The sequence below is a fragment of the Paraburkholderia sp. J63 genome (assembly GCF_905220245.1).
Taxonomy (GTDB): domain Bacteria; phylum Pseudomonadota; class Gammaproteobacteria; order Burkholderiales; family Burkholderiaceae; genus Paraburkholderia.
In genome coordinates, this window is the sequence record NZ_CAJMZF010000006.1 from 57,672 (window position 1) to 115,342 (window position 57,671).

General features: G+C 64.5%; 49 protein-coding genes (2 of these 49 cut by a window edge). 35 read left to right on the plus strand and 14 right to left on the minus strand.

Annotated features, from left to right (window positions below; all coding sequences use genetic code 11):
- The 4 genes from U5775_RS08880 to U5775_RS08895 all read left to right on the plus strand — a co-directional run.
- Positions 1-738: the 3' portion of an ABC transporter permease gene (locus U5775_RS08880; protein WP_322057759.1), read on the plus strand. It extends 207 nt beyond the left edge of the window; 738 of the gene's 945 nt are visible here — the last part of the coding sequence; its start codon lies off the left edge, out of view; it ends in the stop codon at positions 736-738.
- Between the two features lie 55 nt (positions 739-793).
- Positions 794-2,542 carry an L-arabinonate dehydratase gene (gene araD, locus U5775_RS08885; RefSeq protein ID WP_322057760.1) on the plus strand — a complete coding sequence of 583 codons (1,749 nt, stop codon included), beginning with the start codon at positions 794-796 and terminating at the stop codon, positions 2,540-2,542.
- 182 nt (positions 2,543-2,724) lie between these two features.
- Entirely contained in the window at positions 2,725-3,924 is a 1,200-nt protein-coding gene (locus U5775_RS08890) for a porin (RefSeq protein ID WP_322057761.1), read from the plus strand.
- A 228-nt stretch (positions 3,925-4,152) separates the two neighbouring features.
- Positions 4,153-4,947: a sulfite exporter TauE/SafE family protein gene (locus tag U5775_RS08895; protein WP_322057762.1), complete on the plus strand. Its 795-nt coding sequence runs from the start codon at positions 4,153-4,155 to the stop codon at positions 4,945-4,947.
- Positions 4,948-5,019: 72 nt separating this feature from the next.
- Here U5775_RS08895 and U5775_RS08900 read toward each other — a convergent pair whose 3' ends face one another.
- The 3 genes from U5775_RS08900 to U5775_RS08910 form a co-directional block, all read right to left on the minus strand.
- Positions 5,020-6,126 (minus strand): hypothetical protein, encoded by a 1,107-nt coding sequence (locus tag U5775_RS08900; RefSeq protein WP_322057763.1) that lies wholly within the window; start codon positions 6,124-6,126, stop codon positions 5,020-5,022.
- A 1,031-nt stretch (positions 6,127-7,157) separates the two neighbouring features.
- Positions 7,158-7,982: an NAD(P)-dependent oxidoreductase gene (locus U5775_RS08905; protein WP_322057764.1), complete on the minus strand. Its 825-nt coding sequence runs from the start codon at positions 7,980-7,982 to the stop codon at positions 7,158-7,160.
- Positions 7,983-8,053: 71 nt separating this feature from the next.
- Entirely contained in the window at positions 8,054-9,373 is a 1,320-nt protein-coding gene (locus tag U5775_RS08910; protein WP_415913542.1) for an MFS transporter, read from the minus strand.
- Positions 9,374-9,865: 492 nt separating this feature from the next.
- Between U5775_RS08910 and U5775_RS08915 the strand changes: the two genes are divergently transcribed.
- The 4 genes from U5775_RS08915 to U5775_RS08930 all read left to right on the plus strand — a co-directional run bounded on the left by U5775_RS08915 (position 9,866) and on the right by U5775_RS08930 (position 13,623).
- Positions 9,866-10,600, plus strand: coding sequence for a ribonuclease activity regulator RraA (locus U5775_RS08915; RefSeq protein ID WP_322057765.1), 735 nt, complete (start codon positions 9,866-9,868; stop codon positions 10,598-10,600).
- A gap of 66 nt (positions 10,601-10,666) precedes the next feature.
- On the plus strand, positions 10,667-11,590 hold the full coding sequence (locus U5775_RS08920; RefSeq protein ID WP_322057766.1) for an aldose epimerase: 924 nt from the start codon (positions 10,667-10,669) through the stop codon (positions 11,588-11,590).
- Between the two features lie 123 nt (positions 11,591-11,713).
- A complete protein-coding gene (locus U5775_RS08925; protein WP_322057767.1) occupies positions 11,714-12,403 on the plus strand; it encodes a FadR/GntR family transcriptional regulator in 690 nt (229 codons plus the stop codon).
- Between the two features lie 110 nt (positions 12,404-12,513).
- Complete coding sequence (locus U5775_RS08930; protein WP_322057768.1) at positions 12,514-13,623, plus strand: alpha/beta hydrolase; 1,110 nt, start codon at positions 12,514-12,516, stop codon at positions 13,621-13,623.
- Positions 13,624-13,737: 114 nt separating this feature from the next.
- On the opposite strand, the gene phaP is transcribed toward U5775_RS08930, so the two are convergent.
- On the minus strand, positions 13,738-14,298 hold the full coding sequence (phaP, locus tag U5775_RS08935; protein ID WP_322057769.1) for a TIGR01841 family phasin: 561 nt from the start codon (positions 14,296-14,298) through the stop codon (positions 13,738-13,740).
- 638 nt (positions 14,299-14,936) lie between these two features.
- On the opposite strand from phaP, the gene U5775_RS08940 reads away from it, so the two are divergent.
- From U5775_RS08940 to U5775_RS08960, 5 genes are all read left to right on the plus strand, one after another.
- A complete protein-coding gene (locus U5775_RS08940; RefSeq protein ID WP_322057770.1) occupies positions 14,937-16,400 on the plus strand; it encodes a catalase in 1,464 nt (487 codons plus the stop codon).
- A gap of 346 nt (positions 16,401-16,746) precedes the next feature.
- Positions 16,747-17,361, plus strand: a complete 615-nt coding sequence (locus tag U5775_RS08945; protein WP_322057771.1) for a cytochrome b — start codon at positions 16,747-16,749, stop codon at positions 17,359-17,361.
- An 18-nt stretch (positions 17,362-17,379) separates the two neighbouring features.
- The gene (locus U5775_RS08950) at positions 17,380-18,864 is read left to right on the plus strand and encodes a glycosyltransferase family 2 protein (RefSeq protein ID WP_322057772.1); all 1,485 of its coding nucleotides are present in this window, start codon (positions 17,380-17,382) and stop codon (positions 18,862-18,864) included.
- 115 nt (positions 18,865-18,979) lie between these two features.
- Positions 18,980-20,683 carry an acid phosphatase gene (locus U5775_RS08955; RefSeq protein WP_322057773.1) on the plus strand — a complete coding sequence of 568 codons (1,704 nt, stop codon included), beginning with the start codon at positions 18,980-18,982 and terminating at the stop codon, positions 20,681-20,683.
- A gap of 592 nt (positions 20,684-21,275) precedes the next feature.
- Positions 21,276-22,682 carry a sugar efflux transporter gene (locus U5775_RS08960; protein WP_322057774.1) on the plus strand — a complete coding sequence of 469 codons (1,407 nt, stop codon included), beginning with the start codon at positions 21,276-21,278 and terminating at the stop codon, positions 22,680-22,682.
- A 62-nt stretch (positions 22,683-22,744) separates the two neighbouring features.
- Here the strand turns inward: U5775_RS08960 and U5775_RS08965 are convergent, their stop codons facing one another.
- Positions 22,745-23,224, minus strand: coding sequence for a hypothetical protein (locus U5775_RS08965; RefSeq protein WP_322057775.1), 480 nt, complete (start codon positions 23,222-23,224; stop codon positions 22,745-22,747).
- A gap of 744 nt (positions 23,225-23,968) precedes the next feature.
- Between U5775_RS08965 and U5775_RS08970 the strand changes: the two genes are divergently transcribed.
- The 5 genes from U5775_RS08970 to cyoD all read left to right on the plus strand — a co-directional run bounded on the left by U5775_RS08970 (position 23,969) and on the right by cyoD (position 29,734).
- Positions 23,969-25,516: an NADH-quinone oxidoreductase subunit M gene (locus U5775_RS08970; protein ID WP_322057776.1), complete on the plus strand. Its 1,548-nt coding sequence runs from the start codon at positions 23,969-23,971 to the stop codon at positions 25,514-25,516.
- Between the two features lie 349 nt (positions 25,517-25,865).
- Positions 25,866-26,753: a ubiquinol oxidase subunit II gene (gene cyoA / locus U5775_RS08975; protein WP_322057777.1), complete on the plus strand. Its 888-nt coding sequence runs from the start codon at positions 25,866-25,868 to the stop codon at positions 26,751-26,753.
- Positions 26,754-26,759: 6 nt separating this feature from the next.
- Positions 26,760-28,793 (plus strand): cytochrome o ubiquinol oxidase subunit I, encoded by a 2,034-nt coding sequence (cyoB, locus tag U5775_RS08980; protein WP_322057778.1) that lies wholly within the window; start codon positions 26,760-26,762, stop codon positions 28,791-28,793.
- On the plus strand, positions 28,793-29,404 hold the full coding sequence (cyoC, locus tag U5775_RS08985) for a cytochrome o ubiquinol oxidase subunit III (RefSeq protein ID WP_028218810.1): 612 nt from the start codon (positions 28,793-28,795) through the stop codon (positions 29,402-29,404). The genes cyoB and cyoC overlap by 1 nt, the downstream gene beginning before the upstream one ends.
- The gene (gene cyoD, locus U5775_RS08990) at positions 29,405-29,734 is read left to right on the plus strand and encodes a cytochrome o ubiquinol oxidase subunit IV (protein WP_322057779.1); all 330 of its coding nucleotides are present in this window, start codon (positions 29,405-29,407) and stop codon (positions 29,732-29,734) included.
- A 124-nt stretch (positions 29,735-29,858) separates the two neighbouring features.
- On the opposite strand, the gene U5775_RS08995 is transcribed toward cyoD, so the two are convergent.
- Positions 29,859-30,509, minus strand: a complete 651-nt coding sequence (locus tag U5775_RS08995; RefSeq protein WP_322057780.1) for an SGNH/GDSL hydrolase family protein — start codon at positions 30,507-30,509, stop codon at positions 29,859-29,861.
- Positions 30,510-30,638: 129 nt separating this feature from the next.
- On the opposite strand from U5775_RS08995, the gene U5775_RS09000 reads away from it, so the two are divergent.
- The 7 genes from U5775_RS09000 (at position 30,639) to U5775_RS09030 (ending at position 43,325) form a co-directional block, all read left to right on the plus strand.
- Positions 30,639-31,241 (plus strand): TetR/AcrR family transcriptional regulator, encoded by a 603-nt coding sequence (locus tag U5775_RS09000; RefSeq protein ID WP_322057781.1) that lies wholly within the window; start codon positions 30,639-30,641, stop codon positions 31,239-31,241.
- A gap of 216 nt (positions 31,242-31,457) precedes the next feature.
- Positions 31,458-32,141, plus strand: a complete 684-nt coding sequence (locus U5775_RS09005; protein WP_322057782.1) for a type 1 glutamine amidotransferase domain-containing protein — start codon at positions 31,458-31,460, stop codon at positions 32,139-32,141.
- Between the two features lie 416 nt (positions 32,142-32,557).
- Positions 32,558-33,655, plus strand: coding sequence for an NADH:flavin oxidoreductase/NADH oxidase (locus U5775_RS09010; protein ID WP_322057783.1), 1,098 nt, complete (start codon positions 32,558-32,560; stop codon positions 33,653-33,655).
- A 57-nt stretch (positions 33,656-33,712) separates the two neighbouring features.
- On the plus strand, positions 33,713-34,012 hold the full coding sequence (locus U5775_RS09015) for a putative quinol monooxygenase (protein ID WP_322057784.1): 300 nt from the start codon (positions 33,713-33,715) through the stop codon (positions 34,010-34,012).
- 236 nt (positions 34,013-34,248) lie between these two features.
- Positions 34,249-36,633, plus strand: coding sequence for a tetratricopeptide repeat protein (locus U5775_RS09020; protein WP_322057785.1), 2,385 nt, complete (start codon positions 34,249-34,251; stop codon positions 36,631-36,633).
- A gap of 185 nt (positions 36,634-36,818) precedes the next feature.
- Positions 36,819-42,785, plus strand: coding sequence for an excinuclease ABC subunit UvrA (gene uvrA / locus U5775_RS09025; RefSeq protein WP_415913543.1), 5,967 nt, complete (start codon positions 36,819-36,821; stop codon positions 42,783-42,785).
- Positions 42,786-43,094: 309 nt separating this feature from the next.
- Positions 43,095-43,325 carry an H-NS family nucleoid-associated regulatory protein gene (locus U5775_RS09030; protein WP_322057787.1) on the plus strand — a complete coding sequence of 77 codons (231 nt, stop codon included), beginning with the start codon at positions 43,095-43,097 and terminating at the stop codon, positions 43,323-43,325.
- Between the two features lie 55 nt (positions 43,326-43,380).
- On the opposite strand, the gene U5775_RS09035 is transcribed toward U5775_RS09030, so the two are convergent.
- Complete coding sequence (locus U5775_RS09035) at positions 43,381-43,671, minus strand: hypothetical protein (protein WP_322057788.1); 291 nt, start codon at positions 43,669-43,671, stop codon at positions 43,381-43,383.
- 29 nt (positions 43,672-43,700) lie between these two features.
- Here U5775_RS09035 and U5775_RS09040 point away from each other — a divergent pair, with 29 nt between their 5' ends.
- Complete coding sequence (locus tag U5775_RS09040; protein ID WP_322057789.1) at positions 43,701-44,279, plus strand: NnrU family protein; 579 nt, start codon at positions 43,701-43,703, stop codon at positions 44,277-44,279.
- 192 nt (positions 44,280-44,471) lie between these two features.
- Here U5775_RS09040 and pcaG read toward each other — a convergent pair whose 3' ends face one another.
- Together pcaG and pcaH are read right to left on the minus strand one after the other, a co-directional pair.
- On the minus strand, positions 44,472-45,062 hold the full coding sequence (gene pcaG / locus U5775_RS09045; RefSeq protein WP_322057941.1) for a protocatechuate 3,4-dioxygenase subunit alpha: 591 nt from the start codon (positions 45,060-45,062) through the stop codon (positions 44,472-44,474).
- The gene (gene pcaH, locus U5775_RS09050) at positions 45,062-45,766 is read right to left on the minus strand and encodes a protocatechuate 3,4-dioxygenase subunit beta (RefSeq protein WP_322057790.1); all 705 of its coding nucleotides are present in this window, start codon (positions 45,764-45,766) and stop codon (positions 45,062-45,064) included. The genes pcaG and pcaH overlap by 1 nt, the downstream gene beginning before the upstream one ends.
- 137 nt (positions 45,767-45,903) lie before the next feature.
- Between pcaH and pcaQ the strand changes: the two genes are divergently transcribed.
- Positions 45,904-46,962 (plus strand): pca operon transcription factor PcaQ, encoded by a 1,059-nt coding sequence (gene pcaQ, locus U5775_RS09055; protein WP_322057791.1) that lies wholly within the window; start codon positions 45,904-45,906, stop codon positions 46,960-46,962.
- Between the two features lie 16 nt (positions 46,963-46,978).
- Here the strand turns inward: pcaQ and U5775_RS09060 are convergent, their stop codons facing one another.
- Positions 46,979-47,653, minus strand: a complete 675-nt coding sequence (locus tag U5775_RS09060) for an XRE family transcriptional regulator (protein WP_322057942.1) — start codon at positions 47,651-47,653, stop codon at positions 46,979-46,981.
- 329 nt (positions 47,654-47,982) lie between these two features.
- Here U5775_RS09060 and U5775_RS09065 point away from each other — a divergent pair, with 329 nt between their 5' ends.
- Positions 47,983-48,186: a DUF6900 domain-containing protein gene (locus tag U5775_RS09065; RefSeq protein WP_322057792.1), complete on the plus strand. Its 204-nt coding sequence runs from the start codon at positions 47,983-47,985 to the stop codon at positions 48,184-48,186.
- A 242-nt stretch (positions 48,187-48,428) separates the two neighbouring features.
- Positions 48,429-49,928, plus strand: coding sequence for an aldehyde dehydrogenase family protein (locus tag U5775_RS09070; RefSeq protein ID WP_322057793.1), 1,500 nt, complete (start codon positions 48,429-48,431; stop codon positions 49,926-49,928).
- Between the two features lie 222 nt (positions 49,929-50,150).
- Here U5775_RS09070 and U5775_RS09075 read toward each other — a convergent pair whose 3' ends face one another.
- Positions 50,151-50,657 (minus strand): metal-dependent hydrolase, encoded by a 507-nt coding sequence (locus tag U5775_RS09075; protein ID WP_322057794.1) that lies wholly within the window; start codon positions 50,655-50,657, stop codon positions 50,151-50,153.
- A 102-nt stretch (positions 50,658-50,759) separates the two neighbouring features.
- A complete protein-coding gene (locus tag U5775_RS09080; RefSeq protein WP_322057795.1) occupies positions 50,760-51,113 on the minus strand; it encodes a sugar ABC transporter ATPase in 354 nt (117 codons plus the stop codon).
- A gap of 65 nt (positions 51,114-51,178) precedes the next feature.
- Between U5775_RS09080 and U5775_RS09085 the strand changes: the two genes are divergently transcribed.
- A complete protein-coding gene (locus tag U5775_RS09085; protein ID WP_322057796.1) occupies positions 51,179-51,439 on the plus strand; it encodes a hypothetical protein in 261 nt (86 codons plus the stop codon).
- Between the two features lie 59 nt (positions 51,440-51,498).
- Here the strand turns inward: U5775_RS09085 and U5775_RS09090 are convergent, their stop codons facing one another.
- Positions 51,499-52,662: a porin gene (locus U5775_RS09090; RefSeq protein ID WP_322057797.1), complete on the minus strand. Its 1,164-nt coding sequence runs from the start codon at positions 52,660-52,662 to the stop codon at positions 51,499-51,501.
- Positions 52,663-53,388: 726 nt separating this feature from the next.
- Between U5775_RS09090 and U5775_RS09095 the strand changes: the two genes are divergently transcribed.
- On the plus strand, positions 53,389-53,925 hold the full coding sequence (locus U5775_RS09095; RefSeq protein WP_322057798.1) for a hypothetical protein: 537 nt from the start codon (positions 53,389-53,391) through the stop codon (positions 53,923-53,925).
- A 79-nt stretch (positions 53,926-54,004) separates the two neighbouring features.
- Here the strand turns inward: U5775_RS09095 and U5775_RS09100 are convergent, their stop codons facing one another.
- Complete coding sequence (locus U5775_RS09100; protein WP_322057799.1) at positions 54,005-54,619, minus strand: hypothetical protein; 615 nt, start codon at positions 54,617-54,619, stop codon at positions 54,005-54,007.
- Positions 54,620-54,690: 71 nt separating this feature from the next.
- Here U5775_RS09100 and U5775_RS09105 point away from each other — a divergent pair, with 71 nt between their 5' ends.
- The 4 genes in view from U5775_RS09105 to U5775_RS09120 are tightly spaced (at most 21 nt apart) and all read left to right on the plus strand, a layout consistent with a single transcriptional unit that may run on beyond the window.
- Positions 54,691-55,401 (plus strand): CDP-alcohol phosphatidyltransferase family protein, encoded by a 711-nt coding sequence (locus tag U5775_RS09105; RefSeq protein ID WP_322057800.1) that lies wholly within the window; start codon positions 54,691-54,693, stop codon positions 55,399-55,401.
- Entirely contained in the window at positions 55,398-56,246 is an 849-nt protein-coding gene (locus U5775_RS09110; protein ID WP_322057801.1) for a 2OG-Fe(II) oxygenase, read from the plus strand. Before U5775_RS09105 ends, U5775_RS09110 begins: the two co-directional genes overlap by 4 nt.
- Positions 56,243-57,253 (plus strand): flippase-like domain-containing protein, encoded by a 1,011-nt coding sequence (locus U5775_RS09115; protein ID WP_322057802.1) that lies wholly within the window; start codon positions 56,243-56,245, stop codon positions 57,251-57,253. The genes U5775_RS09110 and U5775_RS09115 overlap by 4 nt, the downstream gene beginning before the upstream one ends.
- A gap of 21 nt (positions 57,254-57,274) precedes the next feature.
- Positions 57,275-57,671: the 5' portion of a phosphocholine cytidylyltransferase family protein gene (locus U5775_RS09120; RefSeq protein WP_322057803.1), read on the plus strand. Its footprint extends 383 nt past the window's final position; only the first 397 of its 780 coding nucleotides appear in the window; its start codon is at positions 57,275-57,277; the stop codon falls past the right edge of the window.

Consider the following 57,671-nt stretch of genomic DNA (forward strand, 5'->3'; position numbering starts at 1 on the left):
GTGGGCGTGAACTCCATCGCCACGCGCTGGTTCGGCACGCCGCTGCCGCAGGGCTTCACGCTGCACTGGTATGCGCAGGCGTGGCGCGATTTCCAGCTCGGCAGCGTGCTGTGGGTGACGTTCGAAGTGGTGGGCGCGGTCGTGCTGCTGTCCATCGTGCTCGGCGTGCCCGCGGCGTATGCGTTGGCGCGCGCGCAGTTTCCCGGCAAGCGCATCGCCATGCTCGTGTTCCTGCTGCCGCTGATGGTGCCGCCCGTCACCTACGGTATTCCGATGGCGACCGCGATGTACCACTTCGGCCTCGCCGGTACGCTGCCCGGCGTGATATGCGCGAACCTCGTGCCCGCGCTGCCGTTCGTGATTCTCGTGATGACGCCGTTCATCGAGCAGATCGATCCGAACCTGGAGTCGGCGGCGCGCATTTTCGGCGCGAACACGTTTCGCTATTTTCTCTATGTATTGCTGCCGCTCCTCGTGCCCGGGATGCTGGCGGCGGGGCTGCTCGTGCTGGTGCGCACGATCGGCATGTTCGAACTCACTTTCTTTACCGCCGGACCCGATACGCAAACGCTAGTCGTCGCGCTCTACTACGCCGTGTTTTCGACGGGCGTGCGCGCGCCGCAATCCATCGACGCCATGGCGATGATCTACATGGCGATCACGCTCGCATGGGTGCTGGTCGCGCTGCAGTTCGTCAGCCCGACACAGCTCGTGTCGCGCGTGAAGGAATCGCGTTAGCGCGACGCCGGCGGCTTTACTGACACATCCGCGGAAACCCCTGGAGCAACGCAAGATGAGCAACAAGCGAAAGACCCCCGAAGAACTGCGCAGCCACCGCTGGTATGGCGTGAACGACCTGCGTTCGTTCGGCCACCGCTCGCGCACCGCGCAGATGGGCTACAGCCGCGAGGAATATGCAGGCAAACCGGTGATCGCGATCCTCAACACGTGGAGCGAGATCAACCCTTGCCATACGCATTTCAAGCAGCGTGTGGAGGAGGTCAAGCGCGGCATCTGGCAGGCGGGCGGCTTTCCCATCGAGTTGCCGGTGCAGACGCTCTCCGAGCCGTTCCAGAAGCCCACCACGATGCTCTACCGCAACTTCCTCGCGATGGAAGCCGAGGAGACGCTGCGATCGTATCCGGCCGATGGCGTCGTGCTGATGGGCGGCTGCGACAAGACCACGCCCGCCTTGCTGATGGGCGCGATCTCAATGGATCTGCCGACGATCTTCCTGCCCGCGGGCCCCATGCTCAACGGCAACTGGAACGGCGTGACGCTCGGCTCGGGCTCGGACACCTGGAAATACTGGGCCGACCTGCGCGCGGGCAAGATCACCGAGGACGACTGGAAGGGCGTGGAAGGCGGCATCGCGCGCTCGCCGGGCCACTGCATGACGATGGGCACGGCCTCCACGATGACGAGCGCCGCCGAAGCACTGGGCTTCACGCTGCCGGGCTTCGCCTCGATTCCCGCGCCCGATTCGCGCCACGCGCAGATGTCGGCGAAAACGGGCATGCGTATCGTGGAGATGGTGTGGGAAGACCTCAAGCCTTCGGACATCATCACGCGCCAGTCGGTCGATAACGCCGTCACGACCTGTCTCGCGCTCTCGGGATCGACGAACGCCATCGTTCATATGATCGCGCTCGCGCGCCGCGCCGGTGTCGATCTCACACTTGCTCAGTACGACGAAATTGCGCGCCGCACGCCGGTGCTTGCGAACGTCCGCCCGACCGGCAAGTACCTCATGGAGGACTTCTACTACGCGGGCGGGCTGCGCGCGATGCTCAAGGAACTTGGCGACCTGATCGACGGCTCGCAGATGACCGTGAACGGCAAGACGCTCGGCGAGAACATCGCCGATGCGCAAATCTACAGCGAAGAGGTGATCTACCGGCGCGCGACGCCGCTGATGCCGGACACGGGCCTGGCCGTGCTGCGTGGCAATCTCGCACCCGATGGCGCCGTCATCAAGCCCGGTGCCGCGGAGAAGCGCCTGCACGTGCATACGGGCAAGGCCGTCGTGTTCAAGGACTATAACGACATGGCCGCGCGTATCGACAGCGAAGAACTCGACTGCGACGAGAACAGCGTGATCGTGCTGCAACACGCGGGCCCGATTGGCGCGCCTGGCATGCCCGAGTGGGGCCAGTTGCCGATTCCGCAAAAGATCCTCAAGAAGGGCGTACGCGACATGCTGCGCATTTCGGACGCGCGCATGAGCGGCACGAGCTACGGCGCGTGCGTGCTGCACGTGGCGCCCGAGTCGTTCATCGGCGGACCGCTCGCCCTCGTGCAGGACGGCGACCTGATCGAACTGAACGTGCCGGAGCGCCGCCTGAACCTGCTGATCTCCGACGAAGAGATGGCGCGCCGCAAGGCCGCATGGGTGACGCCCGAGCCGCGTTTTACGCGCGGCTACGGCGCGATGTATCAGATGCACGTGATGCAGGCCGACAAGGGCTGCGAGTTCGATTTCCTGCAGCGTGACGGCGTTGCCGGCTCGTGCGGCAGCGGCGGCGAGCCCGAGATTCATTAAAGAGTTCAGTACGGATCCACCGCGCAACGCGGGGGAGACAGGATCCGGCATCGAAGGCGGGGCGCCTCGCGGTTCGTGACCGCGGCTCGCCCCATGCGGCTCGACAGGGGCATATCCGTATCCGGCGTCAAGAGCAGCAGAAAACAAGCAATACATCACAACGACTATATGCAGGAGTACAGATGAAGAAGACCATTCTCGCTTCCACGCTTGGACTCGCCGCACTGGGTGCGCACGCTCAGAGCAGCGTTACGCTGTATGGCATCGTCGATACGGGCATCGGCTATCAAAGCAGCTCGGCCGCGCTCGGCAGCAACTCGGGCGGCCATGCGGTCGTCAAAATGGTTCAGGGCGTCTGGGCCGGTTCGCGCTTCGGCCTGAAGGGCGCCGAAGACCTGGGCGGCGGCACGCGCGCGATCTTCCAGCTCGAAGAAGGGTTCAACTCGGCCAATGGCGCGCAATCGACCACCAACCTGATGTTCAGCCGCGCGGCCTATGTCGGCCTCGCGAACCAGCAATACGGCACGCTCACGATGGGCCGCCAGTATGCGCCGTACTATTCGCTGCTCGCGCCGTACAGCCCGACCAACTGGCTCACGGGTGCCTATGGCGCGCACCCGGGCGATCTCGACTCGCTGGACACGATCTACCGTATCAACAACGCAGTGGTCTATACCTCGCCGAATATCTCGGGCTTTACCGTGAGCGGCATGTACGCGTTGGGCGGCGTGGCGGGCAGCACCAACGCTGGGTCTTCGTGGAGCGTCGCCGCGAACTACATTCGCGGTCCGGTCGGCCTCGCCGTGGGCTTCGAGCGTCTGAACAACTCGACGAGCGGCGGCGGTGCGTGGGGGGCGAATTCCACGGCGAACAGCAATGGCGAGCCCGGCGTTTCGGGCATCACCAACGGCTTCCAGACCGCGCAGGCGCAACAGCGTTTTGCCGTGACGGGCGGCTATGCCTTTAATTCTCAGTGGGATATTTCGGCATCCTGGTCGAATGTTCAGTACGTGGCCGGCGCGGGATCGAAGTTCTTCGATACGCAGATCTGGAACACCGGCGGCGTTGTCCTGCACTACAAGCCGCTTACCGCGCTCGATCTTGCCGCCGGCTACAGCTATACGCGCGCGACCCGGGCAAACGGCATCACGAGCGCGGCTTCGTATCGGCAGTTCAACCTCTCGCAGTACTACACGCTCTCGAAGCGCACGGGACTGTACTTCGTCGAGGCGTATCAGCGCGCGGGCGGGCAGACGCTGGGCACCAACGGCGCGGGCAACATCATCGACGCAACCGCCGATATCGGCGATGGTCAGAACAGCGCGCCGTCCTCGTCGCGCAGTCAGGTCGCGGGCGCGATCGGCATCATCCACCGCTTCTGATTTTCACGCTTTCATCCTCCGACGCAGTCTTCGCGGCGGCGCCATTGCGGCGCCGCCGTTTTTTGTGCATATGCACGGCTGGATGCCGGGACGGGCTGCCGGAAGCGGCGCCAGGTGCGCTTCGCGAGGCTGCGCTATCATGCACTCCGATTTCAAGATAAAACCGGCCGACCGCGTGTGGACGTATCGCATGGGGATCGCCGCCCATCCACGCACCCGATTTCCTCGATGTTCGACTTCCATCTCTCCGGGGGCGTCCTGCTCCCGCACATGCAGGCGCTCGACGTGCTCCAGCTCTGCGGCATCGCCATTGCGCTCGTGCTCGGCGGCATGGTGAAGGGGGTAACCGGCATCGGCGTGCCGCTCGTCGCCATGCCGATCCTCACGCAGTTCCTGCCTGTGAAGCAGGCCGTCCTGCTGCTTTCGATGCCGATCATCCTCGGCAATATTCCGCAGGCGCTCGAAGGCGGCGAGCTGTGGAAGACGGTCAAGCACATTGCCGCGCCGCTGATCGGCACCGTCATCGGCAATATCGTGGGCGTGGCCGTGCTGATCCGGCTCGAGCCGCATCACGCGCTGGCGGCTTCGGGCGTCACGCTGATCGTGGCCGCCGCGCTGATGCTCGCCTCGCCGCGGCTCACGCTCGCACCTGCGCTCGTCAGGCCGGTGGGTTTCGCGCTCGGTTTCGGCGCGGCCCTCATGGAGAGCATCGCGTCGGTGCCCGGACCGCTGCTCGCGATGTATCTGATCGCCTCGGGCGCGACGGGCCGGGCGTTCACCAAGCAGATCGCGATCATTCTCGTGGTGTCGGTGCTCACGCTGGTCACTACGTTCAGCGGTGGCGCGCACGCGAGCGGCGCCGACCTCGCGATTTCCGCTGCGGCGAGCCTGCCGTCCATCGCGGGCATGTTCCTCATCCGGCCGTTGCGCGACAAACTGCATCCGCTGGCGTTCCGCATCATCGTGCTGGTGTGCGTGCTGGCGGCGGCGTTGCAGATGATCATCAAAGCGGGCGTGCTGTGACGCTCGATGAACATCGAGCGTTGCAAGCGGCTTGCCGCACGGCGTGCAGCAAGCCTTGCATTGGCGGCGGATTTAGCTGCCTGCAGTGGTCAAGGATGGCGGGCCTGCGTCGGCTGGCGAGGCACCCGGTTGTGCCGGGGGATTCGGCATGGCTGACGAGAACAGTTGCTCGATCAAATTCTTGAGCTCACTGGCGATTTTGGGCAGGAGTTCGTTCGCAAGACCCGGTGCCATGTTCGAGAGCTGCGAGGCGAGACGCTGCAGGCCGTCGGGGCCGGCCATGTCGCTCCCGCTGGTGCCGTTGTCCATGGTGGGTGGTGCGGCGGGCCCCGGCGGCTGAGCGGGCTGCTGCTGAGTTCCGATGCCGGCCATGTCGCCGCCACCCGTGTCGTTGGCAGGGGCGGGCTGTGCGGCGGGTGCGAGTGACTGGGCGGGCTGCTGCTGGGTTCCGATGCCGGCCATGTCGCCGCCACCCATGTCGCCGGCAGAAGCGGGCTGTGCGGCGAGTCCAGGGCCGGCCGTATCTCCTCCGCCAGGGGCATTCCCCGCGGGCATCGACGCGTCGGGGGGGAGATTCGAGGCGACAGCCTGCAATTGCCCCGAGGAGGCTTTCCACTGCTCGAGTTTTTGCAAATCGGCAGGGCTCAGTGGCTCTTGACGCAAGTTTTGCATCTGCCCATCGCTGCCGGCGATATAGCTGGTGTGCAGCCCACCTCCGGCCTTGTCTACCTGCGCGCTGCCATCCGGGCTGAACCTGGTGGATGTGAGCGTGCCACCGCGTTCGTTGGGGTCGTAGGCAAACGACGACGCAAGATTGCCGTTCGCATCGTAGTTTTGCCCGGCCCGGAGATTGCCCGTCGCGTCGAATGAATAGACGTCGTGGCTGCCATCCGGATTGGCAGTGACCCGATTCGTCAACGGGCCGTTTTGCGGGTCGCCGGTGCCCGGCTGCATTCCGTCCGGGGGCATCATTCCTGGCATTGCTAACGGATTCGGCGGGTTGGGGTACAGGCCTGGTGGCATGCCGGCGCTGGCATTGGGCCCGGCGATTGCGCCGGCGAGGCCGATGTTCGGGGCCGATGCAGCGCCACCAGCGTTCAAGGCGGCTGCGGCGCCCGCAGACGCACCGACGCCGTAGTATGCATCGTTAGCGATGCCGGGTTGCAGTTTCACGCGCATGATTTCATCCCTTTCAGTGAATCGGATGGACGTGCCACCGGAGTCGGGCGCAGAAAGGAAGCATCGATCCGGCGACACGGCCGCGCAATGCACGGCATCTTTAGTGTGCTGGCGCGTGGATTCGGCGAGTGTTATCGGGTCATTGTTTTGCTTGGTGAGGATGCGTTTGCGGTAAGAGAAAAGTGCCGGTCGGACGCTTTGAGTCCCTTAAAGACGGTGGGACGGTACGTGCTGCATTGACTGGCGTCTTCGTATGCGTGCTGGCGGCGGCCCGGTCGTTTATCAACTCGGGCGTGCCGTGAGGTTGGATGAATGGCAATGCGCTTGCCGCGCCGGGCGCGGCAAGCGTGTTGTTGCGTACAGGATGATTAGCTGCTTTCAGTGCCTGACACCTGGTTTGTATTGTCCGTTGTGGCGGAGGCGTTGGATGTGGAGGTGTCACCGCTAGAGGCAGGGTTTTGGGAAGAATTGTTGTTGGCTGCCGAATCGGGTTGCTGCACCGAAGTGTCGTCTGCTGCCGACGTGTTTGATACACCAGACATGTCCTGCGTTGTCGTGACGTCCGCTGTGCGGGTCTGCCCGGTTTGCTGGTCATCGGCGGCTTGAGCCACGGCTGTGGTGTCACCACCCCTGGTGTCGACAGCGGAGCCCGCCACGTGTGCGGGTTCACACGCATGATTTCATCCTTTCGTTGAATTGGATGGGCATGTCACTGGACTCAGGTCGTCGATGCAGAACATCGATTCGGCGGCATGACCGAGCAAAGCCCGGTATCTCCAGTGTCTGAGCACGCAAATTTCGCAGGTGGTACCGGATCACTGACTCGCAACGTGGATGTGCGAGAGATCAGGCCCAGTGATTCGCCGCATAGGGAGAAGCAAGGCAGGTGTCCAGAACTGTTGGCCCGCGAGGGCGATGGGCGATTCAGTTACTAAGGATAACCATATAAATGAAAACATGCCGTTCAGCGCATGTCTGAACGGCATCGGTCTGCAAGGTGTATTTCGTATGCGAATACCAGGCAGGGTGTCTCAAGTGCGCTTGCCGCGCTGTTCCACCGGCGTGAAATCGAAGCTCGCGAAACTACCGCCCTGATAGCGCTGCGCGACGGCGTCGAGCGGATTCACTTTGGCGAGAATCTCGGCCGCATGGTCTTCGGCGTTCTGCTGCGGCCTGAAGCCCAGCCGTGCGGCGTCGTCATTCGCACCGCTTTGCACCCAATAGCTGCGCGTATTGTTCGATACGCCCCAGACGACCGCGAAGCCGATCGATTCCACGTTGATCACGCGATCGACGAGATGGAACAGGTCTTCGTGACCGAACCACGTGCTCAGATGGCGAAATTCCGTGGGCTTCGGCAGGCAACTGCCGATGCGCACGTTCACGGTCTCGACGCCGTGCTTGTCCCAGTAGAGCCGCGCGAGCGATTCGCCCCACGCCTTGCTGAGCCCATAGAAACCGTCGGGACGAAATGCGCAATCGAGCGTGAGCCGGTCTTCCACCGGATACATGCCGATCGCGTGATTCGAGCTCGCGAACAGGATGCGCTTCGTGCCGTGGCGGCGTGCGCCTTCGTAGATTTCGACGAGCCCGCGCAGGTTGTTCTCGATGATCTCGGGCAGCGGGCGCTCGACGCTCGTGCCGGCCATGTGGATCAGCACATCGACGCCTTCGAGCAGGCGGTCGACCACGGCGGGATCGCGCAGATCGCCGTGCATGACGTCTTCGCCGGCAACGAGCGGTTCTAGCGGCTTGGAGCCGGCCGCCGAACGCAGGTTGACGCCGCGTTCGAGCAGGCCCTTGCGCAAGACGGCGCCGAGCTGGCCGGCTGCGCCGGACAATGCAACTTTCTTCACGGTGGGGTTACCTCACATAAAAACGCCGAAAGCCGGCGCCCGGATTTTTCGGGCGCCGGCTGATGAGCCGGTCAGGCTTTCACTTTTTGCGCCGGCTGGAGCACGGCGCCAACCGCGTTATATTGTTCGTTATCCTTATGTTGATTCGAGATCATCCGCCAGGCGACGATCGCGCCGATCAAATCGAACAGCATGAGGCACACGAACAAGGGGTTATAGCCGATCGTGCTCGCGAGCGCCCCGACGATGAGCGAGAACACCGTCGCGCCGAGGTAGCCGAACATGCCCGAGAGGCCCGTGGCCGTGGCGACTTCGTGCTGGCCGAAGACGTCGGAGGCCAGCGTGAACAGGGCGCCCGAGATGGTCTGGTGCGCGAAGGTGCCCACGCAGAAGAGTGCGATGGCGGCATACGGGCTCGCGACGAGGCCCACGCAGGCCGGTCCGACCATCAACAACGCGCCGGTCGTGATGACGAGCTTGCGCGAGGTGATGAGCGAGCAGCCGAACCAGCGTATGAAGAGCGGGGCGAGATAGCCGCCAACGAGGCAGCCGAGGTCGGCGGCGAGGAACGGCATCCACGCGAACAGCGCGATCTCCTTGAGGTTCATGTGGCGCACGGTGACCATGTAGAGCGGAATCCACGCGCCGAAGGTCTGCCATGCCGGCTCCGCGAGCATGCGCGGAATGCCGATGCCCCAGAAGCGGCGCTGCTTGAGCACTTCCTTCCACGACGGACGCTTGCCCGCGGTGCTCTGTTGCGTCGCGTCCTGACCCGAGCGGATGTACTCGGCTTCTTCCTTCGAGAGCATCGAGTGCTCGGCCGGCGTGCGGAAAAACACGAGCCACAGGGCCACCCAGATCAACGCGACGCCACCGGTCAGCACGAACGCAAATTGCCAGTTGTATTTAAGAATGCACCAGACCACGAGCGGCGGGGCGATCATCGCGCCGATCGACGTGCCGGTGTTCAGCCAGCCGGTGGCGACCGAGCGCTCTTTGGCCGGAAACCACTGGCTGATGGCCTTCATGCCGGCCGGGAAGATCGCGGCTTCGCTCATGCCGAGCAGGCCGCGGAAGAACGCGAGCGCGGGCCAGCTGGAGGCGAGGCCATGCAGCATGTTGGCGATGGCCCAGCCGAACGCGAAGATGGCGAAGCCGATCTTCACGCCCACGGAGTCGAGCACGAAGCCGGCGATCGGCTGCGCGAGTGCGTAGCAGGCCTGGAACGCGGTGACCACGTACGAGTACTGCTGCGTGGACATGTGGAGCGTTTCGGTGAGCGTGGGCGCCGCCACGGAAAGCGAGCTGCGCGCGAGATAGTTGAAAATCGTGCCGATCATGATGAGGCCGATGATCCACCACCGAAGCCCCTTGATAGTCTTGCGTTGCACTGCTCGTCTCCTGTTGTTCCGGAATGGGCGCCAAGCCCGGGCTCCGGTCCCATGCAAGCGGTTGCTGCTGGAAGTTGTCTGCGTGTGCTCGCCGGCAGTGCGCTGGCCGCGTTGTCATGCGGCTGGGCACGGGTGCTGCCGCTTTAATACCGGGTGTGCCTGTTTTCCGTTCCTCGGCATGTAAGACATCATTCTATTTGCGCTAAAGTTGTAAAGCAAATATTGTGTCGATGGGGATTTCCCTGGGCGTGCACGCGAGTTGTCCCAGGCGTCTGCTTCTTGAACCATAACGGGCGGGGGCACGCACGAGCATTCACGTCTATGTCTTTTGGGCAGGGTAGCTTGCTGGATGACAGTTCCGCAGCGGAAGAATAGCGGGCTGGTTGACAATCCTCTTGTTGTATTACAACAATGCTGACGTTGCGCTCGACAAGTGATCGAGCGGCCTGCCCGCGTGATCCCCGCGCACCCCGAAAAAACGGACGAGACACGATGAACTCCCCCGCCATTGCCGTAAGCGTTCAAGCGCTCGAACAACTGAGCCATGTTTCCACCGCGACGCTGACCACCCAGCTCTTCAAGCACGGGCTGCGTAACGTCTTCATGCAAGGCGTGAAGCCGCTCGCCGCGCCGGCACCCGGCGCGCCCAATCTCGTTGGCCCGGCCTTTACGATGCGCAACATCCCGGCGCGCGAGGACCTCGATCAGCTGAGCGCGTTCCAGAACCCCGAGCATCCGCAGCGCAAGGGCGTCGAGACCGTGCCGGCCGGCGCCGTCCTCGTGCAGGATTGCCGTGGCGTGACCGACGCCGCGTCGATGGGATCGATCCTCGCCACGCGCATGCGGGTGCGCGGCGTGGCCGGCATGGTGTCGGACGGCCCCGTGCGCGACAGCGCGACCATTGCCACCCGCGGTCTGCCGGTCTTCTGCGCGGGCGCTTCGGCGCCGCTCAATTTGTGCCGGCATCACACGGTCGATCTGAACGTGCCCATCGGCTGCGGCGGCGTGGCCGTGTATCCAGGTGACATCATCGTCGGCGACGCCGACGGCGTGGTCGTGATCCCGCTTCATCTGGTCGAATCGGTGGCGCAGGCGGCTTCGGAACAGGAGGAACTCGAGCGCTTCATCACCGAGCGCATCGAGGCGGGCGCGGCGCTCCCCGGCACCTATCCGCCGAACGAGGCGACGCTGGCCGCTTACGCCGAATGGAAGAAAGCGCGTAGCTGAACACAGGGTCGCGCGCACGGTGACGCATCAGGCCGTGTCGAATTTTTTCTCTTTTTCCGATACGAAATGACGAAGTTTCAGGGGCAGGACGTCATCGAAATCGTGCGCGGCGGCTCGCGCCTGCTGGTGGCGCCGCAAGCGGGCGGACGGCTGCTCTCGTGGCATTTGCACGGCGCGCCGATCATCCACTGGCCCGATGCGGCCGACTGGTGCCAGCCCGCGCTGGTGCGTGGCGGCAACCCGCTGCTGTTTCCTTTCATCGCACGTCATCGTGTGGATGGGCGCATCGGCTTCTGGCGCGACGCGCAGCGCGTAGTGCGCGAAGTGCCCATGCACGGTTTCGCGCGCGACCTTCCATTTGACGCGCAGGTCGATCGGCACGGCGACGGCGTGCGCATGACGTTGACCGATAACGAGGCGACACGCGCGGGCTACCCATTCCGCTTTCGCTTCGAAGCCGTTTATCGACTCGTGGACGAAGCGACGCTAGATGTCGAACTGATCACGACGAATACGGCAGCAGCCGATGCGCGCGACGCCTGTATGCCGTACTACGCGGGCCATCATTTCTATTTCGCGTTGCCGTATACGCAGCGCGGCGAGGCGACGCTCGCACTGCCGCGCAACGTGTACCGGCATCAGTTGACGGACGGCACGACGACTGCGCCCGAGGCCGGTGCCGCGCGCTACACGTTCGGCGATCCGCAAATCGTCGACCGGTTTCACTGCCTCGAAGGCGAGCCGGCGGGTCCGGTGCGCATCGAGATGCCTACGCTGCGGCGCGCCGTCGAAATCGATCTGCGCCGCCCCGGCTCGGTACCCTGGTACGCCGTGACGTCGTGGACGCTCGCGCCCGATTCGGACTTCTATTGCGTCGAGCCATGGCTCGGCTTGCCCGACGCGATTCACAACGGCCTCGGCCTGCGCTGGCTGGAACCGGGGCAGACAGAGACGGCTTCGTTGCGCATCGGCGTGAGCGTGCTCGACTGAGGGGCGATGCAGGTGCGTTCTGGCTCACGGGAGGCCGCGCGGCCGGGCCAATGCGCTCAATGCTTGCGCCGTATGACTTACAATCCAGGACATACCTGACAACCCACCGCGTAGCACCTCACCATGTCTGAGCAAAAAGCGCCGAATATGCCGGCGCGGATTTACAGCGACATCCTGAACCGCATCATCGAAGGCGAATACAAGGAAGGGGAGCGGCTGCCGACCGAGCACATGCTCGCGGAGCGCTTCGCGACCTCGCGTCCCACCGTGCGCGAAGCGCTCGCGCAATTGCGTGCGGATGGCATCATCGCCACGCGCCACGGCTCGGGAACGACGGTCATGCGCCGGCCCGACCCGGACGTGCGCCGTTTCGCGCCGCTTGAAACGTTGTCGGACATCCGGCGTTGCTATGAGTATCGCGTGGTGGTCGAATCGGGCGCGGCGGCGCTCGCGGCGCAGAAGGCCGATGACGACGACATCGCCGTGATCCGCCGCGAATGGGATAACCTCCAGACCATCGTCGAAACGTCGGGCATTGGCGCGAAGGACGACTTCGCCTTTCATATGGCCGTCGCCCGCGCTTCGAAGAACCAGTTCTTCATCACCGCGCTCTCGGGCATCCAGGAGCAGATGGTGTTCAGCATGAACCTCTCGCGCAATCTCTCGCTCGTGAAATCCATCGAGCGGCAGCGCATCGTGCAGCAGGAGCACCTCGAAGTGCTGGAAGCGATTCAGGCGCGCGACGTACAGCGCGCGTCGCAGGCCATGCGCGACCATCTCGAACGTGCGGTCAGCCGCATGTTCGGCTCCTGATGGATTGAAGCCGGGCCGAACGGCGGGCGGCCAGGTTCGCGCAGTAACGCGCCTTTCGCGAAGTTTCCGCTTCGAACGATTTTTGCGTCGTATTTCCGAAGGGAAACATCATGGGTCCGATTCGGCCGCGCGGCCTCGCGCATGGGGATTCGCTCAGGACCAGACTGCTCGCCACGCTGACCGGGGCGCTGGCCGCCGCGCTGTTCGCCGCCCCGGCCTCGGCACGTCATGTTCCTGCGGCTCGTGCGCGCGCCGTCGCGATCATCGCCGATGCGCGCATGCCGATCGACACGCCTCAGGGGCACGGCGAGTTCGCGCTGGACATCAGCGCCGACTGGAGCACGCCGCAGCCGGACATCGTGCGCGCGGTGATCGTGCTGCACGGCCGCTTGCGCAACGCCGACGACTACTACCGCACGGCGCAGCGCGCCCGCACCGAGGCCGAAGCGGCGGGCCTGGATCCGGCCGGTACCTTGCTGATTGCCCCGCAATTTCTCTCGACCGTCGATACGCGAGCCCACGACGCGCCGCCCGACCTGCTGAGCTGGAATGACAACGCGTGGATGGGCGGGGCCGATGCCGTGACGGGCGCGCCAGTGAGCGCCTATGCGGTGCTCGACGTGATCGCACGCCGCCTCGCGGACAAACAGCGCTTTCCCAACCTGAAGACGATCGTGTTTGCGGGCCACTCGGGCGGCGCGCAGGTGCTGCAACGCTATGCGATCGCATCGGAAACGCCTGAGTCGCTTGAGAAACAGGGCATCGCCGTGCGTTTCGTGGTGGCGAGCCCATCGTCGTATGCGTACTTCGACGCGCTGCGGCCCGGCGCGGACCGCGCGCCTGCTACCTTCGACGCGGCGCGCTGCCCCGGCTTCGATACCTGGAAATACGGCATGGAGGCGCGGCCCGACTTCATGCTCGGGCGCACGCCCGCGCAGCTCGAAGCGCGGTACGCGCAGCGGCGCATCGTCTATCTCGTGGGCGGCGCGGACGACAATCCCGCCTCGGCCTCGCTCGACAAGACTTGCGCGGCGCAGGCGCAAGGGCCGCAGCGCCTCGCGCGGGCCCAGGGATTCTTCCGTTACATGCAAACGCGTCATCCGGCCGGGTTGAATCAGGAGTTTCATATCGTGCCAGGCGTGGGTCACGACGGCACGCGCATGCTCACTTCGCCCTGCGCGCTCAAGACGATGTTCGATATCGGAAACTGCGGTGGTTGAACACGGTGGCCAAAATGAAAAAGCGGGCTCCGCTCGCACGGATCCCGCTTTTTCAAAGACCGCGACGCCCTTCAGGGCGCCCGGTCGACAACGCCGTAGCGTTGCTCTGGCTCGTTACGCCGGCTGCTTGGCAGCGCGCGTGGCTTGAGCGGCAGCCTTCGACGCAGCCTTGGTGACCGCTTCGAAGTTGCTTTCGGCCATTTCGGCGGCTTGCTTGGCGGCCTTGTTCACCGATTCGTAGGCGCCTTGGGCAGCCGTGATCGCCGACTTGAATGCCGCGACGGCGCTTTCCGAGCCGGCGGGCGCGTTCTTCGCTGCGCTGTCGATGAGCGACTGCACGGCGTGCTGCTGCTGTTCGAACTGGCTTTGTGCGGCTTGCGCGAATTCCGTGTGCGCGGCCGAGACGATCGCGTAGACGGTGCGGCCATAGGCCAGCGCCTTGTCGGCGGCCGGCTGGGCGAAGCCTGCCTGCAGGGCGAAGAAGCCTTGCGGATCCTTGGCCGACAGCGTGCGCTGGGCATGTTCCTGGCCTTCGGCGATAGCGGCGCGGGCCGTTTCGATGTTCAGCTCGGCGAGCTTGACTGCGCCTTCGAACGCCTTGTTCGTAAGGCCGAAGAGCGCTTCGAGACCGGCTTTCTGGGTGGCGGCGAATTGTTCGGGGGTAGGCAGAGTCATGTCGTCGTTCCTGAGGGTGGACCGCTACGCGTCGGTTCCGTTACGAAAAAAGGAAAACTTTCTATCGATCACCGGTTCGCGTATTGGTGCGATGCAGCAATCGAGTTCATGATATCTCAAAACAAAGCTGTGTCAATAACTTTTTTGTGCGTCGCAACATTTCAGTAAACGCTTGATTCGCATTGGGAAATCAAGCCGGGGCAAGAGTGCAGTGAAAGCGCCTTGCGGCGCAAGGAATTTCCTATGCGAAACGCATGGACCAGGAGCTCGTTTCCGGATTTTCCTTAACGAAACTCATCGGCTAAACCCGGCGCGACTCATCGGTTCAGGCGCCGCGTACCCGCATGTTCCATCCGCTCCGGCCGCTCGCGCGCGCCCATTGCGCTAGGCTGAACCGCTCAAGCGCAGCCTGTTGCGGCTGAGTGCACAATGGGCGCTCCCCGGCGCGGCGGGCAGCGCGCCGGGGCGTCCCCCCATCGAGCCGCGACGCCAGCAACGGCGCGCGCCGGATCTGGCGAGCGCGGCTTTACATCGGACCGGAATCATCGTTGCGGGACCAGAGCAGGGGCCCGGCATGGGCCGGAGCCAAAGCTCGCTCTGGTCGACGCGCTAATTCCGGTCGACACAGGAGATGTGAAATGGCTGATTCCAGCGGGAAGTCTCTCGGCAAATCCACGACGAGCACCGGTGCGCCGGCCGTCAGCGACCGCAACTCTCTGACGATCGGTCCGGATGGCCCGGTCCTGTTGCACGACGTGCATTTTCTCGAGCAGATGGCGCACTTCAACCGCGAGAAAGTGCCGGAGCGGCAGCCGCATGCGAAGGGCGCGGGCGCCTTCGGCGAGCTCAAGGTCACGGAGGACGTCTCGAAGTACACGAAAGCGGCTTTGTTCCAGAAGGGGGCGAGCACCGAAGTGCTGGCCCGTTTCTCGACGGTCGCGGGCGAGATGGGCAGCCCGGACACGTGGCGCGACGTGCGCGGATTTTCGCTGAAGTTCTATACGACCGAAGGCAATTACGATCTGGTCGGCAACAATACGCCGGTGTTCTTCGTGCGCGATCCGATGAAGTTCCCGCACTTCATCCGCAGCCAGAAACGTCTGCCCGATTCGGGCCTGCGCGACAGCCACATGCAATGGGACTTCTGGACCAACAATCCGGAATCGGCGCACCAGGTGACCTATCTGATGGGCGAGCGCGGGCTGCCGAAAACATGGCGCCATATGAACGGATATGGTTCGCATACCTACATGTGGGTCAACGCCCAAGGCGAGAAGTTCTGGGTCAAGTACCACTTCCATACGCAACAGGGCATGCAGTTCTTCACCAACGCCGAAGCAGAGGCCATGGCGGGCCGCGACGCCGATTTCCACCGCCGCGATCTCTTCGAGGCGATCCAGCGCGGCGAACATCCGTCGTGGACGGTTTCCGTGCAGGTCATGCCCTATGCCGACGCCAGGACTTATCGCTTCAATCCGTTCGATCTCACCAAGACCTGGTCGCACAAGGACTATCCGCTCATCAAGGTCGGCACGATGACGCTCAATCGCAACCCGGAGAACTTCTTCGCGCAGATCGAGCAGGCGGCGTTCTCGCCGGGCAACACGGTGCCGGGCATCGGCCTGTCGCCGGACAAGATGCTGCTGGGCCGCGCGTTCGCCTATAACGATGCGCAGCGCGCGCGCATCGGCACGAACTTCCATCAGTTGCCGGTGAATCGTCCCAAAGTGCCCGTGCAGACCTATATGTTCGACGGCAATATGGCGTACGAGCATAGCGGCAGCGCGCCGACCTACGTGCCCAACAGCGGCGGGCGTCCGTGGGCCGACCAGACTGGTGCTGCCGAAGACGGCTGGGAATCCGATGGCGAAATGGTGCGCAGTGCCTATACGCTGCATGCCGAAGACGACGATTTCGGCCAGCCGGGCGATCTCGTGCGCAGCGTTTTCAACGACAAGCAGCGCGCGCTGCTTGTCGAGCAGGTAGTGGCGAGCCTGAACGGCGTGCGCAGCCCGGTGCGCGAGCGCGTATTCGAATACTGGAAGAATATCGACGCCAACGTCGGAAGCCAGATCGAGGAAATTGCCGGCAGCAGTAAGTAAATATCGTATTTGCCGCGTCGTTATTGCGCGGATCGCATTAATGCGCCGATCGCGCCGGGCGGCGCGCGCATGGAGTGGGAGAGCCGGAGCGATGCCTGTGTATCGCTCCGGTTTTTTATTGGCGCCCTGCGCAGCGCGCTTCTGCATGGCACAAGGGGAGGGCGCATAATGCGCGGATCGCCCTGCGGGCAGCGCCCGGACGCCATGCCCGTGCCCGCAGGTTCCGCACTGGCGCCCTACCGGCGCAACGCCGCTTCAGGCGATCTGTGCAGTCCGCATTGCGCGCGAGGGAATAAATCGGTCGCGCGATGCGTTATTCCAAACTGAAACGTTACGGCACGCTCACGTGAAAACGCCCCTTTCCGCTGAACCCGGTTTCGAGACCCTGGCTCCCGCGCAGAAATACACGCGCGTCGCTGTGCTATTGCACTGGTCGATCGCCTTGCTGATCCTCGCCAACGTCGCGCTCGGCCTCACTGCCGCGCTGTTGCCTGACGGTACGCTTTCGGACGAGTCGATCCGCTTCGTCATCGACACGCACAAATCCATCGGCATTACCGTGCTCGGTCTCGCGATCCTGCGCGTGTTGTGGCGCCTCACGCACCAGCCGCCGCCGCTGCCCGCCGAGTTCCCTTCATGGGAGCGCACGGCGGCGCACGCCGCGCATATCGCGCTGTACGTGCTCATCTTCGCGATGCCGCTCTCGGGCTGGCTGCACGACTCCGCGTGGGTGGCCGCCGCTTCGCATCCGATGTATCTGTTCGGCCTCTTTCAGTGGCCGCGCATCGGCTTCATCATGAATCTCGATCCCGCGACCAAGAACCAGTTGCACGATCAGTTCGGCGCGCTGCATACGGCGTGCAGCTACGCGCTTTACGGCGTGCTCGCGCTGCACGTTGCGGGCGCGCTCAAGCATCAATGGATCGATCGTCATTCGGTGCTGCGCCGGATGATGCCGTAACCCCCCAAAAGGACTGTCTTGAACGATTCGCTCGACCAGGTGCTCGCCCGCACGTCGCCACGCCTCTCGCCGGTGCGCACGCCCATTGCCAGCATCGCGATTCATCTCAGTGTGATGGTGCTCTGGTGCGTGCTGTTTGCGCGCGCATTCTTTCTGCAAGGCGTGCTCGCGTGGTCGACCGGTATTGCCTATGTGATCTACGACACGCTGCTGCTCGTGTTCGTGGCGTGGCAGGCGCGCGTGCTGCTGCGTCCCGCCGGCGCGGGAACTCTTCCGGATGCTTCGGCTTTGCCGGGTTCAACGCCGATTTCACAGCCAAGCCTCGGCGTGATCGTCGCCGCGCATAACGAGGCGGCTGTGCTGCCGATCACGCTCGACGCGCTGTTCGCGCAGACACGCGCCCCGCAGCAGATCGTGATTGCCGACGACGGTTCGAGCGACGGCACCGCGGCGCTGCTTGCGCAGCGTTACGGCCTGGTCGATCCCGGCGAAGGGTGCCTGAGCCTGCCTTCGCCTGGGTATCCTGATCTGCGCTGGCTGAAGCTGCCGCACGGCGGCAAGGCGCGCGCGCTCAATGCGGCGCTCGGCGCGATCCGGACCGATGCGGTGATGACCGTCGATGCCGACACCTTGCTCGAACCCGACGCCTGCGCCGCGATGGCCGACGCGTTTGGCCGCGAGCCCGCGCTCGTGGCGGCGGCGGGGCTGCTCACGCCGGTCTGCGGCACCTCGCCGAGCGGGCGCTTTTTTCAGTGGTTCCAGACCTACGAGTACATTCGCAATTTCATCTCGCGCTTCGCCTGGATGCGCGCGGACAGCTTGCTGCTCGTCTCCGGCGCATTCGCCGCGTTTCGGCGCGATGCGGTGATGGCCGTGGGCGGTTTCGATCCCCATTGCCTTGTAGAGGATTACGAACTGATTCACCGGCTGCGGCGCCACTCGGCCTGCGAAGGGCTCGGCTGGGACGTGCGCGTGATCGGCGCCGCCCGCGCCCGCACCGACGCGCCCGGCACGCTCGCGAGCTTCCTGCGGCAGCGCCGCCGCTGGTTCGCGGGCTTTTTGCAGACCCAGTACTGGTATCGCGACATGACCGGCAATCGCCGCTACGGCAAGCTCGGGCTCATGATGCTGCCGGTGAAGGCGTTCGACACCGTGCAGCCCATCTACGGCCTCACGGCGTTCGCGCTGCTGCTAGGCTTCCTCTTCGACGGACGCTTCACGATCGTGCTGCCGGTGCTCGCGGTGATCGTCGGGAAGATCGTGATCGACCTCGCGTTCCATTTGTTTTCCGTGCATCTGTACCGGCGCTGGAGCGGGGATCGCGCGAGCTCCAGCTTTGGCATGGCGCTGCTGGCGGCAATCTTCGAACCGTTTTCGTTCCAGCTGATGCGTCACGCCGGCGCCGCGCTCGGCTGGCTTCATTTTCTGCTCGGGCGTCGCAAGTGGGGCGTGCAGCAGCGCACCGGCCTCGGCACCACTCAGGGGAGCGGGACGGCGGTGTAGCCGCGCTCCGGCGCGCAGCGGCGCTCGCAGCGCGGCCCGCGCAAGGTATCCTCCTTCCGTGACAAGCAAAGCGCGAGCATTCGCGCGTTCTTCGACCGGACCAAGGAGCAAGCCGATGGAGCAAGACGACTCGAACGTACCGGACCCGCAAGGCAAAGACGAAACGCCCGAGCGCCGCGGCCCCGACGACCCCGGCCGCCGGCGCGTGCTAGGCGGGATCGCCGCGGTTGGCGTGGGACTCGCGCTCGGCGGCTGCCAGTCGCCCGAGCAGGCAGCGGGCGCGGCGCCACGCAGCGCCGGCGACACGCGCCTTGACGCGGCGCTGCGCGACCAGGTGCGCCACATCGTCGTGATCTACGCGGAGAACCGCAGCTTCGTCAATCTCTACGGCAATTTCCCGGGCGTGCAGACGCCGCTTTCCGGCGTGCCCGCAGAGCGCTACACGCAACGCGATCGCGACGGCGAGACGCCGCTCGCGCAGTTGCCGAAGATTTGGGGCGGCCTGGTTCCGCAGGCACAGGAGCTCGACGGCCAACGCTACATGATCGGCGAGCAGGCCATTACCGGCCTCGCGAACCGGCCGTTTCGCATCGTAGACGCGCAGGGCCATCCGTTGCCGAACGGAATCATTACGCGCGATCTCATCCATCGCTTCTACCAGAACCAGATGCAGATCAACGCGGGCCGCAACGACCAGTTCGCCGCGTGGGGCGATTCGGGCGGCCTCGTGATGGGCTATTACGAAAATTCCGCCGAGACGCTGCGGCTCTGGAAACTCGCGCAGCAATACACGCTTTGCGACAATTTCTTCATGGCGGCGTTCGGCGGCTCCTGGCTCAACCACATCTATCTGATTTCCGCGCAGGCGCCGTACTATCCCGACATTCAGTCGAGCCCGGCGAAGCATCTGGTCTCCGTGCTCGAAGGCGACGATCCGCTCGGCACGCGCCTGAAGCTCGCGCCCAATTGTCCGCCCTCGGCGCTAGGTGGCCCGCCGAAATTCGTAAACGACGGCCTCTTCACGCCCGACGGCTACGCGGTCAACACGATGGCGCCGCCGTATCAGCCGAGCAACGTGCGGGCCGCCGAGGACGGCAATCCCGCGTGGGCCGATCCCGCCAATCCGCGCGTGATGCCGCCGCAAACCTATGCGACGATCGGCGACCGGCTCTCGGCGAGGGGCGTCGACTGGGCCTGGTACAGCGGCGCCTGGCAGTACGCGCTCGACCATCGCGATACCGGCGCCGTGCCCGACTTCCAGTATCACCATCAGCCGTTCAACTACTTCGCCAACTACGCGCCGGGCACGGCGGCGCGCGCACGGCATTTGCGCGACGCGGGCCTCGGCGACGATCCGGCCACGAACCGCCTGCTCGCCGACATCGACGCGCAACGGCTGCCCGCCGTCACCTTCTACAAGCCGCAGGGCAACCTGAACATGCACGCGGGCTACGCCGACGTGGCGTCGGGCGACCGTCACATCGCCGCCGTGATCGAGCATCTGCAGCGCAGCCCGCAGTGGGCGAACACGGTGATCGTGATGACGCACGACGAGAACGGCGGCTGGTGGGATCCGGTCGCACCGCCGCAGGGCGACCGCTGGGGGCCGGGCTCGCGCATCCCGGCGCTCGTGATCGCGCCGTTCGCGAAGAAGGGCTACGTGGACCACACGTTCTACGACACCAACTCGATCCTGCGCTTCATCAGCCGCGTGCACGGACTCGCGCCGCTCGACGGCGTGGCGTCGCGCGACCGCGCCTTCGCCACGCGGGGGCAGACGCCGCCCGGTGATCTCACGGGTGCGCTCAATCTGGCGTGAGGTCGTGTCGATGGCGGGGCGGGCGCGTGGGCAGCAGCCACGAAACGCGCTCGCCCCTTCGCATCTCCCGACGTCGGCGCGCGGGTTGCTTATTGGAAACGCAGTTGCCGCTTCCGTGACTGAATCGATGAACTATCCGTCCGATCAATGAGTTGGCGCGATCCCCAGGCGGTTATCAACAGAGTTGTCCAATAAAACTGTGGACAACTTTTTTGCGCAAAATTTGTGCACCCGCCGTGACTTCCGTGAACTTGCTGTTTCCGATCAGGGACTTGGCGTGGATGTCCCAAGGTTGCCCACAAGGCTATCAACGAAATCTGTGGACAAGCCCGGCGCCGCGTTTCGTATCCGCGGCAAATCTGCTGCATTCGGAAACGGCGTGGACAATCCGATACGTATCAGATACTTGCCGCAGTCGTCCCAAGGTTACGCACAGGCCTCTCAACAAAATCTGTGGATAGCGCATCCAGATGCTGACACGCCCGCCAACCGCCTTGCGCGACGCTCGGCTTCCGCCCGATAATCGCCTTCGATACGCCTGACTCGCGACGCCTCATGCGTTGCGGCTTCTCCTTCCCCTCTGCGTCGCGCCGTGCTCAAGAACTCGCGCTTTGTCGGTCTTCTGCGTATTCCCGGTTTTTTGCCGCTTGCCGGCGCCACCCTGATGCTGGGCGTGGCGATGTCGTTCACCGCACCCTATCTGTCCTTGTTCGGCGTCGAACGTGCCGGCATGACGCCGTTCCGGCTCGGTGTGTTCATGACCGCGATCGCGGCGAGCGGCGTGATCGCGAGCACGGCGGCCGGGCGCTGGAGCGACGCCACCGGCAAGCATCGGCCGCTGCTGCTCGCCTCGCTTTGCGCGGCCACGCTCGGCTATCTGTGCTTGTGCGTCGTGCGCGACTACCGCTTGCTGCTCGCAGTGGGCATCGCGTTCATCGGCGCGGGCGGCTGCGCGCTCTCGCTCGTGTTCTCGTTCAGCCGCGCGGCATTGCCGGCCGCCGACGACGCCGAGCGCACCTTCGCGAGCGCCACGCTGCGCACGATATTATCGGCGGCCTGGGTGTTCGGGCCCGCGGTCGGCGCGCTGGTGCTCGCGGCGACCAGCTTCTACGGGCTCTTCCTGTTCGCCGCGGCGAGCTTTGCCGCATGCGGCACGATCGTCTGGCGCATGCGCGAGCCGCGCCAGGACGAACACGCCACGCAGCATCTGATGACGCGCCCCACGGCAGGGGAGGCCGTACAGGATGCCGAAGCGGCCGTGACGCACTACGAAGGGCAACCGCTCACCCAGGCCGAAGTGCTGCCCGCCGTGAAGCAGCGCGTGCACGTGAGCGCGCCCGACGTCTCTCAGGCCGACATCATGCGCGCGGTGGTTGCGCTCACACTGATCGGCCTGGCCGCCAACGCGACGATGATCGTGCTGCCGCTCTATATCGTGCACGGTCTTCAGGGCACGCGCATCGACGTCTCGATCATGCTCGGGCTGGGCGCGCTCATGGAAATTCCGATGATGCTCGCGCTCGGCGCGAAGGCGTCGCGCCTGCACAAGTTGAACTGGCTCGCCGCCTGCGCGGTCGTGCACGCGGTGTATTTCGTGTCGATGTCGGCGGCGCCCGGCGTGCACGCGCTCATTCCCATGCAGATCCTCAACGCCTTCGTGGTGGCCGTCACGTCGTGTCTCGGCATGACCTATGTGCAGGATCTGATGCCCGAATCGCCGGGACGCGCCACGGCGCTGTTCTTCAACGCCTCGCGGCTGGGCTCGATTCTTTCGGGCGTGCTTTCGGGCCTGCTCGTGCAGGCGTTCGGGTATCGCGGCACGTTCCTGTTCTGTGCCGTGCTCGCGCTCTGCGCGCTCGTATTGTTCGCGGTGCCGGGCGAGCTCTATCCGAAGATGGCGAGCGCCGTGCGGCGCTACGTGAGGGCGCGTCTCGAAGCGCGCCCGGGACGCGCGCGGAGCACGAAGGAGCGCGCCGATATGCCTGGCGATCCTGATTAATTGCCCGGGAACGAAAAACCGCACAATGGCTGCGCGGCCTCGAAGCATTCAGGGCATGGACTTCAGTGCATGTACGTGACGCGGCGCGTGCGATAGCTGAGCCGCAGGCCCGCGTCGAGCAGCGCGATGGCGAACCAGCGCGCCGTCTTGAGCATGCCGCTCACGCTGGGCATGGGCAGCCAGTCGTTGAGCAGTTGCACGGCGGCCTCGCTGCGCGTCGATTGCAGCAGGGCGATCACCTGCAGCAGCGAGCCCTCGTCCTTCGCCAGTTCCGACGCGCAGCGGCAGCGCGTATCGAGCGGGCGGCACGAGGCGCGGCAGAGGTTGGCCATCAGCAGGTCGAAGTAGCCAATGCCGTCCACGGCGAGCCCGGCCTCGGCGAGCACGCCGCGCCAGTTCTCGGCCTTGCCGTAGGCGTCGCAGTGCGGACGCAGCCAGGTGCGCACCGCGCGCAGCACAGTTTGCTCGGCGCTGTCCGGGTGCTGGACGAAGGTTTCGTCTATCAGCGTGTCGTTTCTCGCGAATGGGGTGGTCGGGTTCATGGAGCCTCCTTCGGGCGGAGTGGCTTCATAGTGCAACAAATCATCAGTAAATGCAAATGATTCTCATTTGCTAATTGAGTCGAGCCAGGACTGGGGTCGCATCGTGAACCGATTACTGCCGCCCCGACCGCGCTGATCCCGTCTCGCGCCAGAAAGGACTCTTCCAGGCGGCCCGCTTAATTCGGGGGCCGGAAGGGGCTAAAGTGGCGCCATGCGTGTACCAGCGCCGCTGGCGCACCGTGAGAGTTGGCCCCGACCCCTGACCGGTCGGGGCTTTTTTTTGCACCGCGCAAACGGGCGCAGGGCGGGGCTGGCACGGTTCCTGGGGCCATGACGCGATGCATAAGTCATTGAAACGAAAGAAACAGGTAAGGTATTATTCGGGCCGCGCGGCGCGACTCCATGTCGCTCCTGGGGCCGCCCTGGACGTCTCAAGAGGCACTTTCGTGATCAAAAAAGATGTCCAGGGAGCAATTTGTTGTATTTCGACTTAGTACAGTTCTGAATAAAAACAATGACTTGCATCAATTTTTGATTCGACCCGTGTTGTTGCGCTGCAAAACTTTCGTATTCCGTTTACCCTCGTTAACCCTTGAACGTGTGTTGCATTTCGCCTCGTAGCTGACGAATACATTACAGCCTGTCTGGTCCGATTTTCACCCCACGTCAATCTTTCAAGTTGCTTGCGCATAAGTCCGTGCGCTGACGAAGCTATTCGCTCCGCATTTTTAAGGTCCCGTTGAAATGCAATCCGTTCCATTCCTGAGTCTGTCGATCTGGATTCCCATCCTGTTCGGCGTGGCAGTGCTGCGCGTCGGGTCGGATCGTCATCCGCAGCGTGCGCGCTGGCTCTCGCTGATCGGCTCCGTCGTCGGCCTGCTGGTGACGCTGCCGCTGGTCACAGGTTTCGACAACCATGCCGCCGGCATGCAGTTCGTCGAATTCCGCAACTGGCTGCCCGACTTCGGCGTGGCCTGGCGTCTCGGGATCGATGGCATTTCGATGTGGCTCGTCGTGCTCACCGCGTTCACCACGCTCGTGATCGTGATCGCCTCGTGGGCGTCGATCACGGTGCGCGTCGCCCAGTACTTCGGCGCGTTCCTGATCCTCTCGGGCCTGATGGTCGGCACCTTCGCGGCCACCGACGGCATGCTCTTCTTCGTGTTCTTCGAAGCGACGCTGATCCCGCTGTACCTGCTGATCGGCACGTGGGGCCACGCGCGCCGCAGCTACGCCGCCGTGAAGTTCTTCTTCTTCTCGCTGGCCGGCTCGCTGCTGATGCTGCTGTCGATGCTGTATCTCTACAGCCAGTCGCACACCTTCGACATGTCGGCGTGGCATAACCTCACGCTCGGCTTCGTTCCGCAGATCCTCGTCTTCATCGGCTTCTTCGCGGCCTTCGCGGTCAAGGTGCCGATGTGGCCGTTCCACACCTGGCTGCCCGACGTCCACCTCGAAGCGCCCACCGGCGCGACCGTGCTGATGGCGATGCTCAAGCTCGGCGGCTACGGCTTTCTGCGTTTCACGCTGCCGATCACGCCCGACGCCGCGCACTTCTTCGCGCCCGTGATCATCACGCTCTCGCTCGTGGCCGTGGTGTACTCGAGCCTGCTCGCGCTCGCGCAGACCGACATGACCAAGATGCTCGCGTACTCGACGGTTGCCCACATGGGCCTCGTGACGCTGGGCCTGTTCCTCTTCAACCAGATCGGCACCGAAGGCGCGATCGTGCAGATGATCTCGTACGGTTTCGTCTCCGGCGCGCTGCTGCTCTCCGTGGGCGTGCTGTTCGACCGTACGCACACGCGCACCATCTCGGCCTATGGCGGCGTCGCCAACGTGATGCCGCGCTACGCGACTTTCATGATGCTGTTCTGCATGGCCAACGTGGGCCTGCCGGGCACCTCGGGCTTCGTGGGCGAGTTCATGGTCATCATGGGCGCCGTTCGCGTGAACTTCTGGGTCGGCGCAATTGCCGCGACGACCGTCATTCTGAGCGCTGCGTACACCCTGTGGATGTACAAGCGCGTGATCTTTGGCGCTGTGGCGAACAAGAGCGTGGCAAAGCTGGCCGATCTCGGCCGCCGCGAAACGCTGATCTTCGCTTCGCTCGCAGCGCTGGTGCTGGCCGTGGGCCTCTATCCGAAGCCCATGACCGACGCGATCGAGCTCTCGGCGGCGAACCTCGTCACCCAGGCCGGTCGCACCAGGCAACCCGTCGAGGATGCCGCGCAAACGGAATCCGTGCGCACGGGCGCGGACGCTCGCGCCCCGCAGCATTCGCCGACGTAAGCAAGCAAGTGATCAGTAAGGAATGACGGCGCACCTGCGCGCCGCCCCGCCGTGAGGCGGCGCGGCGCGCGAGTGCGTCCAGAAGTTTTCGAATTTTGAGATTCGGAAAAAGCCGCTGCGGATCGATGTCAAGTGAGAAGCAGGGCACGACGTGCGTGTGTTCCCGAGGCGCGACAAACCTCGCGAACACATGCGACATAGTGTCTCAATTCTGTTTTGACAAAGATCATTTTCTGCGTTCATTGATTGTCTTCGATCAAAGCGGCTGTATGATTCGGGCGCGCTTCCTTTGTCAGTTGTCAGGGGATGTGTCCGGAACTATTCAATGAATGAATTTCAGGCAAACGTGATGAAAAGAACGACCTTGCAAAGGTTACTGCTTCCCGTCAGTGCCGGATTGGCCATGTGTCTTTCCGGATGCAAGATGGAGCTCCTTGATCCCAAAGGCAGCGTGGGCATGGCGGAAAAGTCGCTGATCGCGACCTCCACCTGGGCCATGCTGATCGTGGTGATCCCCGTGATCATCCTGACGCTGTGGTTCGCGTACCGCTACCGCGCAACGAACCGCAACGCCACCTACGCGCCGAAATGGTCGCACTCGACGGCCATCGAAGTCGTCGTCTGGACCGTCCCGACGCTGATCATTCTGTTCCTCGCCGTGCTCACGTGGAAAACCACGCACGAGCTCGACCCCTACAAGCCGCTTGAATCGAACGTCAAGCCGATCAACGTCGAAGTGGTCGCGCTGGACTGGAAGTGGCTCTTCATCTATCCGGACCTCGGTATCGCGACGGTGAACCAGCTGGCGGTGCCGGTCGGTACGCCCGTGAACTTCAGCATCACGTCCGACTCGGTGATGAACTCGTTCTTCATCCCGCAACTGGGCACCCAGGTCTACGCGATGGCGGGCATGCAGACGCGCCTGCACCTGATCGCAGACGAAGCCGGCGACTACGCGGGCCTCTCGGCGAACTTCAGCGGCAAGGGCTTCTCGGACATGAAGTTCCGCACGATCGCAACGAACCAGCAAGACTTCGACGCATGGGTCCAGAAGGTCAAGGCGTCCTCGACGTCGCTCTCGATGGACCAGTACGCGACGGTCGCGAAGCCGAGCGAGAAGGCTCCTGTTGAGTACTTCTCGACGGTCGACCCGAAGCTCTTCAACAACATCATTGCGAAGTACAACAACGGCCACGTCACGAATTTCAGTGACCCGTCGTGCGTGACCAAGGGGTAAGCGGGCATGTTCGGAAAACTCACACTGGATGCCATTCCGTATCACGAGCCGATTATTGTCGGCACGATGATCGGCATGGCGCTGATCGGCGCCTTCGTGCTTGGGGGCGTCACTTACCTCGGTAAGTGGAAATATCTGTGGACCGAGTGGCTGACGAGCGTCGACCACAAGCGTCTGGGCGTGATGTACATCGTGCTCGCCCTCATCATGCTCGTGCGCGGCTTTGCCGACGCCATCATGATGCGCACCCAGCTCGCGCTCGCGTACAACGCGCCGGGCTATCTGCCGCCGCACCACTACGACCAGATCTTCACGGCGCACGGCGTGATCATGATCTTCTTCATGGCCATGGCCTTCATGGTCGGCCTGATGAACATCGTGGTGCCGCTGCAGATCGGCGCGCGCGACGTGGCGTTCCCGTTCCTGAACTCGCTGTCGTTCTGGATGACCGCGGTCGGCGCCATCCTGCTCATGATCTCGCTCGTCGTGGGTGAGTTCGCGATGACGGGCTGGCTCGCGTATCCGCCGCTTTCGGAGCTTGCATACAGTCCAGGGGTAGGCGTCGATTACTACCTGTGGGCGCTGCAGATCTCCGGTGTCGGCACGCTGCTGACCGGCGTGAACTTCTTCGTCACCATCATCAAGATGCGTGCCCCCGGCATGACGATGATGAAGCTGCCGGTGTTCACGTGGACGGCGCTGTGCACGAACGTGCTGATCATGGCCGCGTTCCCGGTCCTGACCGTCACGCTCGCGCTGCTCGGCCTCGACCGCTACCTCGGCATGCACTTCTTCACGAACGATGGCGGCGGTAACGCCATGCTGTACCTGAACCTGATCTGGGCCTGGGGTCACCCCGAGGTGTACATCCTGATCCTGCCGGCGTTCGGTATCTTCTCGGAAGTCGTTGCGACGTACGCGAAGAAGCCGCTGTTCGGCTACAAGGCGATGGTCTACGCGACCTGCGCGATCATGGTGCTGGCGTTCCTCGTGTGGCTGCACCACTTCTTCACGATGGGTTCGGGCGCCGACGTGAACGCGTTCTTCGGCATCGCCACGATGGTGATCTCGATCCCGACGGGCGTGAAGATCTTCAACTGGCTGTTCACGATCTACCGCGGCCGCCTCGAGTTCAACTCGTCGGTGCTGTGGACGCTCGGCTTCATGGTCACCTTCACCATCGGCGGCATGACCGGCGTAATGATGGCGATCCCGGGCGCGGACTTCGTGCTCCACAACTCGCTGTTCCTGATCGCTCACTTCCACAACGTGATCATCGGCGGCGTGCTGTTCGGCTATCTCGCCGGCATGAACTACTGGTTCCCGAAGGCGTTCGGCTTCAAGCTCAACGAGAAGCTCGGCAAGCGTGCATTCTGGTTCTGGCTCACGGGCTTCTATGTCGCGTTCACGCCGCTGTACGTGCTCGGCTTCATGGGCGCCACGCGTCGTCTGAACCACTACGACAATCCGGCATGGCATCCGTGGATGATCGTCGCCTGGTTTGGCGCCGTGCTCGTGCTGATCGGCATCGTGCACCAGTTCGCGCAGCTCTATGTGTCGATCCGCGACCGCAACCTGCCGGAAAACCGCGACCTGACGGGCGATCCGTGGGGTGGCCGTACGCTGGAGTGGGCGATCTCGTCGCCGCCGCCGTCGTATAACTTCGCAGTCATCCCGCACGTGAGCGAGCTCGACGAATTCGCGCACATGAAGGAAATGGGCCGCGAAACGCCGGACGTCGCGAACACGACGTACACCGACATCCACATGCCCTCGAACACGAGCGCTGGTTTGTTCATCGGCATGTTCAGCCTCGTGCTGGGCTTCGCAGGCATCTGGCACATCTGGTGGCTTGCCATCGCGGGCTTCGTCGGCATTCTCGCGACGGCCATCGGCTACAGCTTCCAGAAGAACGAAGGCTATTACATCCCGGCCGCCAAGGTCCGGGCCGACGAAGAAGCGCGCAACCGCGCACTGGTCAAGGCGTTCGCCGACAAGCAGCGCCGTGGCAAGGTTGAAGAAGCACTGGAGGCCAACTGATGTTGACGAATACAAGTGCGGCCGCACTCGCGGAGCACGATCACCACGATCACCCGCCGTCACACTCGGTGTTCGGCTTCTGGCTGTACCTGATGACGGACTGCATTCTGTTCGGCTCGCTGTTCGCAGTGTTCGCCGTGATGCAGAACCAGTTCGCGGGCGGCCCGACGGGCAAGGACCTGTTCGACATTCCGGGCGTCGCGATGGAAACGGCAGTGCTGCTGCTGTCGTCCATCACGTACGGCTTCGCGATGATCGGCGCGTACAAGAAGCGCACCGGCCAGGTGCTGTTCTGGCTGGCCGTCACGTTCCTGCTGGGCGCGACCTTCCTGTATTTCGAACTGCATGAATTCGCGCACCTGATCGAAGAAGGCGCGGGCCCGCAGCGCAGCGCGTTCCTCTCGTCGTTCTTCACGCTGGTGGCCACCCACGGTCTGCACGTGACGATGGGCATGATCTGGATGATCGTGCTGATGGTGCAGACCCTGAAGGCGCCGGAAATCGGCGAGCGCGAAATCCGCCGTCTGTCGTGCCTGAGCCTTTTCTGGCACTTTCTGGACATCGTCTGGATCTGCGTGTTCTCCTTTGTCTATCTTGCGAGCGTGATCTAAATGAGTGCTCATTCCATCCACGAAGAAGAAAGCCACGGCAGCCTCGGCGGCTATCTGGCAGGTTTCGTCCTGGCGGTGGTGCTCACGGCCGCTTCGTTCTGGCTCGTGCTGCATGGCGGCTTCTCGCGCGAAACCGCGCTGATCGGCCTCGCCGTGCTGGCAGTCGTGCAGATCCTCGTGCACCTCGTGTTCTTCCTGCACATGAACACGTCGTCGAGCCAGCGCTGGAACGTGACCGCGTTCACCTATACCGTGCTGACGGTGTTCATCATCGTCGGCGGTACGCTGTGGGTCATGCACAACGTCGGCATGAACATGATGTCGCGTTGATTTCCTGGCTGGCTGGATCCGGTGCCTGGCGCCGGACCCGGCAGTGAGGCAAACGCCGCCTGGGCTTCGGCCCGGCGGCGTTTTTCATTTGAGCGCGCGATTTCGCTTCGGAAACGGTTCGCCTCTAATCGCTGAAGCGCTGCCGCACGACTTCCGCGACCGCCTTGCCGAGCTTGTGGTGCTGATCGGCCTCGTAGTGCACGCCGTCGGTGGGGCTCACTTTGACGATTTCGCCGGCGTCGAGAAACGCCGAGCCGTGCTTCACGGCCACGCGCTCATAAAGCGGCGCGAGCAGGCGCGACCTGGCTGCGCCGCCCGTGAAAATTTCGCCGAGAAAACCCACCTCGTCGATCGGCGCTGGCGCCATCAGCAGGACGTGCGGTGTCGAGCCGCCGGGACCCGCGCGACAGGCCACGAGCGTTTCGAGCAGCACGTCGACCGAATGAGCGATATCGGCGGGCGTGACGGAAAAGCGTGCCTTGAGGTCGTTGGTGCCGAGCATGAGCACGACGATGTCGACAGGCAACTGACTCTCGAGGCACGGGCGCAGATACGCGTGACCATTCTTGTGACGGCCCTCGATCGGATCGTCGTGAACCGTGGTGCGCGCGGGCAGACCTTCCTCGATCACCTGCCATCCGTTGCCGAGCGCCGCGGCCAGCACGCCGGGCCAGCGGTCGGCGGGGTCGAAGCGCTCGAGCACGCCGGGCAGGTTGAGCGGCTTCGTGCCGTGGGTATTGGAATCGCCGTAACAGAGCAGGGTGCGTGACGACATGAGGGTCCCTCCAGATGGTGAGTTTCCGATGTGAAACGGCCGGGCGCGGCACAGGGCCCGCGCAAAGGCACTACGCTGAATGTGAGATTACTAGACGACTGGTCTATTCGGTCTGTAACATGGCAGCCCATGAACGCAGCGCCAGCCGTCGAAGTGCGGCAACACATCCTCGATACCGCCATGCCCATCTTGCTGGGCAAGGGCTTTTCGGCCGTGGGTCTCAATGAGATTCTCGCGGCCGCGGGCGTCCCCAAGGGGTCGTTCTATCATTATTTCGGCTCGAAAGAGGCGTTTGGCGAAGCGTTGCTGACCTCGTATTTCACCGAGTACGTGGAGCGCCTCGACGCGCAGCTCGCGAACGAGGCGGATACGCCGGCGATGCGGCTGATCGGTTATTTCGAGGCGTGGCGCACGATGCAATGCGCGGACGGTCCCGACGGCAAGTGTCTCGCGGTGAAGCTGGGCGCGGAGGTGAGCGACCTCTCGGAGTCGATGCGCGCGGTCCTGCGCCGCGGCACGGACGAGATCGTCGGGCGCATCGCCGCGTGCATCGAGGCGGGCCGGGCAGACGGTTCGCTTGCGGGGGGGAGCGATGCCGCCGTGACGGCGGCGACGCTCTACGAACTGTGGCTGGGCGCGACGCTGATGGAGAAGATCCGCCGCGACCGCAGCCCGCTCGACGCGGCCATGGCGGTGACGCGGCAGTTGTTGAACCTGCCGCCTGGCGATTGATCGAACGCCAATCGACGCAACGTAGCAGCGGGATGGCAGTGGAGTTCGTAGTGAAGCGGCGCCCTTGAACGGGCGCCATGCTTGAGGGCCGCGATGCGCGGCCAGTGACTAGACGACCGGTCTAATATCACGTGTGCGAGCGCGTGTGCGGCACGTCGTGCCGACTGGTTCAGCGGGCGTGCGAGCGCCCGGACATCACCGAAAAGAGGAACGCCGATGAAGGTATTGATCGTTTTGACTTCGCACGAAGACCTCGGCAACACGGGCAAGAAAACCGGTTTCTGGCTCGAGGAATTCGCGGCGCCCTACTACGCGCTGCGCGATGCGGGTGCGCAGATCACGCTGGCGTCGCCGAAGGGCGGCCAGCCGCCGCTCGACCCGAAGAGCAGCGACCCTTCGGCCCAGACCGATGCGACGCGCCGCTTCGACGCTGATCCCGCGGCGCGCGCCGAGCTTTCCCATACGAAACGTCTCGCCAACGTCGATGCAAATGAGTTCGACGCCGTGTTCTACCCAGGCGGCCACGGCCCGCTCTGGGACCTCGCCGAAGATCCGGTCTCGATCGCCTTGATCGAGAAGACGATCGCGGCGGGCAAGCCGGTCGCGACCGTGTGCCACGCGCCGGGCGTGCTGCGTCACGTGAAGGGCGCGGACGGTCAACCGCTGGTGGCGGGCAAGGCTGTCACCGGCTTTTCGAATAGCGAAGAAGCCGCTGTGCAGTTGACCGACGTGGTGCCGTTCCTCGTCGAGGACATGCTCAAGGAAAGCGGCGGCAAGTACACGAAGGGCGCCGATTGGGCGCCGCACGTCGTGACCGATGGGCTTCTCATCACGGGACAGAATCCGGCTTCGTCGGAGCCTGTAGCGGAGGCGTTGCTCGCGGCGCTGCGCGGCAAGTGAGCACGACTGGCCGCCGTCGCCTGCAATCGATGGCTGGTGGCGGCTAGTTCGGTCTCGAATCTTTCGGCCGGGCGCTCGGCGCATGCGTCGCGTCCGGTTGCTTCGCCGGTCTGCCAGTCGTGGGCCGGTGTTCACAGGGTGAAGGCGGCGGCAATCGCTGCCTTCGCTCCCGTCTAATCTCCATTTCCTTTCGGCAACGCCAGGCGCATGGCGCCTGGCGGTGGTTCGGCTGCGGTTTTGCGGCGGATTGGCGTAATGGCCGTCAGCCGCGAAGCAAAGTGCCGATACGAAATCCCGATTTCTTTAACCGACGCAGGCGCCGCGCGCGTTGCAGCTTGCGTCCACCGTAACCCTCACTCGCGAGACCGGAGTCAGCCGCTCGAGCGGCCACGCTGGTCGACACAGGAGAGCAGTAGATGTCTGCATTGTTCGAACCGTTCAAGCTCAAGGGCGTGTCCCTGCGCAACCGCATCGCCGTTCCGCCGATGTGCCAGTACATGGCCGTCGACGGCATGATCAACGACTGGCATCACGTCCACTATGCGCAAATCGCGCGTGGCGGCGCGGGTCTCGTGATCGTCGAAGCCACGGCGGTTTCGCCGGAAGGCCGCATCACGCCGGGCTGCACGGGCCTCTGGAACGACGAGCAGGCCCAGGCCCTGGCGCCGACGGTTGCGGCGATCAAGGCGGCCGGCGCCGTGCCGGGCATCCAGATCGCGCACGCGGGCCGCAAGGCGAGCGCGAATCGTCCGTGGGAAGGCGACGACCATATTGCCGAAGGCGATGCGCGCGGCTGGCAGACGATCGCGCCGTCGGCGATCGAGTTCGGCGCGCATCTGCCCAAGGTCCCGCGCGCAATGACCCTCGACGACATCGCCCGCGTGCGCGAGGACTTCGTCGCGGCGGCGAAACGTGCGCTCGACGCCGGTTTCGAATGGCTCGAACTGCACTTCGCGCACGGCTATCTCGGCCAGAGTTTCTTTTCGGAGCATTCGAACCAGCGCGACGACGCCTATGGCGGCAGCCTCGAAAATCGCAGCCGTTTCCTTCTGGAAACGCTGGCTGCGGTGCGCAAGGTCTGGCCGGAGCATTTGCCGCTGACCGCGCGCTTCGGCGTAATCGAATACGATGGCCGCGACGAACAAACGCTTGCCGAGTCGATCGAACTGGCCAAGGGCTTCAAGCGCGAAGGGCTCGACATGCTGAGCGTGAGCGTGGGTTTCTCCACGCCGGCCGCGCGGATTCCCTGGGCGCCGGCGTTTCTCGCGCCGATCGCGCAGAAGGTGCGCCGCGCCGCGGGTCTGCCGGTATCGTCGGCTTGGGGTATCGGCACGCCGGAGCTGGCCGAGCGTAGCGTCGCTTCGGAGCAACTGGATCTGGTGATGGTGGGCCGCGCGCATCTTGCGAATCCGCATTGGCCGTACTTCGCCGCACAGGAGTTGAAGGTCGAGCGCGCCGCGTGGACGCTCCCCGCACCCTACGCGCATTGGCTCGAACGCTACAAGGTTGGCTAAGCAGGGCGATGGGTAATATTGCCCATCGGCAATTTCGTTGACGATAAGGAAATATCGATGAGCATCTATCTCTTTGCGAGCCTCACGCCGAAGCCAGAACACGTTGCCGATGTCGAAGCGGAACTGCGCCATATGGTGGCGCAGACGCGCAAGGAAGCGGGCAATCGCCGCTACGACTTGCTGCGTCGCGCGGACGGCGCGCCGGGCTTTTATATCTACGAAACTTACGTGGACGAAGCGGCCGTGCAGGCGCATCGCGAGAGCGCGCATTACGTGGCGTTCCGCGGCAAGATTGGCGGCTGGCTGGCCGAACCGGTCGACGTGAAGGTCCTGACGGGCGTGGATATCGCGGGATAAAGCAACATATCTGGCCAGATGCGTCGGCCAGATATGTTGCTGGGCGCCGGGCGTTGCGATGCCCGGCGCATGATTTTCCTCATGCCGATACGTGCGTCGCTCGAAGATATTTAATCGGAGTCCATAGTAAATTTCGGCATCCGGTGATGAGCGCATGAATATTTCCGCGATTCATTTTTGCGCCCGAGGTGCGCCCGATTAAAATCGGCTTGTTTCCCATGGCCAGACTCATCCGAATGCAGACCCAGCAACTCTTTCAGTACGCTCACGAACGGCATATCGAGGGCGACCTTGCGTCTGCACGCGCAACTTACAGTCGCGTTGTCGAACTCGATCCCACGCACAGCGACGCGATATTCCGGCTCGGTGTGATCGACATTCAGGAAGGCCGCTATCAGGAAGCTATCGGGTGGCTTACGCGCGCTTTCGATCTAAAACCCGTCGATCGACGCTATCGCGAGGCATTGGGCCAAGCCTACGCGCTTGCACTACGTTACGTGGAAGCCACGTCGATCTATCGCGGCCTGCTCGATGAGGATGACGCCGATCCCGATCTATGGTTCGGCCTAGGCAACGCGCTGCAGGCGCAGGGCGAATTACACGATGCGGCGGCGGCATGGGAAGCCGTTGCGCAACGCGACCCGCATCGGGCCGATGCGCTCAACAATCTCGGCAACTGCTACCGTTTGCTCGACGAGTCGGCTCTGGCGCAGTCCGCTTACGAACGCGCGCTGGCGGCGCAACCGGGCAATGCGGACGCGCTCACGAACCTCGGCACGCTGCTGCGCGCGCGAGGCAGCCTCGGCGAGGCGCAGGTATTGTTGCGCGAGGCGGTGGCAGCAGCGCCTGCGTCGCCTGCCGCGCTCGTGAATCTAGGCGCGGTGCTGATCGATTGCGAGAATCCGCAGGAAGCCGCGCAAGTGCTCGCGCGGGCGGTCGCCATCGCACCCGACTTCGCGCCGGCGGCCTTCAACTACGGCAACGCGCTCCATGCGCTGGGACAGCGCCGCGAAGCGCAGGAGCAGTATCGGAGAGCCCTCGCGATCGAGCCCGGTCACGCTGAAGCGGCGAACAATCTCGGCAACCTATGCCGCGAACTCGGCGAGCACAAGGCCGCGATGGACGCGTTCGAAACGGCCATGCGGGCGCGGCCCGATTTCGTCGACGCCTATAACAATGCGGCCAATCTGCTGCGCGCACTGGGCCACAAGGATGCCGCGTGCGTTTTGCTGCGCAAGGCGCAGGCGCTCGCGCCCACGCATTCGGCCACGCTCAACAATCTCGGCAACGTGCTCAAGGACTGCGGCGAACTGGAGGAGGGCATCGCATGCCTGCGTCAGGCGCTGGCGAGCGACCCTGTCAACCTGACCGCGCACAGCAATCTGCTCTATGCGCTTTCGTTCCAGTCGTCCGATGCCGCGGAGATCCTGGCTGAAGCACGGCGCTGGGCCGCGCAGCATGAGGTGCCGCTGCGCGCGTCCCGCATCGCGCATGCACCGGTGCGCGCTGAAGCACGGCGTTTGAGGATCGGCTATGTATCGGCGGATTTTCGTGAGCATTGCCAGGCACTTTTCATGATGCCGTTGCTGTCGAATCACGACAGGACGCGCTTCGAGATCCACGCCTATTCGAGCGTCGTGCGCCCCGATGCGATTACGGCGCGCCTCGCGTCGCACGTGGACGCCTGGCACGACGTGCAGCCGCTCAGCGATGCGGCGCTTGCTGCCAGGATCCACGCGGACGGCATCGACATTCTCGTCGACCTGGCGATGCACATGGCCGACGGTCGTCCTTTGCTGTTCGCGCGTCAGGCCGCGCCGGTCCAGGTCGCGTGGCTCGCGTATCCAGGCACGACCGGCATCGACGCCATGGGCTACCGCTTGACCGATCCGCATCTCGATCCGTCCTCGCACGACAGTCAGTACAGCGAACGTTCGATTCGCTTGCCGGACACGTTCTGGTGCTACGACCCGCTCGCGGTGGAGCCGGCGGTCAATGCGCTCCCGGCCGCGAGCAGCGGGCAGGTGACGCTCGGCAGCCTGAACAATCCCTGCAAGCTGACCGATGCAACGCTCGATCTTTGGGCCGCGGTCTTTGCGGCGCTGCCCGAAGCCCGGCTGGTGCTCATGGCGGCAGAGGGCGAGGCGCGCGAACGTCTCGCGACGCGCCTCGCGCGCCACGGCATCGATCGTGCGCGCGTACGCTTCGTCGCGTTCCAGCCGCGCGATGCGTATTTGCGCACGTATCACGAGATCGATCTCGCGCTCGATACGCTGCCGTACAACGGCCACACCACGAGCCTCGACGCGATGTGGATGGGCGTGCCCGTGGTCACGCGCGTGGGCGCGACGTGCGCGGGGCGGGCGGGGCTCTCTCAACTGGCGAATCTAGGGCTTGACGACCTCGCGGCGTTTTCCGACGACGCGTTCGTGCGCACCGTGGTCGACCTTTCGAACGACTTGCCGCGACTCGCCGGTTTGCGCGCAACCTTGCGCGCTCGCATGGAGGCGTCGCCGCTCATGGATGGTGCGCGTTTCGCGAGGGGCATGGAGGCCGCTTACGCCACGATGTGGCGCGAGCAGACGGGAGCGGAGATCGACGCGCCAGAACGCGCGGGGTGACGGCCTGGCAGGGCGGACCCACCCCGTTCGGCAGTCTTGCAAACTTGCGCGACGGCATGGGCGGGCCGCGAGCGCGCCAGCGGCCTGTATAAATATACAGTAGAATCTCCATTCAGACGGCCCCTCCACCGGGCCGCGAGCTGCCGGGCAGCGCCCGCCCGGCCCCCGCGTTTCATCCAGCCGGAATGCCAGCGCAAGTGAGCGATAACCGATCTATCAGAATCCGCGGTGCCCGCCAGCACAACCTCAAGAATCTCGACCTCGATCTGCATACGGGCCAAATGACGGTCGTGACCGGGCCGTCAGGCTCGGGCAAATCCAGTCTCGTGTTCGATACCCTTTACGCGGAAGGGCAGCGCCGTTACGTCGAAACCTTCAGTGCCTATGCGCGTCAGTTTCTCGACCGCATGGACCGGCCGCAGGTCGATCGCGTCGACGGCGTGCCGCCCGCGATCGCCATCGACCAGACCAACCCCGTGCGCAGTTCGCGCTCGACGGTCGGCACGATGACGGAGCTCAACGATCACCTGAAGCTGCTCTACGCGCGCGCCGCGAATCTCTTCGACCGTGTGACCGCGCAGCCGGTGCGCCACGATACGCCCGAGACGATCTACGCGGAATTGCGCGCGCGCACGGCGGCGGGCGATCCGCGCCTCGTCGTGACGTTCCCGGTCGAATTGCCCGACACGACCACCGAAGAGGAAGTCGCGCAGTGGCTTTCCGCCAGCGGCTATACGCGCGTGCAGGCGCAGCGCGAAGTGAAGACCGCCGACGGCACGCGCAAGGTGCTCGACGTGGTGGCCGACCGCTTCCGTCTGCAGAACGCCGAAAAAAGCCGCGTGATCGAGGCGATCGAGGCGTCGCTCAGGCGCGGCGCCGGACGCGTGAACATTTATGTCGTATCGGAAACCGACGGCGCCGCCGACGTTTCCGATGCGAAACCCCAGCCGCAGATCTGGCGCTTTTCCACCGGCCTCCATTGCCCGGACAGCGATCTGCGCTATGCAGACCCGCAGCCGGCACTGTTTTCGTTCAACTCGGCCTACGGTGCATGCGAGGTGTGCCGCGGCTTCGGCCGCGTGATCGGTGTCGACTGGGGGCTCGTGATTCCCGCCGCGCGCAAGACGCTGCGCGGCGGCGCAATCAAGCCGCTGCAAACGCCCGCGTGGAAGGAGTGCCAGGACGACCTGATGCGCTACGCCGCCAAGGCCGGCATTCCGCGCGACACCGCGTGGTCGGAGCTGACGCAGGCGCAGCGCGACTGGGTGCTCAACGGCACCCCGGACTGGAAGGGAAGCTGGCAAACGCAGTGGTACGGCGTCAAGCGCTTCTTCCAGTATCTGGAGTCGAAGGCGTACAAGATGCACATTCGGGTGCTGCTTTCGAAGTACCGCAGCTATACGCCGTGCGAAACGTGCGGCGGCGCGCGCCTGAAAACCGAGGCGCTGATCTGGCGTCTCGGCACCAGGGAAAACGCCGACGACGTGCTGGCACCCGAGGCGCGCTTCATGCCCCACGGCGTGGAATGGTCGCGCGCGCAGCTCGAAGCGCTGCCCGGCCTCACGCTGCACGACGTCATGCTGTTGCCGATCGAGCGCATCCGCCGCTTCTTCGACAGTCTTTCGCTATCCTCAGCATTGCTCGACGACGCACTCAAGCTGCTGCTCGCCGAAGTACGCACGCGCCTGAAGTATCTCTGCGACGTCGGGCTCGGCTATCTCACGCTCGACCGCCAGAGCCGCACGCTCTCGGGCGGCGAGGTGCAGCGCATCAACCTGACCACGGCGCTCGGCACCTCGCTCACGAAGACGCTGTTCGTCCTCGACGAGCCGAGCATCGGCCTGCATCCGCGCGATCTGAACCGCATCGTCGAAGCGATGCAGCGCCTGCGCGACGCGGGCAATACGCTTGTGGTGGTCGAGCACGATCCCTCGGTGATGCTGGCCGCGGACCGCCTGATCGACATGGGGCCGGGACCTGGCGAGCGCGGCGGCACGATCGTCTACGACGGCACGCCCGACGACATTCGCTCGTCCGGCACCTTGACGGGCGAGTACCTGGGCGGCCACCGGGCCGTCGCCGACGCTTCGCACTGGGAACGCCGTGCCGTCGATGCGAGCACACCGCGCCTCGTGCTCGAAGGCGCGAGCGAGCACAATCTGCGCGACGTGACCGTGGAAATTCCGCTGCAGCGGCTCGTCTGCGTGACGGGCGTGTCGGGCTCGGGCAAATCGACGCTCGTGCAGGACGTGCTGTATCCGGCGCTCGCACGCCACCTCGGCAAGGCCACTGAAGCGCCGGGCATCTATCGCAATCTGGTCGGCGCGGAGCAAATCAGCGACGCCGTGTTCGTCGACCAGTCGCCGATCGGCAAGACCGCGCGCTCGAATCCGGCCAGCTACGTGGGTGCGTTCGACGAGATCCGCAAGCTGTTCGCCAAGGCGCCGCTCGCGAAGCAGCGCGGCTATTCGGCGGGCATGTTCAGCTTCAACTCGGGCGAGGGGCGTTGCCCGACCTGCGGCGGCTCGGGCTTCGAGCACATCGAAATGCAGTTCCTGAGCGACGTCTATCTGCGTTGCCCCGACTGCGACGGCAGCCGCTATCGCCCGGAAGTGCTCGAAGTGAAGATCGAGCGCGGCGGCCGCACGCTTTCGGTGGCGGACGTGCTCGATCTCACCGTCAGCGAGGCGGCGCAGTGCTTCCGTGAGGATGCCGAAGTATTGCGCGTGATCCAGCCGATCGTCGACGTGGGTCTCGAATACGTTAAGCTCGGGCAGCCCGTGCCGACATTGTCGGGCGGCGAGGCCCAGCGCCTGAAGCTCGCGGGCTATCTCGCGGAAACGGCGCAGGCAAAAGGCAAGGAGGCCGCAGCGGGCGGGCGCCTTTTCATGTTCGACGAGCCCACCACAGGGCTGCATTTCGACGACATCGCCAAGCTGATGCGAGCGTTCGGCAAGCTGCTCGCGGGCGGCCATTCGCTGCTCGTGATCGAGCATAATCTCGACGTGATCCGCGCCGCGGACTGGCTGATCGACCTCGGCCCCGAAGGCGGCGACGCGGGCGGCGAGGTGGTCTGCGTGGGCACGCCGGGCGACGTGATCGCTTGTCCGCGCTCGCATACGGGCGCAGCGCTCGAACGTTATGAAGTTTCGCTCGGCAACGGCGTTGGCACGCTCGTGGCCGAGGAAGAGGGCGTGGCGCTGCAGACGGCGCTGCGCGCGGCGCGGGCGCGCCGCGAGATTCAGGGCGAGGACGTGGTGCGCATCGTGAATGCGCGCGAGCACAACCTCAAGGCGCTCGACGTCGACATTCCGCATGGCCGGTTCAACGTCATCACCGGCGTGTCGGGCTCGGGCAAGTCCACGCTCGCGTTCGACATTCTGTTCCATGAAGGCCAGCGTCGTTATCTGGAGTCGCTCAATGCGTACGCGCGCTCCATCGTGCAGCCCGCGGGACGGCCGGAAGTCGATGCCGTCTACGGCATTCCGCCCACGGTCGCCATCGAGCAGCGTCTTTCGCGCGGCGGCCGCAAGAGTACCGTGGCGACCACGTCCGAGGTCTGGCACTTCCTGCGTCTGCTCTATGTGAAGCTCGGCGTGCAGCATTGCGTGCATGACGGCACGCCGGTGACCTCGCAGAGCGTCGACGCCATCGTCGCGCAACTGCTGCGCGAGCACCGCGGCCAGCACGTGGGGCTGCTCGCGCCGCTCGTCGTGAATCGCAAGGGCGTGTACACCGATCTCGCGAAATGGGCGAAGGCGCGCGGCAATACGCATCTGCGCGTGGACGGCGAATTCGTGCCGGTCGCGCCCTGGCCGAAGCTCGACCGTTTCCGCGAGCACACGATCGAATTGCCGGTCGGCGACCTCGTGATCGAGCCGGAAAACGAGGCGCAATTGCGTCAGATGCTCGACGCGACGCTCGAAGCCGGCAAGGGCGTCGTGCACTTGCTGGCGCCGCTCGACGGGCTCGATCATGCGCTCGGCAACGGCAATTCCACGGCGCGCATCGGCGCGGTGAAGGTGCTTTCGACGCGGCGCGCCTGCCCCGTGTGCGGCACGAGCTATCCCGAACTCGATCCGCGCATGTTCTCGTACAACAGCAAGCACGGCTGGTGCACGACTTGCGTGGGCACCGGTCTCGCGCTCACGCGCGAGCAGCGCGCGGCTTATGACGACACCGTCGTGGCCGCCGACGATCGCGGCCGCGAGCAGACCTTGCCGTCCGAGGAGCAGGAGCCGGACGGCATGATCGACGAGCCGTGCCCGGATTGTCATGGCACGCGCCTGAATCCGGTGGCGCGCGCGGTGACCTTCGACGAGCATCCGATCGTCGACGTCGCGCAGTGGACCGTGGCCGAAACGCGCCAATGGATCGAATCGCTCGAACTGAACGGACGCGATGCGCAGATCGCGCGCGACGTCGTGAGCGAAATTCGCAGCCGTCTGCAATTTCTCGAAGAAGTCGGGCTCGGCTATCTGAGCCTCGACCGCGCCGCGCCGAGTCTCTCGGGCGGCGAGGCGCAGCGTATTCGTCTCGCGGCGCAGCTCGGCAGCAATCTGCAGGGCGTCTGCTACGTGCTCGACGAACCGACGATCGGCCTGCATCCGCGCGACAACCAGATCCTGCTCGACGCGCTGCGCAGTCTCGGCGAGAAGGGCAATACGCTCGTCGTCGTCGAGCACGACGAAGACACGATCCGACGCGCGGACCACATCATCGACATCGGGCCGAGCGCGGGCAAGCGCGGCGGGCGCGTGGTCGCGCAGGGCAAGGTCGCCGATCTCGCGGCGCAGGCCGACTCCGTCACGGGCCGCTATCTCGCGCATCCGATCGTGCATCCGCTGCAGCCGCGCCGCGAAGTGAAACCCGCGCGCGCGGGCCGCGAGGCCGTGCCCGCGCAGTGGCTCACCGTGCACGGCGGCAAGCTGCACAACCTGCGCGACGTGACGGCGCAGATTCCGCTCGGCCGCCTCGTGGCGATCACGGGCGTGAGCGGCTCGGGCAAGTCGACACTCGCACGCGACGTGCTGCTCTCGAATCTGCTCGACGCGGTGGGGCGTTCGGTGCTCTCGTCGCCGGCGGAGCGCCGCGCGCGCAAGGCGGCGAAGGACAGCGCGCCGAGCGCGGCCGCGCGCCGCTCGAGCGTGCTCGCGCGCACGAGCGCGAAGCCGAAGCTCGAGGTTTCGCATACGTGGCAGGGCTGCGACTCGATTAGCGGATGGGAAACCATCGACCGCGTGCTCGAAGTCGACCAGACGCCGATCGGAAAAACGCCGCGCTCGTGTCCCGCGACCTATATCGGCGTGTGGGACGCGATTCGCCGCCTGTTTGCCGATACGCTCGAGGCCCGCGCGCGTGGCTATAGCGCGTCGCGTTTCTCGTTCAATACCGGCGATGGCCGCTGCCCGGCCTGCGAAGGCCAGGGCGTGCGCACGATCGGCATGAGCTTCCTTCCCGATGTGAAAGTGCCGTGCGATGTCTGCCACGGTCAGCGTTTCAATCCGGAAACTTTGGCCGTGACGTGGCGCGGCCGGAACATCGGCGAAGTGCTCACGATGGAGATCGACGAGGCCGTGGAATTCTTCGGCCCGATCACGAGCATTGCGCATCCGTTGCAGCTCATGAAGGACGTCGGGCTCGGCTACCTCACGCTGGGGCAGCCGTCGCCCACGCTCTCGGGCGGCGAGGCGCAGCGCATCAAGCTCGTCACGGAGCTCTCCAAGGTGCGCGACGACATCACGCGGCGCGGCCAGAAGGCGCCGCATACGCTCTACGTTCTCGACGAGCCTACCGTGGGCCTGCATATGGCGGACGTGGCGCGCCTCATTCGCGTGCTGCATCGTCTCGCCGATGCGGGGCACAGCGTGATCGTGATCGAGCACGACCTCGACGTGATTGCGGAAGCCGACTGGATCATCGATCTGGGTCCCGAGGGCGGCGTGGGGGGCGGCACGATCGTCGGCGCGGCGAATCCGGAAGGGCTTGTGAAGGTGGCGGCGAGCCATACGGGCGTGGCGCTCAAGCCGGTGCTCGCGCGTACGGCGAACGAGGCGCCGCCATTGGCGCCCGATGTGGCTCAAGAGGGGGCAACCGACGAGCTCGCCGCGGACGGCGCGCGTGACGCGAAGCGTCGAGCGACAGCCTCATAAGCCGATCCAGCCGGATGCCTGCGAGCGCTTCGCGCGGGCCTCGCAGGCGTCAAACCGCTTGATCTGGGCGGCTGGCGCAAGGTATGATGGGTTCCGCTTGCAGCAAGTCGCCGCGCACCTTTAGCGGCCATTCTGGCGAGCGGAGCAGCGGACCTCAGATCCCCTCCGAACCGGCCGCGGGTTCCATACCCGGGCCACCTCATCAGTGCAGCAGGGCTTCGCGGCATTTGGCGAAGCCTTTGTCTTTTCAGGGCAGACGAATCGATATCGATCAACGCCTTGTCTTTGCGATGCGAGAGGAATTAACCGATGTTCGACCTCGACGGTGAGGCGCGCGAACGGCTCATCATGTGGATTAAGCGCCGCATGGAAGAGTACGGCATTACGCTCGAAGATCTTGAATTATCCATTGCCGAAAGCGAACGGCAGCCGATGTACCGCGATGCATATGGCAATACCTGGAATGGGGAAGGCGATATGCCATCCTGGTTGTTGCGCTACAAGCATGCGGGGCAGGACATAGAGCATTTCCGCTGCTAGTGGGCGAGGCATTGCGCGGCACGCGGCTGCCGTGTGAGAAGCCATGCGTGGTGCACTAGTTTCTTCCTGGCTGGCGCTGGATTGTGTCGATGGTCTCTATTGTCTGTGTGGCCGCTTTAGTCATTCGGCAATATTTTTTCAGTGTCGTTTTAAAAATACCTTTCGGCGGATATTGCCCATTTAATGAATGGCGCTTCGCATCTGCCTGTTCGATTTGCAACGTCGGTTTGTAACGTTGGTTGACCATAAGCGCCGGTTCGGCCATAAGCGGTTTAAGCGCATATTCGTCGGAAGATCGTTGATCTCGCCGCTTGGCGCCTCGTGGTTGCGCGACAATACCGGCCATTGCGCTTATGCGGCGTCCAGGGGGCGAATATGGCGTTACTGGTAGTGGGTCTCGCAATCTTCATTGCCATTCATTCGGTTCGCGTCGTCGCCGCGCCCTGGCGCGAAGCGCAGATCGAGCGCTTCGGCATGCCGGCATGGCGCGGCTTCTTCGCGCTGTTCTCGATTCTCGGCATCGTGCTCATCGTTTGGGGCTACGGGCTCGCGCGACGCTATCCTGTGCCCATCTGGCTGCCGCCGTTCGGCATGGCGCACGTCACCGCACTCCTGACCGCGATCGCCTTCGTGATGATCGCGGCCGCCTGCGTGCCGGGCAATCACATCAAGCGCGCGCTGGGCCAGCCGTTCATGAGCGGCGTGGCGCTCTGGGCGTTCGCGCATCTGCTCGCCAACGGCACGCTGCACGCCATCGTGCTGTTCGCTGCGTTGCTGGTCTGGGCGCTCGTCAAATTGCGCGCGGACCGTCGGCGCGATCGCGAGGCCGGCGTCGTCTATGCACCGGGTACGCCCGCGCGCGATGCGCTGGTCGTCGTGATCGGGCTCGTGGCGTGGGCCGTGTTCGCGTTCTGGCTGCACGGCGTGCTGATCGGCGTGCGCCCGCTCGGCTGACCGTTTGAAGCCAAAAAAGAAGCCTGCTCGAGGCAGGCTTCGTCAAGGTACAACTCGGAGTTCCGCGATCGGATCGCGTCGTTGCGATCTTAGGGTCCGTTCATGAAAGCCGCGTGAAAGTCGGCGCAGGACGGATCGGCCATCGGGGCGGCAACCGGCTGCGCCGCGCCGCTGCGCATCACATCCCTCACATCACAGATCGAAGAACACCGTTTCGCGTTCGCCCTGCATGCAGATGTCGAAGTGATAGACGATGCTGCCGGCCTGCTCGCTGCGACGCGCGATCAGCGTGTTGCGACGCGCTTCGGGCACCGAGCCGAGCACGGGATCGGCGGCATTCGCGGCCGCTTCATCGTCGAAATAGAGGCGCGTGAACGTATGTGTGAGCATGCCGCGCATCATGACGATCACGTTGATGTGCGGTGCTTCGTTCTCCTGCTCGCGGCCCGGCTTCACCGTGCGCACGATGAAGCGCTGCTCCGGATCCGTGCCGGTGCCCACGCGCGCGAAACCACGAAAGCCCGTTTCGGCCACTTGCGCGCGCGACGCCGGATATTGGCCGTTCGCGTCGACCTGCGAGAACTCCAGCATGGCGTCGAAGACCGGCTTGCCGTCACCGTCGATCACGCGCCCCATTAGCGTGATGTGCTCGCCCGGCGTTTGCGGACCGGCGATCTCGGGCGTGAAGAGGCTCTTGAAATCGAAGTCGTATTGCTGCGGGCAGAGACCATAGGCGAAGTACGGGCCGACGGTTTGCGAAGGCGTTTCTTTGAGTGCCATGATCAACGCTCCATGGGAGTCTGGTTCGGGCCGCGCAGCACGATGTCGAATTCGTAGCCGAGCGCATAGCCTTCTTCGGTGGTGTCGAGCGTGAAGCGCGAGATCATGCGATCGCGCGCCTGCTCGGGCGTGCCCTGGAAGATCGGGTCGTACGCGAGCAGCGGGTCGCCGGGGAAATACATCTGCGTGACGAGGCGCGAGCCGAAGTAATCGCCGAACAGCGAGAAGTGGATGTGATTTGGCCGCCACGCGTTGGGGTGATTGCCCCACGGATACGCGCCCGGCTTGATCGTGAGGAAGCGGTAGCGACCTTCGTTGTCGGTCAGGCAGCGCCCCGCACCCAGAAAGTTCGGATCGAGCGGCGCATCGTGCTGGTCCTGCTTGTGAACGTAGCGTCCCGCTGCGTTGGCCTGCCAGATTTCGACGAGCGTGTTGCGCACCGGCTTGCCGCCGTCGTCGAGCACGCGTCCCGTGACGATGATGCGCTCGCCGAGCGGCTCGCCGTTACGCGCCGCGTTGCGCGTGAGATCGTGGTCGAGCGCGCCGAGATCTTCCGCGCCGTACACGGGTACGTGCAGATTGCGCAATTTTTCCTTTAGTGGAATCAGCGGCAGCGTCGGACCGCGTTTGACCGATGAGCGATACGGCGGATAGACATACGCCGGATGCGAGTCGAAATCGCGCGGCGACAGGCTGGACTCGTCCATGGGGTGTCTCCTGGCAGGATGATGGGAAGAAGGTGCGTTGCGCGGCGGACGGTCGCAGCGCACGCATGCCGCCACTTTATCCAAGGCGAAAAGTTATGCAAAATGACGTTTTCTCGCGTCTCGTATAACCAATCGTTATGCAAAACCGGCTTGCGGACTCACGCGTCAAATTTCGGCATCTCCAGTGCTTTCTCGCCGTTGCGCAGTTCGGCAGCGTGCAGCAGGCCGCCGAGAGCCTTTCGATTACGCAGCCTGCGGTTTCAAAGACGATTGCCGAGCTGGAATCGGCGCTCGGCGTGAAGCTGTTCGAGCGCGGGCGGCATGGGGCGGTGCCCACGCGCGAGGGGCAGCTTTTCATGCCCCACGCGAGCGCGTGCGTGAGTGCGCTGCGCCAGGGCGTTGCGCTGCTGGCGCGCGAAGAAGGGGCGGTGGCGGCAACGCTCGACATCGGGGTGTTGCCGACGGTGGCCACCGCGCTCGTGCCCGCTGCATTGCGGCGCTTTGCCGGCGAGTGGCCGCGCGTGAGCGTGCGTCTCATGACGGCGGCCAATGCGGAATTGCTCGAGCGCCTGAAAGCGGGCGCGATCAGTTTCGCGCTCGGGCGTCTTGCGGATCCGGAACGGATGGTGGGCCTGAGTTTCGAGCAGCTCTACAACGAACCGCTGGCGGTGGTCGTGCGCTCGGGGCATCCGCTCGTGCAGGAGGCGGGACCGGCGTTGCCGCTGGCCCAGGTTCCCACGCAGTTTCCGCTGGTGCTGCCGCCGTTCGGGACGCTGATCCGGCAGGCCGCGGACAGTCTGCTGGCGGCGTGGGGCGCGCCGCCGCTCACGTCGTTCGTCGAATTGCTCTCGGTTTCGGTGGGGCGGGCCCTTGCGCTAGAAAACGACGCGGTCTGGTTCGTGCCGTCGGGGGCGGTCGAATACGATCTGCGCGCGGGGACGCTGGTGCGCCTGCCGCTGCCGAGCGCGGGCGGCGAGGAGCCCGTCGGCCTGATCCAGCGGACTGACACGCAACCGACGGCTGCGGGGCGCGCACTGATCGACGCGGTGAGGCAGGCCGCGCGCGAGCGCGACGCGGTTGCGCATACGAAACCGGCGGCACGGCGCGGCGCACGCCGTCGTTCGGGCGCGGCGGACGTTACGGCGAGCAAGGAAACCAGGGGGCGCAAAGGGCGCCCGGACGACGCCGAAGGCTGATGCTGCGACCCGCGTCTCAGGCCGCCGGAAGTTTCTTTTTGGAACGGGACGGCTTGCTGGGAGCCGGCGCCGGTTCGGCGGCTTCGAATGCGCCCGGCGCGGCGTCGCCGGTCGACATCCAGAGCACCACCGCGTCTTCCTTGCTCGTGGAAACGGCGAAATGGCCGGTGCGGCTGTCGAAGTAGAGGCTGTCACCGGCTTCGAGATACGTGGGCGTATAGAGCTCGGTATGCAGACACATGCTGCCGCTGATCACATAGATGAATTCCTCGCCCTCGTGGCGCCCCCAGTCGTCGAACGCGTCCACCGAATGGGCCGTGATGCGCACGAGAAACGGCAGCATGGCCTTGTGCGCGAGCTCGGTGGCGAGCAGCTCCATCTCGTAGCCGCGATACGCGTGCGGCTTGCCCGCGCCGCGGCGCGTGAGCGCGCGGCGGCCACCGAAGTCGAGCTTCGGCGTCGAGCCGAACAGTTCGCCCAGATCGATCTTCAGCCCCGCAACGATCTTCTGCAGGACGTCGAACGTGGGCGACATCAGCCCGTTTTCGATTTTGGAAAGCGTGGAGCGCGACACGCCGCAGACGTGGCTGGCGTGCTCGAGCGTCAGGTCGAGGGCAAGGCGGGCGGCGCGGACGCGGCGGCCGAGGTCTGCGGTCGACGAGGCCGCCGATTGCGTGAGCGTGGTGTCCATGAGCGGTGAGGGGCGGAGCAAGTGTTCTGGCACGTTTCCGATCATAGCAAACCGTCGCTTTTAGGAAACATCGGCCGAATGGCTAACGTTCGCGGTCGGGATATCGACGCTGCGAAAACGCGCCCACTCGAATTTCTTCGATTCAAACCATTCAGGGAACCGAATTAACCATCTTTGACGGTTGCGATGGATCTTGTCGTCGTAGAAAGGGTCTTTCAATACAGTAAGAATTTGAATAGAGCCTCGATCTGCGTCGCGCGGTCACGTGACGAACCGCATGGCGATTCTTACTATTGATTTGATGACATAAATCAAGCCTGGAGAAGGAAATGCGCGACGAACGTCTTGAATTATTGTTGGCCATATCGCGAGGAACGCTCGGTATCGAGCGCTTCGAGTTGACGGGCAAGCACACCGCGGACTGCCACCTGGTGAGTGTGGAAGACGTTGGCCGTGCGCTTGAATCCGCCTATGATGCGGGGCTGATCGTCGGTCGCCGCATCGGCCGGGCCGAATGCATCGAAGAGTCCTGAGCGCGGCGCACCGGCGCGAACGGCGCCGGCACGCGCGGTCTTTCGCTTCTTCACTCGACGGCACGGCCGTCCCGAATCTCACACCCGCCAGATCGCTTCCGTTTCCCCGGAGTTTCCGATAGGAAATTCTGACCCTCGCGTTTCTCCATGACGCCCAACGAAGCGAAATTGCGGGGCGGCGCTTCCCCCGTGTATAGTCAGTCCACCACAGTTTGTTTCTTATCGGAAATAAAGGAGCGGTCATGGACGCTGCACGCATTCTTGCCGACCTCGGCATTTCAGAAGAAGCCAGGTCGGGTGACATCGAGGTGAGATCGCCGATATCCGGCGAGGTGATCGGGCGGGTGGCCAGCCAGTCGGCCACGGACGTCGACGCCGCGCTGGCCCGCGCGCAGGCGGCGTTTCTGCAATGGCGCAACGTGCCGGCGCCGCGCCGCGGCGAACTGGTGCGCCTGCTGGGGGAGCGTCTGCGTGCGGGCAAAGAGGCGCTCGGCAACCTGGTATCGCTGGAGGCCGGAAAGATTCTTCAGGAAGGGCTGGGCGAAGTCCAGGAGATGATCGACATCTGCGACTTCGCGGTCGGTTTGTCGCGGCAGCTTTATGGTCTGACCATTGCGTCGGAGCGCCCGGGGCATCGCATGGCTGAGAGCTGGCATCCGATGGGCGTGTGCGCCGTCATCTCCGCTTTCAACTTTCCCGTCGCGGTCTGGTCCTGGAACGCGGCGCTCGCGCTGGTCTGCGGCAACCCCGTGATCTGGAAGCCCTCGGAAAAAACCCCGCTCACGGCGCTTGCCGTGCAGAAGATCATGGACGATGCCTTGCGTGCGTTCGGCGACGCGCCGCAGGGGCTGGTTTCGCTCGTGATCGGCGGACGCGACGTCGGCGCGAAACTCGTGGCCGATCCGCGAGCCGCCATCGTCAGCGCCACGGGCAGCACGGAAATGGGTCGCGCAGTCGGCGTGGCGGTCGCGCAGCGCTTCGGCCGCCCGATCCTCGAACTCGGCGGCAACAACGCAGGTATCGTGACGCCCAGCGCCGACCGCGAACTGGCCCTGCGCGCGATCCTGTTCTCCGCAGTCGGCACGGCCGGGCAGCGCTGTACGTCGCTGCGGCGCTTGTTCGCGCACGAGAGCATTTATGACGCAACCGTCGAGCGGCTCAAGCAACTTTACGCGAAGGTTCCGATCGGAAATCCGCTTACGGCGGGCACGCTGATGGGGCCGCTCATCGACGCGCAAGCGTTCGAGCGCATGCAGGCGGCCCTGGAGCGCGCGAGGGCCGAAGGCGGGGTGGTGACGGGCGGCGAGCGCGTTGCCGTCGACGGCTTGCCGAACGGCTATTACGTGCGGCCCGCACTGGCGCAGATGCCCGCGCAAAGCGCGATTGTCCTAAAGGAAACATTCGCGCCGATTCTCTACGTCATGAAATATCGCGACTTCGACGAAGCCGTCGCAGCGAACAACGCCGCGGCGCACGGCTTGTCCTCGTGCGTATTCACGACGGATTTGCGCGAGGCCGAGCGTTTCCTTTCGGCATCGGGCAGCGATTGCGGCATCGCGAACGTCAACATCGGGCCGAGCGGAGCGGAAATCGGCGGCGCATTCGGCGGCGAAAAGGAAACGGGCGGCGGCCGCGAATCGGGCTCGGACGCCTGGAAGGGCTATATGCGGCGCGCGACGAATACCGTCAACTATTCGTCGGCGCTGCCGCTGGCGCAGGGCATCGATTTTTCAATCGATTGATCGCCGCGGATCGGGTGGCGGCATAGTGCATGCACCGCCGCCCGATTCGAAGTCTCGGAGGAGCACGGCTCAGGCAATCAGGCAACGCAACGACAAAGCAAAGCGCTGCGCCATTTCATTTGCTTTGGATTGCGAATCAAATGAAATGGTGCAGCGCAATACGCGTTGTCTAACGGGTTCCGCTGCGCAACCCCACGCAGCAGAACCCGTCCGTTGCGACCTTCAGGCGAGCCGGCGCAGCGGTTCGAGCGACCAGCTATGCGGCACGCCATGCACGGCGAAGAACCACGCGGCAATCCACGAAGCCGCCACGACGATCAGATCGCATCGGCCGCTGCGCCACAGGTTCAACGAATGGCGCCGCATGATCCACGGCACGCCGAGCGGATTCGGCCAGTCCGCCAACAAATGGATCAGGCCGCCGCACGCGAAGCCGAATGCCGGCGCGGCAACCGGCAGATGCCCCAGCCCGCGATACGACCACAGCAGCAAGGCAATCCAGCCGACGCCCCAATGCGTGAAGGTCCGATGAGTGATCCAGAGCCGGCGCTTCTTGCTCCACCACGCGACTTCGAGCCAGTCGGGCGCGGTCCCGCCGGCCACACCCGCGACGAACGCGAGCGCCGCATAGAGATGCAAGGGACTGTCCGTCCCGGTGTGCGTGACGATTGCGGCGGCGATGACGCCGGCGGCCCAGCCGGTGGCGTGATGTGCGGTCCCTGATGCCATGAAGCGGTGTAGTGCAAAGTCGAAAGAGGGCGCAATCTTCGCAGATGCGGCGGCTTCGTGACAGGGGTGACGCGCGGAATCTATCGCGCGTCGTTCGAGAGATCAGGTCGTGCAGCGCGCCACGTCGAAACGCAGCTCTTCCTCGGGCGGATCGTTCGAGCTGGACGCGCCGTGCGTCACGCGAATCACCGATCCACGACCGTTCGGCGTGAGCGTGACGAAATACGATGCGTCCGAACGCGAGCCAATCGCGAGTTCGGTGGCATTGCCGGAATGCGATTCGTACGCGCTCGACAGATGGCTTCTCAGGCAGTTCGCGATCGACGAAGGGGAGCGTGCCGAGGACGCGTAGACCATCGCGTCGCTATTGGAAGCCGAGCTGGGTGGCGACGATCCGCAGGCGGCGACGAGTGCGAGCGGCAGGGCGGCGAGAAGGCGTTGCGTGAGGGTATTCATGACATGAGCGTCGTAGCGGATGCCTGGCGAAAAGCAACGCGAGATGCGCTGCGGCGAACGTGTTCATGAGTATACGCACGGGTCTGACAGGACAGGTTCACGCAGAAGTAAAAAGATGCAACAGCGAAGACGCCCTGCGCGTCGGCGTGCGGATCGAGGCGATGGCCGCCACGAAAGTTGACGATGCGAAATCGAGAAAAATCGGCGCGAGATCCGGAGATGAGGTCTGGAAGAGCGCGCAGGGGAAAAACCGCGCGAAAGCGGAAAAGAAAAGAAAAACGCACATGCGGTTGTGCAGCATGTGCGTTGGGACTGCAAACGAGTGAAGCGACGGATCGCGCCGCCCGCTCGTGGGCTTGCGCCGCGAGGCGCAAGCCGATGCGCTTTAGAAGCGGTGACGCAGACCGATCGTCGCGGCGATCTGGTTGTTCGTCGTCGAGGGCGACAGCGTGTTGATCGCCGCGACGTTGGCGACAGCCGCGCCGTTCTGTACGCCGAGCGAACCCGAAGCGTGCTGGTACACGCCGGCGAGATAGACGTCGGTGCGCTTGCTGAGCGAGTAGTCGGTGCCGAGCACGACGGTGTGCCACTTCGGGCTTTGGTCGCCAGCGCCGGTGCCGGTCGCGGTGCCGTCGGTGAACGTGTACGAGCCCACGAACGCGAGCGCCGGGGTCAGGTGATAGGCGCCGTTGATTTCGTAGTTGTCGAGGTGCAGGTTCAGGCCGCTGATTCCCGCGAGATTCATGCCGCCGCTACCGAGGCTTTGCAGGCCGTCGATCTGCGAGTGCGACCACACGAAGCCGACTTGCGCCGGGCCGTACGTGTAGTTCGCGCCCACACCGAACGAACGCTGCTGGCGAGCCGAAATGTTCTGGTCGGCCGAGGCCGCGCCGTTCGCGTTGCCGCCGAAGCTGCCCGAGTTGTTCAGTTGCAGGTAGCCGGCCGCCACGTTGAGCGGGCCGTTGTTGTACGACGCGCCCGCGCTCCATGCGCGGCTGTTGGCGAAGCCGTCGGCCTGGTTCGAGAAGCCATAGAGGCCGCCGAACTGGAAGCCCGAGTAGTTCGCGCTCGAGTACTTGACCGCGTTCTTGATCGAGAACGACTGCGCGAAGTTGTCGTTGTCGAACGGGTGGCCGGCCAGGTTATTGCCGAAGCCGGCGCCGGCTTCCGAGAGTGGCGCCAGGTACTGGTTCATCGAGTCGTACTGGCGGCCGAGCGTGAGCGCGCCGTACTGATCGCTTTGCAGGCCGACGAAGGCTTGACGGTTGAAGCCGCTGTCGCCGTTCTTGTAGCCGCCGTTATTGATATTGAAGCCGCTCTCCAACGTAAAGATCGCCTTCAGGCCGCCGCCCAGGTCTTCAGCGCCTTTCAGGCCGAAGTAGTTGTTCGACATCGCGCCGCTGCCCTGCGCCCACAGGCTGTGGCCGCCGGCATTGTTCGCATAGACGAGGCCGGCATCGAGCGAGCCGTAGAGGGTGACGCTGCTTTGCGCGTGTGCGCTCATTGCAAATGCACCGAGAACGCCAGCGAGGATAAGGGTTTTTTTCATGCTTTTAACTCCGGACAGTACTTGGGAATCTCGCGGAAAACGATTGCTGCGGCAGTTTCCGCGGTCTGACGATTCGAAGCGAAGTGTATTCCGGCAATCCCGGCGATTGGCTTTGTCTGACGCAACAATGCATTCTTTAAATGGTAATAACCGTATTAATGGTTCTAAGTCATTGCGTCGAAAGCGTTTTTTCAAGATATATAAAGGTGCGGCAAAATGTGTCATTCGAGATTATGTTGTGCGAGTGCGACGCCCGCGCCGGGCTTATGTGGCGGGCATGAGCGGCGGTGCGTGAAGTATTACGAGATATTTCTGCCGATTTCTGAAAGGTACTGTTCCAGTTTATGCGACCTATGAGCGCAGTTTCTGGCGTTACAATTCGCTCAGCCCTCGACCAAGGGTGGTCTTTTTTCATCTGTTTTACGCGGCTTTCGGGCCGCGTTTTTTTTTTGCCATCGCGGCCGAATCGTTTTTTCATACGCGTGAAAGACAGTATTGCAAAAAACGGAACGGACATATTGCCGCATTTAAGCGCGCATATTCACGGCGATTTTATCGATCGACGCGCCATTCGAATTCCCGCGATTTCATGACGGGCGAGGCGGAAATGGCGGTGGAAATGGCGCCGGTGCGGGCCCGGTGAGCGCCGGAGGAGGCTTGCGGTTAAAATCTTGCCCCTGCCCGCGATGCACCGGGCAGTCTCCGCAGAACCCGATGGAAACCGCCATGACCGATTCTTCGCCCGCTGTCGCTCCCGAGGACGCCTCCGAAAACGCTTTTCAGGACGCCGGCGCCGCCGCGCCCGACGTGGTCCAGGAGCCGCGCCTGTGGCACAAGGACGGCTGGATGGCGCGCGTCATCAAGAATGAGGACGACGACGGCTGGGCCGTCGAGATGATCAAGGACGGCGAGCCCGAGCCCGCGCTGGTCGGCCCGTGGACCATGGGCCGCGACAAGAAGAACCCGAAGCCGCTCGACACCTCGGCGTTCAATACGCTGGTGAAAACGGCGTCCGAGGTATTGCGCCGCCATGAGCAGCAATTGCGCGCGTTGCTGCACAAGCGCGTGGGGCTGAGCACGGGCGAGGGCGACATCGACGTGACGCTCGATATCGTGCCCGACGAATACGAGCCCTATGCGCTGCTCACAGCGCTCGACGCGTTCGGCGAGCAGATCGCGCAGGTGCGCGTCGCGCCGACCTTCAAGCTGACCCAGGCGCGCGCGCAGACATGGGCCGAGGGCGGCTTCGGCCGCATCGATTGACGCACTCGGCCGCGCAACCGGGCGTCGAGGGGCGCGCCCGATCACGCATCTGTTCAGGGCGGTCCCGCAGTCAGCGCAGTCAGTTTTGCTGACAGAAGATGGCCGTCAGCAGCGGCCCGGCATGGTGGACGATGGCGGTGTTGCCGGCCGCGTCGAGCGCCGCCTGCACCTTGGCCTGCGTGGCCACGACCACGGCGCCATATGCCGAACGGGCGATGGGTTTGCCGTTGCCGGTCTGGAACAGCGGGTCGTCTTTCTGGAAGCCCACGATCGCGAATACGCTAAAGCCGTAGGCCGTCATATGCTGGCCGTGCGCGGGCCAGAACGCGTTGATCGAATTGCTTTCGACCTTCATGGGCTTCGCGTCGATCAACTTCTGGTCGATGAGCCCCGAGATGAAGTCGTGCGCCGACTCCTGGCAGGTCAGCGAATCGTCGAGGGCGGCGGCATGGCCGGTGAGCGGCACCAAGGGCAGTGCCGCGAGCAGAAAAGCAGCAAAGGCAAGACGTTTCATTGGAATTCTGGCAAGTGAGCTGCGCGAATCCCGCCGGGCATCCACGCGACGCCCGGCAGGACGATGCAAAAAACGTTGCACTGTACGCGGGTTCGCGCGAACGTGTTTGCGGCGTCGCATGGAAGGGCCATAACGCATGGCGCGCACGGCGCGCGGGGTGGTGAGCGATATGGCCCTCACTGACTTTCAATTTCCTGCAGCTCGTCGGAAAACCTGCAAGTTTTCTGGAAGCCGTATATTATTTCCCGGTTATGACTGGAAAAGACAAACCTGTAAAACCGGCTCCGCATGCGGTGCCGCGGCCGCGCACGTGGGATGCGCGCGCGGCGCGCTGGCTCGTGACGCCACTCGTGCCTACCCGCGTCACCCCCAATCACCTGACCACGCTGCGCCTCCTGATCGGCCTCGCTGGCGCCTTCTATCTGGCGGGCGGCGATTTTCTCCATGCCAATATTGGCGCATTTCTGATTGTTCTGTCGAATTTCGTTGATCATACCGACGGCGAGCTTGCACGAATCAGTGGTAAAACCAGCCGCATCGGCCATTTCTACGATCTCGCCGCCGACGCGCTGACCACCGTTCTGCTGTTTCTCGGCATGGGCTACGGGCTTGGCGTCGCGGCGTCCGCCGCCGGTTCCGCTTCGAGCGGATGGCATGTGCCGCCGGTGGTGCTCGGCGGCGTTGCCGGCGTGGCGGTCGCAGCGATCTTCTTTCTGCGCATGCGTATCGAGGAAATGGCGGGCAAGGCCGGCACCCAGCAGGCGTTCGTCGGCGGCTTCGAAACGGAAGACGTACTCTATCTGTTGCCGCTCGTCACGCTAACGGGGATCGTCTCGCCGTTCGTCGTGGCCGCGTCCATTGGCGCACCGCTGTTTGCCGTCTATGTGGTGCTCGACTACTGGCGCGTCGTGCGCCGCGTGAGGCCAGCCAAGGAAACCCGTCAGGTCTGGATCAGCAGATGAGTGTACAAGCAGAAGAAGAACAGGTCGTATCCGGTATGCGCGCCGCTGGCGGGCAGGCCGCCGCGCCCGCAGTTGAGCCTGCCGTCGAGCCGGACGTGGCGATCGGCCGCGCGCTGAGCAAGCTGGATTCCGAACCGTTGCGCGACGAGTACGTGAATCAGGGCTCGTTTCTCTACCTCTCCGAATTCCTGCCTCCCGACGCGACGCAGCGGCTCATCGACGCGGCCAATGCGCTCATGCCCGAGGTCAATCGCAATTTCATCCCGGGCCACAAGGCCGGCGGCAGCGTGAGCCGTCACACGATCGACCGCCTGCAGCCGTATATCGCAGAGCTGTATCGCTCGCCCAGGCTCATCGCGTGGCTCGAAAAGGTCACGGGCGACCGGCTCCAGCTTTCGCCCGAAGACGATCCGCACGCGTACGCGCTCTATTACTACACGCGCGCGGGCGATCACATCGGCTGGCATTACGACACCTCGTACTACGATGGCCGCCGCTATACCGTGCTGCTCGGCGTGATCGACGACTCCTCGTGCATCCTCGACTACGAACTGCACACGCGCGACGACAGCAAGCCCGATGAACCGGGCGCCGTGCAATATCCGCCGGGCGCGCTCGTGCTGTTCGACGGCGACAAGCTGCGCCACCGCGTCACGCCCAGCCGCGAGGGCGAAGTGCGCGTCTCGCTCACGTTCGAATACGTGACGAACCCGAACATGCGCCCGTGGCGGCGCTTCATCTCGAACATGAAGGACGCGATCGCGTACTTCGGCTTTCGCCAGGTGTTCCGCAAGGCGCTCCAGTCCGCGCGCGGTGGCGGTAGCAAGGCCGGAGGATCGGCGTGAGTCGCGCTGCCATTTTGCTGCTGTCGATCGGCACGGCACTTTTCATCGCGCTGCTCGCATGGCAGGGCCTCGGCTCAGTGACGGGCGCGCTCGCGGCAGCGGGCTGGGGGCTGGCGCTGGTGGCCGCGTTCCACGTCGTGCCGCTCGCGCTCGATGCGGGCGCGATCGCGGTGCTGTTTCGTAAAGGCGAGCAGGTCGATCAGCGCGACGCGCTGCTCGCACGCTGGACCGGCGAGTCCGTGAACAGCCTGCTGCCGGCCGGACAGATCGGTGGTCCGGTCGTCATGGTGCGTCAGCTTGCGCAGCGCGGCATGACCATGCGCGACGCGGCCGCGGCCATCACGGTGAGCACGACGCTGCAGGCGCTCGCGCAGATTGTGTTCGCGGTGTTCGGCATCGCGCTCTTCTCCGTCTACGCCGCGAACGGCGCGCCGCGCGACCTCGGCGTGGCCGCGCTGATCGCCACCGGCGTGCTCGGCGCGCTCATCGGGCTCTTCTATTTCGCGCAGCGCCGCGGGCTGTTTGGCCGCGTGCTGCGTCTCGCCTCGAAGGTGTTCGGCAAGCGGGACTGGTCGGCGCTCACCACGCGCGCCGACGCCGTCGACGCCGCCGTGAAGGCGCTCTACGCCGAGCGCGCCCGCGCGGCGGCCAGCTTCGCGCTGAGCTTCGCGGGCTGGGTCGTCGGCACCGCCGAGGTGTGGCTCGCGCTGCATTTCCTTGGCCATCCCGTCAGCTGGGTCGATGCGTTGCTGCTCGAAAGCATCGGCCAGGCCATTCGCGGCGCCGCTTTTGCGATTCCCGGCTCGCTCGGCGTGCAGGAGGGCGGCTATCTGCTGCTCGCGCCGCTCGTCGGCCTGCCGCCCGAAGCGGCGCTCGCGCTCTCGCTCGCCAAGCGCGCGCGCGAAATCGTGCTCGGTCTGCCGGGCCTGCTGTATCTGCACATCAGCGAACGTAGCTGGCAACGTCGGCGCGCGGTGCGCGTCCCCGCTGTCGAAGTCGCCGATTGACCTTTTTCTCCCAAGGAACGCATGCGCGCCATCATTCTCGCGGCAGGCCTCGGCCTGCGCCTTCAGCAACCGGCTGGAGAACAGTTTCCGAAATGTCTGCTGCAATTCGAGGGCGTGACGCTGCTCGAACGCCATCTGCAGATGCTCGAGTCGGCGGGCGTTACCGAGGTCGTGCTCGCGCTCGGCTTCCAGCCCGAGCTGGTCGAGGCCGAGCTCAAGCGCATCGGCTGGCCGCATGAGGTCGAGGTGGTGATGAATCCGCGCTTCGACCTGGGCAGCGTGCTCACGGTGCATCGCACGGCCGAAGCGCTCACGCGCGGCGGCGACGTGCTGCTGATGGACGCCGACGTGCTCTACGACGAGCGCGTATTCGCGCCGCTCGTGGCCGGTGACGCGCCGACCAACCGCCTGTTGATCG

Bases quoted from the DNA above. Each gene is read 5' to 3' on its own strand.
- U5775_RS09090 (WP_322057797.1), bottom strand. From the start codon at position 52,662: ATGAAAAAAACCCTTATCCTCGCTGGCGTTCTCGGTGCATTTGCAATG.
- cyoC (WP_028218810.1), top strand. From the start codon at position 28,793: ATGTTGACGAATACAAGTGCGGCCGCACTCGCGGAGCACGATCACCAC.
- U5775_RS09110 (WP_322057801.1), top strand. From the start codon at position 55,398: ATGAGTGTACAAGCAGAAGAAGAACAGGTCGTATCCGGTATGCGCGCC.
- U5775_RS08965 (WP_322057775.1), bottom strand. From the start codon at position 23,224: ATGAACCCGACCACCCCATTCGCGAGAAACGACACGCTGATAGACGAA.
- U5775_RS09030 (WP_322057787.1), top strand. From the start codon at position 43,095: ATGTTCGACCTCGACGGTGAGGCGCGCGAACGGCTCATCATGTGGATT.
- U5775_RS09000 (WP_322057781.1), top strand. From the start codon at position 30,639: ATGAACGCAGCGCCAGCCGTCGAAGTGCGGCAACACATCCTCGATACC.
- U5775_RS09015 (WP_322057784.1), top strand. From the start codon at position 33,713: ATGAGCATCTATCTCTTTGCGAGCCTCACGCCGAAGCCAGAACACGTT.
- U5775_RS08895 (WP_322057762.1), top strand. From the start codon at position 4,153: ATGTTCGACTTCCATCTCTCCGGGGGCGTCCTGCTCCCGCACATGCAG.
- cyoD (WP_322057779.1), top strand. From the start codon at position 29,405: ATGAGTGCTCATTCCATCCACGAAGAAGAAAGCCACGGCAGCCTCGGC.
- U5775_RS09060 (WP_322057942.1), bottom strand. From the start codon at position 47,653: ATGGACACCACGCTCACGCAATCGGCGGCCTCGTCGACCGCAGACCTC.
- U5775_RS09095 (WP_322057798.1), top strand. From the start codon at position 53,389: ATGACCGATTCTTCGCCCGCTGTCGCTCCCGAGGACGCCTCCGAAAAC.
- U5775_RS08890 (WP_322057761.1), top strand. From the start codon at position 2,725: ATGAAGAAGACCATTCTCGCTTCCACGCTTGGACTCGCCGCACTGGGT.
- pcaH (WP_322057790.1), bottom strand. From the start codon at position 45,766: ATGGACGAGTCCAGCCTGTCGCCGCGCGATTTCGACTCGCATCCGGCG.
- U5775_RS08940 (WP_322057770.1), top strand. From the start codon at position 14,937: ATGGCTGATTCCAGCGGGAAGTCTCTCGGCAAATCCACGACGAGCACC.
- U5775_RS09080 (WP_322057795.1), bottom strand. From the start codon at position 51,113: ATGAATACCCTCACGCAACGCCTTCTCGCCGCCCTGCCGCTCGCACTC.
- U5775_RS09035 (WP_322057788.1), bottom strand. From the start codon at position 43,671: ATGGCCGGTATTGTCGCGCAACCACGAGGCGCCAAGCGGCGAGATCAA.
- U5775_RS09040 (WP_322057789.1), top strand. From the start codon at position 43,701: ATGGCGTTACTGGTAGTGGGTCTCGCAATCTTCATTGCCATTCATTCG.
- U5775_RS08920 (WP_322057766.1), top strand. From the start codon at position 10,667: ATGACGAAGTTTCAGGGGCAGGACGTCATCGAAATCGTGCGCGGCGGC.
- U5775_RS09005 (WP_322057782.1), top strand. From the start codon at position 31,458: ATGAAGGTATTGATCGTTTTGACTTCGCACGAAGACCTCGGCAACACG.
- uvrA (WP_415913543.1), top strand. From the start codon at position 36,819: ATGCCAGCGCAAGTGAGCGATAACCGATCTATCAGAATCCGCGGTGCC.
- cyoB (WP_322057778.1), top strand. From the start codon at position 26,760: ATGTTCGGAAAACTCACACTGGATGCCATTCCGTATCACGAGCCGATT.
- pcaQ (WP_322057791.1), top strand. From the start codon at position 45,904: ATGCAAAACCGGCTTGCGGACTCACGCGTCAAATTTCGGCATCTCCAG.
- U5775_RS09085 (WP_322057796.1), top strand. From the start codon at position 51,179: ATGAGTATACGCACGGGTCTGACAGGACAGGTTCACGCAGAAGTAAAA.
- araD (WP_322057760.1), top strand. From the start codon at position 794: ATGAGCAACAAGCGAAAGACCCCCGAAGAACTGCGCAGCCACCGCTGG.
- U5775_RS09075 (WP_322057794.1), bottom strand. From the start codon at position 50,657: ATGGCATCAGGGACCGCACATCACGCCACCGGCTGGGCCGCCGGCGTC.
- U5775_RS08930 (WP_322057768.1), top strand. From the start codon at position 12,514: ATGGGTCCGATTCGGCCGCGCGGCCTCGCGCATGGGGATTCGCTCAGG.
- cyoA (WP_322057777.1), top strand. From the start codon at position 25,866: ATGAAAAGAACGACCTTGCAAAGGTTACTGCTTCCCGTCAGTGCCGGA.
- U5775_RS09010 (WP_322057783.1), top strand. From the start codon at position 32,558: ATGTCTGCATTGTTCGAACCGTTCAAGCTCAAGGGCGTGTCCCTGCGC.
- U5775_RS08955 (WP_322057773.1), top strand. From the start codon at position 18,980: ATGGAGCAAGACGACTCGAACGTACCGGACCCGCAAGGCAAAGACGAA.
- U5775_RS08995 (WP_322057780.1), bottom strand. From the start codon at position 30,509: ATGTCGTCACGCACCCTGCTCTGTTACGGCGATTCCAATACCCACGGC.
- U5775_RS09105 (WP_322057800.1), top strand. From the start codon at position 54,691: ATGACTGGAAAAGACAAACCTGTAAAACCGGCTCCGCATGCGGTGCCG.
- U5775_RS09020 (WP_322057785.1), top strand. From the start codon at position 34,249: ATGCAGACCCAGCAACTCTTTCAGTACGCTCACGAACGGCATATCGAG.
- U5775_RS09065 (WP_322057792.1), top strand. From the start codon at position 47,983: ATGCGCGACGAACGTCTTGAATTATTGTTGGCCATATCGCGAGGAACG.
- U5775_RS08900 (WP_322057763.1), bottom strand. From the start codon at position 6,126: ATGCGCGTGAAACTGCAACCCGGCATCGCTAACGATGCATACTACGGC.
- U5775_RS09070 (WP_322057793.1), top strand. From the start codon at position 48,429: ATGGACGCTGCACGCATTCTTGCCGACCTCGGCATTTCAGAAGAAGCC.
- phaP (WP_322057769.1), bottom strand. From the start codon at position 14,298: ATGACTCTGCCTACCCCCGAACAATTCGCCGCCACCCAGAAAGCCGGT.
- U5775_RS08915 (WP_322057765.1), top strand. From the start codon at position 9,866: ATGAACTCCCCCGCCATTGCCGTAAGCGTTCAAGCGCTCGAACAACTG.
- U5775_RS08970 (WP_322057776.1), top strand. From the start codon at position 23,969: ATGCAATCCGTTCCATTCCTGAGTCTGTCGATCTGGATTCCCATCCTG.
- U5775_RS08925 (WP_322057767.1), top strand. From the start codon at position 11,714: ATGTCTGAGCAAAAAGCGCCGAATATGCCGGCGCGGATTTACAGCGAC.